The organism is Thioclava dalianensis (assembly GCF_000715505.1).
Taxonomy (GTDB): domain Bacteria; phylum Pseudomonadota; class Alphaproteobacteria; order Rhodobacterales; family Rhodobacteraceae; genus Thioclava; species Thioclava dalianensis.
Window position 1 is genome coordinate 114,638 of the sequence record NZ_JHEH01000007.1, and the last position, 55,246, is coordinate 169,883.

57 protein-coding genes and 1 pseudogene (2 of these 58 cut by a window edge) are annotated in these 55,246 nt (G+C 63.7%); 28 read left to right on the forward strand and 30 right to left on the reverse strand.

Annotation, left to right across the window (positions count from 1 at the left end):
* Positions 1-1,291 carry the 3' portion of a heavy metal translocating P-type ATPase gene (locus tag DL1_RS08170; protein ID WP_038064724.1) on the forward strand. The gene continues 1,145 nt to the left of window position 1, outside the view, so the window shows 1,291 of its 2,436 coding nt (coding positions 1,146-2,436); the start codon falls outside the window, past its left edge; it ends in the stop codon at positions 1,289-1,291.
* Between the two features lie 87 nt (positions 1,292-1,378).
* Positions 1,379-1,840 carry a lytic transglycosylase domain-containing protein gene (locus DL1_RS08175; protein WP_081856285.1) on the forward strand — a complete coding sequence of 154 codons (462 nt, stop codon included), beginning with the start codon at positions 1,379-1,381 and terminating at the stop codon, positions 1,838-1,840.
* 25 nt (positions 1,841-1,865) lie between these two features.
* Here the strand turns inward: DL1_RS08175 and DL1_RS08180 are convergent, their stop codons facing one another.
* Together DL1_RS08180 and DL1_RS08185 are read right to left on the reverse strand one after the other, a co-directional pair.
* Entirely contained in the window at positions 1,866-4,385 is a 2,520-nt protein-coding gene (locus DL1_RS08180; RefSeq protein ID WP_038064727.1) for an ABC transporter permease, read from the reverse strand.
* Positions 4,382-5,065 carry an ABC transporter ATP-binding protein gene (locus DL1_RS08185; protein WP_038064729.1) on the reverse strand — a complete coding sequence of 228 codons (684 nt, stop codon included), beginning with the start codon at positions 5,063-5,065 and terminating at the stop codon, positions 4,382-4,384. Before DL1_RS08185 ends, DL1_RS08180 begins: the two co-directional genes overlap by 4 nt.
* Here DL1_RS08185 and DL1_RS08190 point away from each other — a divergent pair.
* Positions 5,064-5,768 (forward strand): arylesterase, encoded by a 705-nt coding sequence (locus DL1_RS08190; RefSeq protein ID WP_038064731.1) that lies wholly within the window; start codon positions 5,064-5,066, stop codon positions 5,766-5,768. The two genes, DL1_RS08185 and DL1_RS08190, sit on opposite strands and share 2 nt — an antisense overlap.
* Positions 5,769-5,830: 62 nt before the next feature.
* Here the strand turns inward: DL1_RS08190 and DL1_RS08195 are convergent, their stop codons facing one another.
* Together DL1_RS08195 and hemC are read right to left on the reverse strand one after the other, a co-directional pair.
* A complete protein-coding gene (locus DL1_RS08195) occupies positions 5,831-7,045 on the reverse strand; it encodes an MFS transporter (protein ID WP_156022723.1) in 1,215 nt (404 codons plus the stop codon).
* 30 nt (positions 7,046-7,075) lie between these two features.
* Positions 7,076-8,020 (reverse strand): hydroxymethylbilane synthase, encoded by a 945-nt coding sequence (gene hemC, locus DL1_RS08200; protein WP_051693431.1) that lies wholly within the window; start codon positions 8,018-8,020, stop codon positions 7,076-7,078.
* 105 nt (positions 8,021-8,125) lie between these two features.
* Here hemC and hemE point away from each other — a divergent pair, with 105 nt between their 5' ends.
* A complete protein-coding gene (hemE, locus tag DL1_RS08205) occupies positions 8,126-9,157 on the forward strand; it encodes a uroporphyrinogen decarboxylase (RefSeq protein ID WP_038064737.1) in 1,032 nt (343 codons plus the stop codon).
* 4 nt (positions 9,158-9,161) lie between these two features.
* Here hemE and DL1_RS08210 read toward each other — a convergent pair whose 3' ends face one another.
* Both DL1_RS08210 and hemF read right to left on the reverse strand, forming a co-directional pair.
* Positions 9,162-9,743 (reverse strand): LysE family translocator, encoded by a 582-nt coding sequence (locus DL1_RS08210; protein ID WP_038064739.1) that lies wholly within the window; start codon positions 9,741-9,743, stop codon positions 9,162-9,164.
* Between the two features lie 22 nt (positions 9,744-9,765).
* On the reverse strand, positions 9,766-10,656 hold the full coding sequence (gene hemF / locus DL1_RS08215; RefSeq protein WP_038064742.1) for an oxygen-dependent coproporphyrinogen oxidase: 891 nt from the start codon (positions 10,654-10,656) through the stop codon (positions 9,766-9,768).
* Between the two features lie 116 nt (positions 10,657-10,772).
* Between hemF and DL1_RS08220 the strand changes: the two genes are divergently transcribed.
* Complete coding sequence (locus DL1_RS08220) at positions 10,773-11,180, forward strand: hypothetical protein (protein ID WP_038064745.1); 408 nt, start codon at positions 10,773-10,775, stop codon at positions 11,178-11,180.
* A 13-nt stretch (positions 11,181-11,193) separates the two neighbouring features.
* Here the strand turns inward: DL1_RS08220 and DL1_RS08225 are convergent, their stop codons facing one another.
* The 3 genes from DL1_RS08225 to clpS form a co-directional block, all read right to left on the reverse strand.
* Positions 11,194-12,003 carry an SDR family NAD(P)-dependent oxidoreductase gene (locus DL1_RS08225; protein WP_038064747.1) on the reverse strand — a complete coding sequence of 270 codons (810 nt, stop codon included), beginning with the start codon at positions 12,001-12,003 and terminating at the stop codon, positions 11,194-11,196.
* Positions 12,004-12,040: 37 nt separating this feature from the next.
* A complete protein-coding gene (locus tag DL1_RS08230; protein ID WP_038064750.1) occupies positions 12,041-13,090 on the reverse strand; it encodes a class I SAM-dependent methyltransferase in 1,050 nt (349 codons plus the stop codon).
* A 97-nt stretch (positions 13,091-13,187) separates the two neighbouring features.
* Positions 13,188-13,514, reverse strand: coding sequence for an ATP-dependent Clp protease adapter ClpS (gene clpS / locus DL1_RS08235; protein ID WP_038064868.1), 327 nt, complete (start codon positions 13,512-13,514; stop codon positions 13,188-13,190).
* A 119-nt stretch (positions 13,515-13,633) separates the two neighbouring features.
* Here clpS and DL1_RS08240 point away from each other — a divergent pair, with 119 nt between their 5' ends.
* Positions 13,634-14,344, forward strand: a complete 711-nt coding sequence (locus DL1_RS08240) for an HAD family hydrolase (protein WP_038064753.1) — start codon at positions 13,634-13,636, stop codon at positions 14,342-14,344.
* A 384-nt stretch (positions 14,345-14,728) separates the two neighbouring features.
* Positions 14,729-15,479, forward strand: a pseudogene (locus DL1_RS22345) (D-alanyl-D-alanine carboxypeptidase family protein); the annotation flags it as partial.
* 1,025 nt (positions 15,480-16,504) lie between these two features.
* Here the strand turns inward: DL1_RS22345 and ccoS are convergent.
* The 5 genes from ccoS to DL1_RS08270 form a co-directional block, all read right to left on the reverse strand.
* Positions 16,505-16,666, reverse strand: a complete 162-nt coding sequence (gene ccoS / locus DL1_RS08250; RefSeq protein WP_038064758.1) for a cbb3-type cytochrome oxidase assembly protein CcoS — start codon at positions 16,664-16,666, stop codon at positions 16,505-16,507.
* A 9-nt stretch (positions 16,667-16,675) separates the two neighbouring features.
* Positions 16,676-18,901, reverse strand: coding sequence for a heavy metal translocating P-type ATPase (locus DL1_RS08255; protein ID WP_038064761.1), 2,226 nt, complete (start codon positions 18,899-18,901; stop codon positions 16,676-16,678).
* 4 nt (positions 18,902-18,905) lie between these two features.
* A complete protein-coding gene (locus DL1_RS08260) occupies positions 18,906-19,370 on the reverse strand; it encodes a FixH family protein (RefSeq protein WP_051693426.1) in 465 nt (154 codons plus the stop codon).
* Positions 19,367-20,818 (reverse strand): cytochrome c oxidase accessory protein CcoG, encoded by a 1,452-nt coding sequence (gene ccoG, locus DL1_RS08265; protein WP_038064763.1) that lies wholly within the window; start codon positions 20,816-20,818, stop codon positions 19,367-19,369. The genes DL1_RS08260 and ccoG overlap by 4 nt, the downstream gene beginning before the upstream one ends.
* A gap of 110 nt (positions 20,819-20,928) precedes the next feature.
* On the reverse strand, positions 20,929-21,810 hold the full coding sequence (locus DL1_RS08270; RefSeq protein ID WP_038064765.1) for a LysR family transcriptional regulator: 882 nt from the start codon (positions 21,808-21,810) through the stop codon (positions 20,929-20,931).
* 101 nt (positions 21,811-21,911) lie between these two features.
* On the opposite strand from DL1_RS08270, the gene DL1_RS21540 reads away from it, so the two are divergent.
* Together DL1_RS21540 and DL1_RS21545 are read left to right on the forward strand one after the other, a co-directional pair.
* Positions 21,912-22,085 (forward strand): hypothetical protein, encoded by a 174-nt coding sequence (locus DL1_RS21540; RefSeq protein ID WP_156022724.1) that lies wholly within the window; start codon positions 21,912-21,914, stop codon positions 22,083-22,085.
* Complete coding sequence (locus tag DL1_RS21545; RefSeq protein WP_156022725.1) at positions 22,082-22,225, forward strand: hypothetical protein; 144 nt, start codon at positions 22,082-22,084, stop codon at positions 22,223-22,225. The genes DL1_RS21540 and DL1_RS21545 overlap by 4 nt, the downstream gene beginning before the upstream one ends.
* An 88-nt stretch (positions 22,226-22,313) precedes the next feature.
* Here the strand turns inward: DL1_RS21545 and ccoP are convergent, their stop codons facing one another.
* From ccoP to ccoN, 4 genes are read right to left on the reverse strand one after another with little or no spacing between them, the layout of a single operon-like run.
* The gene (gene ccoP, locus DL1_RS08275) at positions 22,314-23,204 is read right to left on the reverse strand and encodes a cytochrome-c oxidase, cbb3-type subunit III (protein ID WP_038064766.1); all 891 of its coding nucleotides are present in this window, start codon (positions 23,202-23,204) and stop codon (positions 22,314-22,316) included.
* Positions 23,201-23,443, reverse strand: coding sequence for a cbb3-type cytochrome c oxidase subunit 3 (locus DL1_RS08280; RefSeq protein ID WP_038064768.1), 243 nt, complete (start codon positions 23,441-23,443; stop codon positions 23,201-23,203). Before DL1_RS08280 ends, ccoP begins: the two co-directional genes overlap by 4 nt.
* 10 nt (positions 23,444-23,453) lie before the next feature.
* Positions 23,454-24,182 carry a cytochrome-c oxidase, cbb3-type subunit II gene (gene ccoO, locus DL1_RS08285; protein ID WP_038064769.1) on the reverse strand — a complete coding sequence of 243 codons (729 nt, stop codon included), beginning with the start codon at positions 24,180-24,182 and terminating at the stop codon, positions 23,454-23,456.
* A 12-nt stretch (positions 24,183-24,194) separates the two neighbouring features.
* On the reverse strand, positions 24,195-25,796 hold the full coding sequence (ccoN, locus tag DL1_RS08290; RefSeq protein WP_038064772.1) for a cytochrome-c oxidase, cbb3-type subunit I: 1,602 nt from the start codon (positions 25,794-25,796) through the stop codon (positions 24,195-24,197).
* A gap of 251 nt (positions 25,797-26,047) precedes the next feature.
* Between ccoN and DL1_RS08295 the strand changes: the two genes are divergently transcribed.
* The 3 genes from DL1_RS08295 (at position 26,048) to DL1_RS08305 (ending at position 27,855) form a co-directional block, all read left to right on the forward strand.
* Positions 26,048-26,887: a universal stress protein gene (locus DL1_RS08295; protein WP_038064774.1), complete on the forward strand. Its 840-nt coding sequence runs from the start codon at positions 26,048-26,050 to the stop codon at positions 26,885-26,887.
* Positions 26,888-26,989: 102 nt separating this feature from the next.
* Positions 26,990-27,412, forward strand: coding sequence for a hypothetical protein (locus tag DL1_RS08300; RefSeq protein ID WP_051693427.1), 423 nt, complete (start codon positions 26,990-26,992; stop codon positions 27,410-27,412).
* An 86-nt stretch (positions 27,413-27,498) separates the two neighbouring features.
* Positions 27,499-27,855, forward strand: coding sequence for a DUF1428 domain-containing protein (locus tag DL1_RS08305; protein ID WP_038064776.1), 357 nt, complete (start codon positions 27,499-27,501; stop codon positions 27,853-27,855).
* A 127-nt stretch (positions 27,856-27,982) separates the two neighbouring features.
* On the opposite strand, the gene fnrL is transcribed toward DL1_RS08305, so the two are convergent.
* Positions 27,983-28,729, reverse strand: coding sequence for a transcriptional regulator FnrL (fnrL, locus tag DL1_RS08310; RefSeq protein ID WP_038064777.1), 747 nt, complete (start codon positions 28,727-28,729; stop codon positions 27,983-27,985).
* Between the two features lie 61 nt (positions 28,730-28,790).
* On the opposite strand from fnrL, the gene hemN reads away from it, so the two are divergent.
* Positions 28,791-30,146: an oxygen-independent coproporphyrinogen III oxidase gene (hemN, locus tag DL1_RS08315; protein ID WP_038064780.1), complete on the forward strand. Its 1,356-nt coding sequence runs from the start codon at positions 28,791-28,793 to the stop codon at positions 30,144-30,146.
* Between the two features lie 15 nt (positions 30,147-30,161).
* Here hemN and DL1_RS08320 read toward each other — a convergent pair whose 3' ends face one another.
* From DL1_RS08320 to gatC, 4 genes are read right to left on the reverse strand one after another with little or no spacing between them, the layout of a single operon-like run.
* Positions 30,162-30,848, reverse strand: a complete 687-nt coding sequence (locus DL1_RS08320; protein WP_245739557.1) for an N-acetylmuramoyl-L-alanine amidase — start codon at positions 30,846-30,848, stop codon at positions 30,162-30,164.
* A complete protein-coding gene (locus DL1_RS20835) occupies positions 30,845-31,576 on the reverse strand; it encodes a hypothetical protein (protein ID WP_051693428.1) in 732 nt (243 codons plus the stop codon). Before DL1_RS20835 ends, DL1_RS08320 begins: the two co-directional genes overlap by 4 nt.
* Before the next feature lie 5 nt (positions 31,577-31,581).
* A complete protein-coding gene (gatA, locus tag DL1_RS08330; protein ID WP_038064781.1) occupies positions 31,582-33,060 on the reverse strand; it encodes an Asp-tRNA(Asn)/Glu-tRNA(Gln) amidotransferase subunit GatA in 1,479 nt (492 codons plus the stop codon).
* A complete protein-coding gene (gatC, locus tag DL1_RS08335) occupies positions 33,057-33,344 on the reverse strand; it encodes an Asp-tRNA(Asn)/Glu-tRNA(Gln) amidotransferase subunit GatC (protein WP_038064783.1) in 288 nt (95 codons plus the stop codon). The genes gatA and gatC overlap by 4 nt, the downstream gene beginning before the upstream one ends.
* Before the next feature lie 146 nt (positions 33,345-33,490).
* On the opposite strand from gatC, the gene DL1_RS08340 reads away from it, so the two are divergent.
* From DL1_RS08340 to DL1_RS08390, 11 genes are all read left to right on the forward strand, one after another.
* Entirely contained in the window at positions 33,491-34,183 is a 693-nt protein-coding gene (locus tag DL1_RS08340; RefSeq protein WP_038064785.1) for a metal-dependent hydrolase, read from the forward strand.
* 85 nt (positions 34,184-34,268) lie between these two features.
* Positions 34,269-34,637 (forward strand): MerR family transcriptional regulator, encoded by a 369-nt coding sequence (locus tag DL1_RS08345; protein WP_038064788.1) that lies wholly within the window; start codon positions 34,269-34,271, stop codon positions 34,635-34,637.
* Positions 34,638-34,875: 238 nt separating this feature from the next.
* Positions 34,876-35,271, forward strand: a complete 396-nt coding sequence (locus tag DL1_RS08350; RefSeq protein WP_038064790.1) for a MerR family transcriptional regulator — start codon at positions 34,876-34,878, stop codon at positions 35,269-35,271.
* 30 nt (positions 35,272-35,301) lie between these two features.
* Positions 35,302-37,077 (forward strand): acyl-CoA dehydrogenase C-terminal domain-containing protein, encoded by a 1,776-nt coding sequence (locus tag DL1_RS08355; protein ID WP_038064793.1) that lies wholly within the window; start codon positions 35,302-35,304, stop codon positions 37,075-37,077.
* 150 nt (positions 37,078-37,227) lie between these two features.
* Positions 37,228-37,587 carry a DUF6404 family protein gene (locus tag DL1_RS08360; protein WP_038064795.1) on the forward strand — a complete coding sequence of 120 codons (360 nt, stop codon included), beginning with the start codon at positions 37,228-37,230 and terminating at the stop codon, positions 37,585-37,587.
* Between the two features lie 101 nt (positions 37,588-37,688).
* Positions 37,689-38,132: a GFA family protein gene (locus DL1_RS08365; protein WP_038064796.1), complete on the forward strand. Its 444-nt coding sequence runs from the start codon at positions 37,689-37,691 to the stop codon at positions 38,130-38,132.
* A gap of 2 nt (positions 38,133-38,134) precedes the next feature.
* On the forward strand, positions 38,135-38,347 hold the full coding sequence (locus DL1_RS08370) for a hypothetical protein (RefSeq protein WP_038064798.1): 213 nt from the start codon (positions 38,135-38,137) through the stop codon (positions 38,345-38,347).
* Positions 38,348-38,388: 41 nt separating this feature from the next.
* On the forward strand, positions 38,389-38,919 hold the full coding sequence (locus DL1_RS08375) for a hypothetical protein (protein WP_038064800.1): 531 nt from the start codon (positions 38,389-38,391) through the stop codon (positions 38,917-38,919).
* 249 nt (positions 38,920-39,168) lie between these two features.
* The gene (locus DL1_RS08380) at positions 39,169-39,795 is read left to right on the forward strand and encodes a glutathione S-transferase family protein (protein ID WP_038064801.1); all 627 of its coding nucleotides are present in this window, start codon (positions 39,169-39,171) and stop codon (positions 39,793-39,795) included.
* Between the two features lie 10 nt (positions 39,796-39,805).
* On the forward strand, positions 39,806-41,017 hold the full coding sequence (locus DL1_RS08385) for an acetyl-CoA C-acetyltransferase (protein WP_038064803.1): 1,212 nt from the start codon (positions 39,806-39,808) through the stop codon (positions 41,015-41,017).
* A gap of 11 nt (positions 41,018-41,028) precedes the next feature.
* Positions 41,029-43,218, forward strand: coding sequence for a 3-hydroxyacyl-CoA dehydrogenase NAD-binding domain-containing protein (locus DL1_RS08390; protein ID WP_038064805.1), 2,190 nt, complete (start codon positions 41,029-41,031; stop codon positions 43,216-43,218).
* A gap of 112 nt (positions 43,219-43,330) precedes the next feature.
* Here the strand turns inward: DL1_RS08390 and DL1_RS08395 are convergent, their stop codons facing one another.
* Both DL1_RS08395 and DL1_RS08400 read right to left on the reverse strand, forming a co-directional pair.
* Positions 43,331-43,996 (reverse strand): Hint domain-containing protein, encoded by a 666-nt coding sequence (locus tag DL1_RS08395; protein WP_051693429.1) that lies wholly within the window; start codon positions 43,994-43,996, stop codon positions 43,331-43,333.
* 208 nt (positions 43,997-44,204) lie between these two features.
* Complete coding sequence (locus DL1_RS08400; protein WP_038064886.1) at positions 44,205-44,852, reverse strand: sulfotransferase family 2 domain-containing protein; 648 nt, start codon at positions 44,850-44,852, stop codon at positions 44,205-44,207.
* A 100-nt stretch (positions 44,853-44,952) separates the two neighbouring features.
* On the opposite strand from DL1_RS08400, the gene DL1_RS08405 reads away from it, so the two are divergent.
* Both DL1_RS08405 and DL1_RS08410 read left to right on the forward strand, forming a co-directional pair.
* A complete protein-coding gene (locus DL1_RS08405) occupies positions 44,953-46,587 on the forward strand; it encodes an AMP-binding protein (RefSeq protein ID WP_038064807.1) in 1,635 nt (544 codons plus the stop codon).
* A 120-nt stretch (positions 46,588-46,707) separates the two neighbouring features.
* Entirely contained in the window at positions 46,708-47,727 is a 1,020-nt protein-coding gene (locus tag DL1_RS08410; protein WP_038064810.1) for a hypothetical protein, read from the forward strand.
* Between the two features lie 3 nt (positions 47,728-47,730).
* On the opposite strand, the gene DL1_RS08415 is transcribed toward DL1_RS08410, so the two are convergent.
* From DL1_RS08415 to DL1_RS08435, 5 genes are all read right to left on the reverse strand, one after another.
* Positions 47,731-48,648: an SPOR domain-containing protein gene (locus DL1_RS08415; protein WP_081856287.1), complete on the reverse strand. Its 918-nt coding sequence runs from the start codon at positions 48,646-48,648 to the stop codon at positions 47,731-47,733.
* Positions 48,649-48,716: 68 nt separating this feature from the next.
* Positions 48,717-49,349 (reverse strand): uracil phosphoribosyltransferase, encoded by a 633-nt coding sequence (gene upp, locus DL1_RS08420; protein ID WP_038064816.1) that lies wholly within the window; start codon positions 49,347-49,349, stop codon positions 48,717-48,719.
* Positions 49,346-50,578, reverse strand: a complete 1,233-nt coding sequence (locus DL1_RS08425; protein ID WP_038064819.1) for a phosphopentomutase — start codon at positions 50,576-50,578, stop codon at positions 49,346-49,348. Before DL1_RS08425 ends, upp begins: the two co-directional genes overlap by 4 nt.
* The gene (locus tag DL1_RS08430; protein ID WP_038064821.1) at positions 50,575-51,885 is read right to left on the reverse strand and encodes a thymidine phosphorylase; all 1,311 of its coding nucleotides are present in this window, start codon (positions 51,883-51,885) and stop codon (positions 50,575-50,577) included. Before DL1_RS08430 ends, DL1_RS08425 begins: the two co-directional genes overlap by 4 nt.
* Positions 51,885-52,277 (reverse strand): cytidine deaminase, encoded by a 393-nt coding sequence (locus tag DL1_RS08435; RefSeq protein ID WP_038064824.1) that lies wholly within the window; start codon positions 52,275-52,277, stop codon positions 51,885-51,887. The genes DL1_RS08430 and DL1_RS08435 overlap by 1 nt, the downstream gene beginning before the upstream one ends.
* A gap of 252 nt (positions 52,278-52,529) precedes the next feature.
* Here DL1_RS08435 and DL1_RS08440 point away from each other — a divergent pair, with 252 nt between their 5' ends.
* Positions 52,530-54,806, forward strand: coding sequence for an NADP-dependent malic enzyme (locus tag DL1_RS08440; RefSeq protein WP_038064827.1), 2,277 nt, complete (start codon positions 52,530-52,532; stop codon positions 54,804-54,806).
* Positions 54,807-55,006: 200 nt separating this feature from the next.
* Positions 55,007-55,246, forward strand: partial view of an AMP-binding protein gene (locus tag DL1_RS08445; protein ID WP_038064829.1) — the 5' end (the start) only. The gene runs 1,653 nt beyond the window's last position; only the first 240 of its 1,893 coding nucleotides appear in the window; it begins with the start codon at positions 55,007-55,009; the stop codon falls past the right edge of the window.

The window sequence follows — 55,246 nt, forward strand, 5'->3', positions numbered from 1 at the left end:
CACTGCAACCGGCGGCGATACCGTGCTGGCCCGGATCATCTCGATGGTCGAGGACGCACAGGGCGCGAAACTGCCCGTGCAGGGGCTTGTCGACAAGGTGACGCGCGTGTTCGTACCCATCGTGATGGCTCTGTCTGTGGTGACCTTCGCCATCTGGATGCTTGCAGGCGAGGGCTTCACGCCAGCCTTTGTGGCGGCGGTCTCGGTGATGATCATCGCCTGCCCCTGCGCAATGGGGCTGGCCACGCCGGTCTCGATCCTCGTGGGGACCGGGCGCGGCGCCGAGCTGGGCTTGCTGTTCCGGCGCGGCGATGCGTTGCAGCGGCTGGCCGAAGTCAAGGTGATCGGTTTTGACAAGACCGGCACGCTGACCCAAGGCACCCCCGCGCTGACCGATCTCTACCCGTTATCGGATCTCTCCGAGAACGAGATTCTGGCGCTGGCGGCAGGTGCCGAGGCGCGATCGGAGCACCCGCTGGCCCGCGCGATCCTGAGCGAAGCTGAGGCCCGGGACATCGCCCATGCGCCGGTCAAGCGGGTCAAGGCGCTCTCGGGGCGCGGGCTGCGCGCGCAATCCGAACAGGGGCTGCTCTGGCTGGGCAATGCCCGTGCCATGCAAGAGGCTGGCGTCGATATCTCGGCCCATAGCGCGCGCGCGGCCGCGCTGGCCGAACAGGGGCGCACCCCGGTCTGGATGGCGCTGGATGACCGGCCCGTGGCGCTGATGGCGCTGTCCGATCCGATCAAGCCCGAGGCACGCGCCGCGATCCGCGCCTTGCACGCAGCCGGGGTCGAGGTCGCAATGATCACTGGCGACACAAAAGCCACCGCGCAGGCGGTCGCGCGCGCGCTGGGGATCGATCACGTTCAGGCCGAGGTTCTGCCCGATGGCAAGCGCGACGCGGTCGAGACACTGCGCGCGAAGGGCCCGGTCGGGTTCGTGGGCGACGGGATCAATGACGCACCCGCCCTTGCCGCAGCCGATGTCGGTCTGGCGATCGGCTCGGGCACCGACGTGGCCATTGAGGCCGCCGAGGTCGTGCTGATGGGCGGCGATCCGACAGGCGTTGTGCGCGCGCTGCAGCTGTCGCGCGCGGTGATGCGCAATATCCGGGAAAACCTGTTCTGGGCCTTTGCCTATAACGTGGTGCTGATCCCGGTGGCGATGGGGCTGCTCGTGCCGTTTGGCGGGCCGGGGCTGTCACCGATGCTGGCCGCCGCTGCGATGGCGTTCTCCTCGGTCTTCGTGGTGAGCAATGCGCTGCGCCTGCGCCGGGCGGCGCGCGGATAGGCGGCGCTCTGCCGATGGCCGATCACGCCTCTTCCCCTTTCGATAGAACTCGGGCTTTGGTGGGAAAGTTCACCCGGAGCCCTGCCTATGATGCATCGCCGCCTGTTCCTGTTGTCCTGTGCCAGCCTGGCGGCTTGCGGTGGCACGCCCCACCCGCAGCTCAAGCCGGATTACAATCCGCCACTGCATCGCAATGAGACGCCGAAGATCCGCGCGCTGATCAACCACTATTCCGATCACTACAAAGTCCCGCGCACCCTCACGCATCGCGTCATCCAGCGCGAGAGCCACTACCGCGCCAATGCCCGCAACGGCCCCTATTACGGGCTGATGCAGATCCTGCCGCAGACCGCGCGCGGCATGGGGTTTCGTGGCAAGCCGGGCGATTTGCTCGATCCCGAAACCAACCTGAAATACGCAATCAAATATCTGCGCGGCGCGTGGCTGGTTTCGGACGGCTCTCAGGACCGCGCGGTCTCATGGTATGCGCGCGGCTATTACTACGAGGCCAAGCGGCGCGGCCTGCTCAAGACAATCCGCCAGCCCTGAGGCTCACACCACGCGGCTGCGCGCCTTATTCAGAGCCGCGCAATTCCCCCGCCGGACGCCGCGAGAGCGGGCGCCATGCAAAGATCAGCCCCGCGCCAAGCGTGGCGATCACGCCGCCCGCCACGATGAGGAAGGCAGGCCACGGCGCGAAGTGGAAAGGCGCGCCCATCACCAGATCGACCACCGCCCAGCCCGCAAGCCCGCCAAACAGCACCGCCACCAGACCTGCCGCCGCCCCCATCAACGCGGAGCGCAGCGCAAAGCTCAGCAAAATGGTGCCGCGCGTGGCGCCCAGCGTCTTGAGCATCGCCGCCTCCCAGGCCCGCGCGCGCTCGCCTGCCGCCGCAGCGCCGATCAGCACGACGAAGCCCGTCAGCAAGGTGACCGAGGCCGCAAGCGAGGTCGCCCGTGCAATTGCTCCCAGCGCATCGGTCACCCGCTCAATCGCGTCGCGCACCCGGATCGCTGTGATATTGGGAAAGGCCTTGGCCAGATCGCGCATCACCGCCGCCTCGGCCTTGGGCGGGGCGTAGATCGTGGCGAGCCATGTATGCGGCGCGCCTTGCAGGGCTGCCGGATCGAGGGTCAGGACAAAGCCGATCCCGCCGGTCGAGAAATCGACATCGCGGAACGAGGTGACCTTGGCCGTGATATCGCGCCCAAGGATGTTGACGGTGATATTATCGCCCAGCTTGAGCCCGATCTCCTCCGCCTCCTTGGCCGAGAAGCTCGCAAGCGGCGGACCGTCATAATTCTTTGGCCACCACTTGCCCGCTGTCAGCTTCTCGCGCGGCACATCGCTATAGGTCACGCCGCGATCCCCGCGCAGCACCCAATGCTCGCCTGCGACCTTGCGTGCGTTTTGACCGTTGATCTGCGTGATCACGCCGCGCAGCATCGGCACGGCCTCGACCTTGGTGACTTCGGGCATCTTGGCCAGAAGTGCTTTGAACGGGTCGATCTGGTCGGGCTGGATGTCGATCACGAAATAGGCCGGTGCGCGCTTGGGAAGATCCTGATCGATGGCACTGCGCAGACCGGAATCGACCTGACCGACGGCTGCCAGAACCGACAGACCAAGCCCCAGCGACAAGATCACCGAGCGCGCCTCGGACCGCGGCCCGCCGATGGCGGCCAGCGCTGCGCGCAAGGCAGGTCTGCCGCGTGCCAGATGCTGGCCCGCACGCGCCGCGCGCCGAATGCCCCACGCCGCCGCACTCAGGATCAACAGCGCAAGCGCGATGCCCCCGAGACTTGCAAGCGTCAGGCCCCAAAGCCCCGAAAACCATGCCGAGACCACGACCAGCACCACCAGCAAGACGCCGGTGATCGCGACGGTGGGCCATGGCGGGAAGCGCCGCCCGTCGCCGATATCGCGATAGAGCGAGGCCGCGCGCATCGCCGCCATACGCGAGAGCGGCCAGAGCGCGAAAATTGCAGCGATCAGCGCGCCGTAAAGGGCCGCCTCGCCCAAAGGCCCGGGCGTGACCCGGATCGCGACGGGGATCGGGAGCGCGTTCTCGATCAGGCTGGATGCGGCAAGGACCAGCCCCACCCCCAAGCCCAGCCCCGCGAGGATACCGATAGCCCCAAGCGCTATAAGCTGGATCAGGAAGGCCGCGCGGATCGTGGCGCCAGTTGCCCCCAGCGCGCGCAGCGTGGCGATGGTGCCCGCCTTGCGCTCGACCCAAGAGGCGACGGTGGCCGAGATGCCGACCCCGCCCACAGCCAGCCCTGCGAGCCCCACAAGCACCAGAAACGAGCCCAGCCGGTCCACGAAGCGCTGCGCCCCCGGAGCCGCGCGCCTGCGGTCCGACCAGCGCATCCCCGCATCGGCAAAGCGGCTTTCGGCCTGACGGTGCAGCGTCGCCAGATCGGTGCCGGGCGGCAGGCTCACGCGGTATTCGGTCTCAAAAAGCGATCCCGGCGCCAGCAGCGACGTGCCCTGAATTGCCGAAAGCGCCACGATTGAGGGCGGCCCCAGCGCAAATCCCGTGCCGGTGCTGTCGGGCACACGCTTGATCTCGGCCATCATCACAAAGCTCTGGCCGCCCAGTTCCACCCGGTCGCCCGGCTTGACGCCCAGCCGGTTGGCAAGGATCGGATCAAGGAAGATACCGGGCGTGCCGCCCTCCCCTTTGAGCGCGTCCACACCGACCGGGGGATCGAGCTGCAATTTCCCGGTCAACGGATAGGCCCCGTCCACCGCCTTGACCTGCGTGAGCGCGCGGTCGGCGGCATCCGTGCCCGTGCTCAGCATCGAGCGGAACTCGATCACCTCGGAGAGCGCGCTTGAATGGGATTTGATCCAGTCGAGCTCGCCCGGCGTGGCGCGGCGATAGGTGAATTCATATTGCGCATCGCCGCCCAGCAGCACCGCGCCCTGATCGCTGAGCGCAGAGGTGATCGCGCCGCGCACCAGCCCCACGGCAGCAATCGCCGCGACGCCCAGCATCAGACAAAGCAGCATGACCCAAAAGCCGCGCAAGCCGGCACGCAGCTCGCGCCGGGCAATGGTCAGGGCGAGCCCGATGGCGGGCCTCATGCGGAGACGCTCTCGAGCACACACCCGTCGCGCAGCTCAACGATCCGGTCGCAGCGCGCCGCCAGTTCCGGGGCGTGGGTCACCAGAACCAGCGTCGCCCCATGGCGCTCTTGCAGGCCAAACAGCATCTCGATGATGCCCGCCCCGGTCTTGGTATCGAGATTGCCCGTGGGTTCATCGGCCAGAAGGATCGCCGGGCGTGGGGCGACCGCACGGGCCAGTGCCACGCGTTGCTGCTCGCCGCCCGACATCTGCGAGGGGTAATGCGTCCCGCGATGGCCCAGCCCGACCGCTGCAAGTTCCTCGGCGGCCCGGTCGAACGCATCGGGCACGCCCGCGATTTCAAGCGGCATCGCGACATTTTCCAGCGCGGTCATCGTCGGGATGAGGTGGAAGCTTTGGAACACCACCCCCATATTACCACGACGGAAGCGGGCCAGATCATCTTCGGACATTGCCGAGAGATCGTGTCCCAAAGCCGAAACCAACCCCGAGGTGGCGCGTTCAAGCCCGCCCATCAACATCAGGAGCGACGATTTGCCCGATCCCGACGGCCCCGTGAGCCCCACACTTTCGCCCCGCGCGACCTCGACAGTGATCCCGCGCAGGATCTCAACCGGCCCGGCATTGCCCGCCAAAGCGAGTTTGGCATCTTTGAGCGCGAGGATCGGGTCGGTCATGGGCACCTGTCTTTCTTTTGCTTCAAAGGGATATGGGCCGGATGGCGCGTGGCGCAAGCGTCTGGGGGCCGGAATTCTGATCTCTGCCCTTTTCGCGCTGCCGGTTGCAGCCCAAACCAAGATCCTCGCGCTGGGGGATTCGCTCACCCAAGGCTATGGGCTAGCCAACCCCGAAGACGGGCTTGTCCCGCAGCTTCAGGACTGGCTGCATGCGCATGGGGCGCGCGATGTCACAGTGGTGAATGGCGGGGTGTCGGGCGACACGACCGCAGGCGGCAAATCGCGGCTCGATTGGCTTTTGACGCCTGACACGGATGCGGTGATCGTGGCGCTCGGCGGCAATGATCTGCTGCGCGGCCTTTCCCCGTCCGAGGCGCGCGCCAATCTCGATGCGATCCTGTCAGATTTGCAGGCCAAGCATATTCCCGCGCTGCTAGCGGGCGTGCCTGCGCCGGGCAATTACGGGGCCGCGTATAAGCGCGATTTCGATGCGATCTACCCCGATCTGGCCAAGAAATACGATGCGGTTCTGGTGCCCGATCTGCTCGCACCGCTGGCCGCCGAGACGCCCGAGGCGCGCGATGCGCAAAAGCTGATGCAAAGCGACAATCTGCATCCCGCGCCGGCGGGGGTGAAAAAGGTGGTCGCAGCGCTTGGGCCAAAGGTGCTTGAGTTGCTGGCGAAGGTGAAACCCGGCAGCTAGGGGCGCTTTTGGGCTGACCGGGGGAGCCTCCGGCGGGGATATTTAGATCAAAAGAAAGAGGCTCAGATCCGTGCCGCGCGCCGGTCCATCACCCAAAGCGCGCCTGCGCCAATGACAGCGACGATGGCACCGCTGGCGGCGGCCAGTTCATAGCCCGCAAGCGCCGTGCCAAGCGCGAACATTGCCGCCGAAAACGCATCCCCTGCGAGCTTTTGCAGCGCCATCAGCGAGGCCCCCGCACCCGGTCGGTTCGACAGAAGGTCTTGCAGGTAGGCCATCGGCTGGGTCAGCACGACCGCCCCGCCCGCAGCCCCCGGCACGGTGAGCAGCCAGACATAGGGCGTGGGCGCCAGCAGCGGCAGAAATGCCAGATGGATGGCATAGAGCGCAGCCCCGATCCAGATCAGCGCCGTGCGCTCGACCCGCCCGATCAAGGCGGGCAGCGCCAGCATGAAGGGCACCTCCAGCCCCGCCATGATCCCGGCATAAAGCGCGGTATCGCCCGCGCCTCGGCCCGGGGTGGCCGCGAAGACCAGCCCCATCACCACCAGATAGAGCATGACCGCGCCGTTGATCGCACCCAGCGCCACGACCCGGCTCAGGATCGGCAGATTGGCCATCTCTTGCAGGGATCGGCGGAAGGTCAGCCCCGATTTGGGATCGGGCCAACGGGTCGCGCCGTCGCGCGGCCAGAAGACCAGCACGAGGGCGAAAATCGCGATGCCGAGGGTCAAGGTGACCGGGTAGATCACGGTAAGCCGCGCGCCGTGATCGAACACCACCGCCCAGATCGGCAGAACTGCGAGCCATGGCAGCGCAAAGAGCGCCCGCAGGGTCGAGAGGATCGCGGGGCGGTCGCGCTCGGGATGGATTGAAGCTGCGAGCCGCGCCAGCGCGAAAAGCTGGCCGAAGATCGACGCAGAGAGCGGCAGGATCAACGCATTCGCGATGATGAAGAAGGTGGCATTGTCGCCCGCCAGCACCAGCGCCGAGGCGAGGATCACCATCGCCGAGGTGCAGAGCGCAATGCCGCGCCGGTTCGCGCGTTGGTCGGCAAGGATCCCAAAGCCCACGGAGGCCGAGACCGAAATCACCGAAGCCGCCATCAGCACCAGCGAAAAGGTGCTGTCGGACAGGTCAAAGACCTTGATCGCGAGCGCCGAGACATAGGGGCCCATCGTGGCGGCATGGGCACCAAACAGCACGAGAAGAACGGCTGCGAGCCGCAGCGCGGGATCTCTTAATATGGGTCTGAACGGCGCGAGCATGGGGCGCATTTGCGCCTATTGCGCCGCAAGATCAAGGGGTCAACGCCAGTCGAAGAATCCCGTGGGCGCTTGGGACAGAAGCTGTTGCGCCAGATTGCGGCCCAGCTCTGCGCCGTCAGAAATCGGTGCGCGCCCCTCGCCCGAAATCGCCTCAGAGCCATCGGGGCGCAGGATCTCGCCGCGCAGCCACAACGTATCGCCCTCGATCCGCGCCAGACCCGCGATCGGCGTCTCGCACGACCCGTCAAGGGCTGCGAGATAGGCGCGCTCGCAGGCCAGCCGCTGGGCCGTGGGTACATCATGGATCGGCGCAAGCAGCGCCTCGGCGCGGGCATCATCGATCCGCCGCTCGATCCCGATTGCGCCTTGGGCCACCGCAGGCAGCATGTCTTCGGGCGCAATCGGCGCGGTGGCGACATCGGCCATGTTCATCCGGCGCAGCCCCGCCATCGCGAGGAAGGTCGCCTCGGCCACCCCGTCCTTGAGCTTGCGCAGACGGGTCTGGACGTTGCCGCGAAAGCCCACAACCTGCAGATCAGGCCTGCGGTAGCGCAGCTGGGCTGCGCGGCGCAGGCTCGAGGTGCCCACCACGGCCCCTTGCGGCAACTCGCCGAGGCTTGCGTGATTGAGACAGACAAAAGCGTCACGCTCATCTTCGCGCGGCAGGTAGCAATTGAGGATCAGGCCGGGCGGTTGCTCGGTCGGCATGTCCTTCATCGAATGCACCGCCAGATCAATCCGACCGGCGCTCATCGCGTCTTCGATTTCCTTGGTGAACAGCCCCTTGTTGCCGACCTCCTTAAGCGCGGTGTCGGCGGCGATCATACCCCGGTCATCGCCGGTGGTCTTGATCACGACGATCTCGAAAGCCTCTTCGGGCAAGCCATGGGCGGCCATCAGGCGCGCGCGCGTCTCATGGGCCTGCGCCAGCGCGAGCGGCGAGCCGCGCGTTCCGATCTTGAGCGGGGATTTTGCATCGGGCATCTGCATCATACCCCTCGCATAGCCGCGTCAGATCGCCCACGCAAGCGCGCTACGCTTGACACTTTGTATAAGGTCGCCATGAAGGGGCAACACAAGGAGGCACGAATGGCCGAGAAAACGATCCTGCGAGCCCTCAACGGCGAGGTTTTGCCCACGCCACCGATCTGGATGATGCGTCAGGCGGGGCGCTACCTGCCCGAATACCGCGCCACCCGTGCCAAGGCGGGCGACTTTCTGTCGCTGTGCTACAATCCCGAACTGGCCGCCGAAGTCACCCTGCAGCCGATCCGGCGCTACGGGTTTGATGCCGCGATCCTGTTTGCCGATATCCTGCTTTTGCCGCAGGCGCTAGGGGCGGACCTGTGGTTTGTCACCGGCGAAGGCCCGCGGCTGTCGACGGTCACGAGTGCTGCCGATTTCGCCAAGCTCAAGACGCGCGACGACATCCATGAGACGCTCAACCCGATCTATGAGACGGTGGGCATTCTCAATCGCGAGCTGCCCAGCGATGTGACGCTGATCGGCTTTGCGGGCGCGCCTTGGACGGTGGCAACCTATATGATCGCCGGGCGCGGCACGCCCGATCAGGGGCCAGCCCATGCGCTCAAGGACAGCGACCGCGAGACCTTCGTGAAGCTGATCGACCTGCTCACCGTCTCGACGATCGAGTATCTCAGCAAGCAGGTCGAGGCCGGCGCCGAGGTGGTCAAGCTGTTCGATTCCTGGGCAGGCAGTCTCAAGGGCGCGGATTTCGAGGATTTCTGCGTCGAGCCGATCCGCCAGATCGTCTCCGAGCTGAAGGCGCGCTTCCCGCAGCTTCCCGTCATCGCCTTCCCGCGCGAAGCGGGCGATGGCTATATCGGTTTTCACGAAAAGACCGGCGTCGATTGCGTGGCGATCGACAACTCGGTCAGCCCCGAATGGGCGGCGCGCAATGTGCAGATCGCGGGTTGTGTGCAGGGAAACCTTGCGTCGAAGCATATGGTGACCGGCGGGCAGGCTTTGATCGACGAGACCCGTCAGGTCGTCGAGGCCTTCCGCAACGGGCCGCATATCTTCAATCTCGGGCATGGCATCACCCCCGATGCGGACCCTGAGAACGTGGCGCTGATGATCGAGACGATCCGGGGGGGCTGAGCGCTCAGCCCTCGAGGAAGACCAGCCCGAGCGAGCTGATCAGCAGCAACGCCATCACGATATTGAAGGCGCGCAGCCGTGCCCCCGTGCCAAGCCAGCGGCTGAGCCCCTGCCCGAGCGCGGCCCAAACCGTGACGGCGACCAGATCGACCATCAGAAAGGTCGCGCCCATCACGGGCGCGCCCAGCAGACCGTAGAGCGTCACGGCACTCAAGGTCATCGCCCAAGCTTTCGGGTTCACCCATTGGAAGGCCGCGGCCTGCAGGAAGCTGAACGGGTGGGCCTTGCCGCTCTGGCCCGGCGCGCCGGACCTCGCGATCTTCCATGCCAGCCAGCACAGATAGAGGGCCGCGACAATTGTCAGCCAGCTGTGCAAGGTGGGAAAGCGGACAAACAGCTCTCCGATCCCCAGCGCGATCAGCACCACCATCAGCGCATGGCCCAAGGCCACGCCCAGCATATGCGGCACGCTCGCCCGGAATCCAAAGGTCGCGCCCGAGTTCATCAGCATGATATTGTTCGGCCCCGGCGTGATCGCCGCGACAAAGGCAAAGCCCAGCAGGGATAGCAGCAATTGTAGGGTCATGCGGGGATCGCCCCGTGCAGGCTCAGTACCATTTGGCGACCGGCGGCAGGCTCATCAGGACGGCATCGGCATTGTGCCCGGTCTCAAGCCCGAACTTGGTGCCGCGATCATAGACGAGGTTATATTCGGCATAGAGACCGCGATGGCGCAGCTGTGCCTCGCGATCCGCCTCGGTCCACTCCTGCACCCGGCGCGCCTCGATCAGCGGCTGGAAGGCAGGCAGGAAGGCCGCGCCAACCGCCTGGGTAAAGGCGAAATCCGCCTCCCAATCGCCCGTGTTGAGATCGTCGTAGAAGATCCCGCCCACGCCCCGCGCCCGGCCCCTGTGGGGGATGAAGAAATACTCATCCGCCCAAGATTTGAAGCGCGCGTAATAGTCGCCATCATGGGCATCGCAGGCCGACTTCAGCGCGCCGTGGAAATGCGCGGTATCGTCGTCATATTCGAGGCACGGGTTGAGATCAGCGCCGCCGCCGAACCACCACGCGCCGGGTGTCCAAAACATCCGCGTGTTCATATGGACCGCCGGGCAATGCGGGTTTTGCATATGCGCCACCAGCGAGATCCCCGCCGCCCAAAAGCGCGGATCCTCGGCCATGCCCGGCACGCCGCGCGCCGTCATCGAGGCCTGCGCGCGCGTGCCTAACTCGCCCCAGACCGTCGAGATATTCACCCCGACCTTCTCGAAAACGCGCCCCTCGCGCATCACGCTCATCTTGCCGCCGCCATGATCCTCGCCCGCAGGCCCCTCACGCCGCGTCGGGGTCACCTCGAAGCGGCCGGGCGCTGCATCGCTCAGCGGCCCCTCCGAATGGCTGTCCTCCAGCCCCTCGAAGGCACCCACGATCCGATCGCGCAAATCCGAAAACCACTGGCTTGCCTGCGCCTTGCGGGCGTCGAAATCATCGGTCATCTGGAAAGGCCCTCGTATTGCTCGGCTCGTTTCATAGCAGGGTGGCCAACAGGCCGAAAGGCCGCGATTGATCGAAAGCCACGCGCGCCGTAAGCTGGCGCAACAGGAGACCCAACATGCGCCTTACCCTCATGATCCTAACGTTGATCGCGCTCACCGCCTGCGGCACACCGCAAGAGCGCTGCATCCGGCAATCCACCTCGGAGCTGCGCCGCATCGACACGCTACTGGGCGAGGTGCGGGCCAATCTCGCGCGCGGCTATGCGTGGGAGGAATACACGGTGACCGTGCCCAGTTGGGATGTCTGTGGCACCCGGACCTACACCAAGAATGGCAAGCAGTTCGAGCAGCCGCAAATGTGCATCGGCGACGAGACCGTCACGCGGCGCAGACCGGTGCCTATCGACCCGGTCGTCGAGACGCGCAAACGCGACAATCTGTTGGCCAAGAAGGCCGAGCTGAGCAAGCTCGCGCGCAGCCAGATTGCGCAGTGCCGCGCGCTGTATCCCGAAGAGAAAAATTAAGCCGCGCTGCGGCTCAGAAGGCCGGGACCTGAACCCGGTCCAGAAGCGAGCGTCCGCCATCGATGGTGACGATCTGCCCGGTCACGAAGCTGGAGCCGGACGAGGCGAGATATTGCACGGTCTCCGCCAGCTCGGAGGGCGGCGCGATCCGGCCCAAAGGCGTGCCTTCGCAGATCGCCTCGCGCCAATCGTCATTCTCCTTGAGTGCCGATTGCAGTGAGCGCGACATCACCGAGCCAAAGCTGACCCCGTTGACCCGGATCCGCTGCGGCGCCAGCGCCACGGCCAGCGAGCGGATCGCCTGATCCTGCGCGGCGCAGGCAATCGAATAGGCCATCAATTCCGGCTGCGTGCGGCATGAGGCGAGCGTCGAGACATTGATGATCGAGCCGATCTCGCCCTCGGTGCGGCCTTCATCCTCGCTCTGCTTGATCATCCGCCGCGCCGTCATCTGCGAGATGCGCAGCGAGGCGCGCATATTCTGATCGAGCATCTGGTCGAGCACCTCGGTCGAGGGATCGAGCGGGTCGCAAGGCGCAAAACCACGCGCGGTGTTGACCAGCACATCAATCCGGTCGAATGCATCCACCGTGGCGGAGAGCAGGTTCTTCACCGCAAGCTTCTGACACAGATCGCCCGCGAAATAGCGCGCGGGGCCTTCGGATTTCGCGGTATCGCCCAGCTCGGAGGCGAGTTTCTCCTCATCGATATCGGCAAACATCACCTGCGCGCCGCGGTCGAGAAAATGCCGTGCAATCGCAAGGCCGATCCCGTGGGCGGCGCCTGTGACGATGGCAGTCTTACCGGAAATGGATAGCGACATGGCTCACTCCAATAAAGGTTGGCGGAAGGGTCCGCACTTAGCGCCGCACGCGTGCGGGCGGTTTGGCCGGGGCCGCGCGCGCGGGCTCGCGGGCCGTGATGACACCTTGCGCGCGGGTAATCCGAAAGCGGGTCGAGCGCCCGGCAGGCGGCGTGATTTCCTCGATCTCGCGGAAGGAGGCTGCCAGCGCATCGGCATAGGGCAGATGGCGGTTGGCGACCATCCACAACGTCCCGGTCGGCTTGAGCAGGCGGGCGGCCGCGGCGATGAAGGCCTCACCCAGTCCGGGCTCGGCATCGCGGCTTTTATGAAAGGGCGGGTTCATGATCACCGCATCCACCCGGGTCTCAGGCGTCAGGCGGGTCACATCGGCCCAGTGAAACAAAGCGCGCGGATCGCCTATATTGCGCCGCGCACAGTCGAGCGCCGTGGCATCGGCCTCATAGAGCGCGATCTGCTCGACCCCCGGGTGTGCGAGCGCCTGCGCGGCGAGCCAGCCCCAGCCCGCGCCCAGATCGGCGATCCGAGCGGGCAATGTCTCGGGCAGGCTGGCCGCCAGCAGCGCCGAGCCCTCATCCACGCCATCGGCGGAGAACACCCCCGGACGGGTGACAAAGCCCGCTACCGGCTCTGCATCACGCGCGGCCCAATCGGCCAGCGGAACCGGATCTGCCGCGAAGCGCGCGATCTTGCCATGAGCCTTGGCGACCGGCTGACCGAGCGGCACCAGCCCGCGCAATTCCTTAAGCAGGGAATCGATGCCTTCGGACTTGGCCCCATCGACATAGATCGCCCCGCCCGGCTCCACGCAGGCCGCGGCCTGCGCGATCAACGCACGGGCCTGCGCCTTGGCGCGGGTCGCGAAAACCAGTGCAGCGGCGAAACTTCCCTCGGGCGCGAGCGTCACCGTAAAGCCGCGCGCGGCCAGCGCATCATGGTCGGGTTTGTTGGGTTGGATCACGACCACGCGCTCTTGCGGCAGCACCGTCAGATCCTGCATCCCGCCCGGCGCGAACACCGCGATCCGTCCGGTCTCGGGCAGCGCATCGGGGGTCTCAAGGGCAAAGGACAAACGAGAATGGCTCATGACGTCGCAGGTATCCCGATTACAAAACGCGCCCGTCCCTTACGGGGGCGGCGCGCCATTGGCAAGCAGCGGCGCCCTCAGCACCAAGCTGCGCTGATCAGTCTTTTTCCATCGTGCATTGCAGCGGATGCTGATGACGACGCGCGAAATCCATCACCTGTGCTACTTTGGTTTCAGCGACCTCGAAGGAGAACACGCCCACCACGGCCAGCCCCTTTTTGTGGACCATCAGCATGATCTCGAAGGACTGGGCGTGGTTCAGCCCGAAGAACCGCTCAAGGATATGCACGACGAATTCCATCGGGGTGTAATCGTCATTGAGCAGCATGACCTTATACATCGGCGGGCGTTGCGTTTTCGGCCGGGTCTTTGTGGCGACACCGGTTGCGCCTTCGCTGTCGTCCTTGTCATCGTCGGACATCATGTAAAGCGGCTCGGTCAAGGCATCTCCGGAGGATCAGGATTCGTTGAGGTCTCTGGCGGAATATAGGGTCTCCGTGTCATATGAAAAGCCTCACCGGACGCGAATGACAAGGGCAGGCCATGCAACTCAGTACAATTGGCTTCGATGCGGATGATACGCTTTGGCACAACGAGCGGTTCTTTCAGCTCACCCAAGCACGATTCGCCGAACTGATGGAGCCGCATGCGGGGTCGGATCACCTCGCCCAGCGTCTGATCGCGGCGGAGCGGCGCAACATCTCGCATTACGGGTTTGGCGTGAAGGGCTTCACACTGTCGATGATCGAGACCGCGATTGAGGTCAGCGACGGTGAGGTGCCCGCGCGCGTGCTCTCTGAGATCCTTGAAGCGGGGCGCGAAATGCTGACCCACCCGGTCGAGCTGCTGCCCCATGCGCGCGAGACGATTGAGGCGTTGCGCGGCGCGTTTCGGATCTTGCTGGTGACAAAAGGCGATCTGATCGATCAGGAGCGCAAGCTGGCGCAATCGGGGCTCGATGCGCTGTTCGACGCGGTCGAGATCGTCTCGGACAAGACCGCCGAAGAATACAGCCGCATCTTCACCCGCCACGGGACCGGAGCGGCAGAGGGGCTGATGGCGGGCAACTCGCTGAAATCCGACGTCCTGCCGATGATCGCGGCGGGCGGCTGGGGCGTGCATGTGCCCCATGAGCTGACCTGGAGCTTTGAGCAGGCAGCGCCCCCCGAAGACCCTGCGCGCTTTGCGACCCTGCCGGATTTGCAAGCCCTCCCGGCTCTGGTCGCGCGGATCACCGCCACGGGATGCGCATGATCGCGCCGGTGAAAACTTCGGGATTTACCGCGCTTCATCCGCCCCATGATCACGGCATCGGGGCGCGCTTTGCCCACCGACGCACACCACCTGTGGTAGGTGACGCAGCGGGCCGATATCTACATATTGTGGTCGAGGCCGCGCAAACATCTATAAAGTGCATGAATGTCGCAATCAAACCGCTTGAAAATACGTAGTTTTCAGCGCGCAAAACCCGTGGTAACCTTAGAGAAATTGACCCTCCACACGTCGCCACAAGAGCGACAAAAAACAACCGGGGGGCGAAGAGGCAGTGAAAGGGCAAGAACCGTGGCCACGCTAGCGTGCAGGGTCCGTGCAGGGCTATTCGTCATTCTACTCGCAACACTCGCGCCCCTCGGGGCCATGGCTGCGCCTTTTGCAGCCTATGTCATGGACATGCGATCGGGCGAGATGCTGTACGAGAAAAACGCCGATACGCCGCTGCATCCGGCATCGCTGACCAAGATGATGACGCTCTACATCACGTTTCAGGCAATCGAACACGGCGAGTTCAGCCTCGATTCCATCGTGACCGTCACCAAGCATGCCGCCAGTCAGCCGCCGTCGCGGCTTGGTCTGCGACCGGGCCAAAAGATCGCGGTGCGCTACCTGATCCGCGCCGCGGCGATCAAATCGGCCAATGATGCCGCCGCAGCCCTTGGCGATTACATCGGCGGCTCCGAGGCCGGATTTGCCGTGCGGATGAACCGCACCGCCAAGCAGATGGGCATGAAAAACACCCATTTCGTCAACGAGAACGGTCTGACGCGCAAAGGGCACCTCTCCTCGGCGCATGACATGGCGATCCTTGGCCGCCACCTGTTCTTCGACTTCCCGCAATATTACAACATCTTCTCGCGCCGCTCGGCCGATGCCAAGGTCGCGACCGTCTATTCCACCAACCGCCGCTTCCTGAACGCTTATGAAGGTGCGGATGGCATCAAGACCGGTTATACGGCGGCCTCGGGCTTTAACCTGTGCGCCTCTGCCAAGCGCGGCAACAAGCGCATCATCGCGACCGTGTTCGGCGGCACCTCGACGGCAAACCGTAATGCGAAAATGGCCGATCTTCTGGATCTCGGCTTCCGCAAGGCGCCCGAGAACGCGCGCACCCTGCCGCCCACGCCGCCGCAATATATCCCGCCCAGCTCGAGCCCGGCGCTGATCGCCCAGAACCTTGCGCCCAAGACGAGCCTGCGCCCCGATGATCGTCCCGATCTGCCGCAAGCCGATGGCGATGCGATTGCCCTCGCGCTGGCCAAGGCGGTTCAGAACGATCAGGTCGATGACAGCGTAACCGACACCCCCGAAGACGTCGCCGAAAACGATGCAAGCCCGGCAGATACGACTGTTGTCGCGGATGCGGGCCAAGTGGGGATCGGCGCAGATATCACCGCAAGCCCGCGCCCCCTGCCCTCCCCGCGCGCCATTCAGGTGGCTGAGGTCAAGAAGGCCCAACCCGCTGAGGTCACCGGGGCAACCCCGCTTGCACAGGCCGCCAAATCCGATGCAGAGGCCGCGACCCCCAGCGACATCCAGCTTGCTTCCTACGACCCGGAGGGCACGTCGGACGCCGCCGCCCCGAGCGGCCCGAAATTCGTCCAGTCGACGCAGCCCCAGCCCGAGACCGAGGAATTGGCCAAGGCCCGCGCGATGGATCTTAGCGAGCGCTCTCCGGGCGCTGCCGCTCAGGCCATCACGAACAAGCCGGAGGCCACCCCGCAGGCCAAATCCGACATGATCCTCGCAGCGCTCACCCCCGAAGCCCCGACCCCTGCGGCCAAGCCGCGCGTTGTGTCGCGTGTCTCGACCTCGGGCGGGCGCAACTGGGGCGTCAGCCTCGGTCTGTTCGGCTCGCAATTCGCAGCCGAGCGGCACCTGCTGACGACCGCCTTGATGGATAGCGACACGCTTGGCAGCGCGCTGCGCAAGGTCGCGACCCGCACCACCGGTTATGAGGCGAACTTTGTCGGCATGACAGAGAACGGCGCGCAGCTTGCCTGCGCCCGGCTCACCGCGCGGGCGATGGATTGCAAGGTTATTGGCCCCTGACCTCCTCCCCAGAGGCCAAGAAGAAAAGCCGCGCTCCTGCAGGATCGCGGCTTTACTATGGGCGAGGTTAGGGCGTCCGTTGCGCGCTCAATCGCTTTTGGGCCGGTCGTCATAGGTGTCGGACAAGATCCGCTCGGCATCGCCCTTGGGATCGTCATATTGCCGCGAGCGCAGGGTCCAGAGGAACGCGAGCAAACCGATCCCGCCCAGAAAGAGCGATATCGGGATGAAGTAGATCAGGACATCCATGTCGAACCCTCAGCGCAGCCGCAATGCATTGAGCGAGACGGTAATCGACGAGGCCGACATCGCAAGGGCCGCCAAAAGCGGCGTGGCCAGACCGCTCAGCGCCAGTGGCACGGCGACCACATTATAGAGGATCGAGATCGCGAAGTTCTGCTTGATCCGGCGCCGCGCGGCCCGCGCGATGCGCGCAGCCTCCGCCACCGGTTCCAGATCCTGCCCGAGCAGCACCATATCCGAGGCCGTGCGTGCGGCATCAAGCGCGGAGGCGGGCGAGATCGATACATGGGCCCCCGCCAGCGCCGCCGTGTCGTTGAGCCCGTCGCCCACCATCAGCACATGCGCGCCCTGAGCGCTGAGATCCGTGACAAGCTGCGCCTTCTCCATCGGCAAGACGCCCGCCCGAAATTCGGTGATACCAAGCCGCCCCGCGAGATCAGCCACGGCGGGTTCGACATCGCCCGACACCAGCCAGACCGATTTGCCCTGCGCCTTGAGCCCGGCCACCACGGCTTCGGCTCCGGGGCGCAGCGCATCGCTGAAGCGGATCGTGCGGGGCAACTGACCTTCGATGCTCAGATGGGTGGCCGTCGCCTGCCCGACCTCGGCCCCGATCCAATCGGCGCGACCAAGGCGCACCTCGCGGCCCTGCCAGCGCGCCGCGATGCCAAAGCCCGGCACTTCGCGAAGATCTTCCAGATCCGCCGGGCGCGCATTCGATGCGAGCGCCGCTGCGTGCAACGCCCGGGCCAGCGGATGCGCCGAGCCTTCCGCCAGCGCCATCGCGACGCTCAGCGACGTCTCATCCAGCGCATCGAGGTTTTGCGGGCGCGGCGTGCCAAGCGTCAGCGTGCCGGTCTTGTCAAACACCACCGTGTCGATCTCAGCCAGCCGCTCAAGCGCGGTGCCATCCTTGATCAGCAGGCCACGGCGAAACAGCTTGCCGCTGGCCGCAGTGACGACCGCAGGCACCGCCAGCCCCAGCGCGCAGGGGCAAGTGATGATCAGCACGGCGGCGGCGATATTGACCGCCAGACGGAAATCCCCGCCCGTGCCCCAAGCCCAGCCGCAAAACGCCCCGAGCGCCAACAGATGAACGACCGGCGCATAGGCGCGCGCGGCGCGTTCGGCCAGCGAGGTATAACGGGTGCGCGCAGATTCCGCCGTGGCCACGAGATCGGCCATCCGGTGCAGCGAGCTATCGCGGCCAGCCGCCGTCACCCGCAGGCTCAACGGGCCGGTAAGATTGACCTCGCCCGCACTCAGAACGGCACCGGGGGTCACCTGAACGGGCAGCGTCTCGCCCGTCAAAAGCGCACGATCCGTCTCGGAATGCCCCGCCTCGACGATGCCATCGGCGGGAATGCGTCCGCCCGGGCGCACCCGCACCAGATCGCCGACCCGCAGCTCTCCGACGGGAACCACGACCTCGCCTTCTTCGCGCAGCACGGTGGCGCGCGGCACTTCCAGCGCCGCCAATTCCTCGGCGGCAGAGCGCGCCACCGCACGGGTCCGGTAATCGAGATAGCGCCCAACCAGCAGGAAGAAGGTGAGCATGGTCGCGGCTTCGAAATAGGCATGCGCGCCCGAATGCGCGGTCTCGAACAGCGAGATCCCGAGCGCCAGAAGGATCGCGAGCGAAATCGGCACATCCATTCCCAGACGCCCGCCGCGCAGCGCAGCGAGCGCGCTTTTGAAGAAGGGTTGGCCTGCGAAAAGCGTGGTCGGAATGGCAATCGCGGCGGAGACCCAGTGGAACATGTCGCGCGTGGCGTCCTCTGCCCCCGACCAGACCGCGACCGAAAGCAGCATGATGTTCATCATCGCAAAGCCCGCAACACCGATCCGCATCAGCAGATCGCGTCCACGCCGGTCGTTTTCGGTCGCGCTCAGAAGCCCCGGATCGAGCTCATGCGCCTCATAGCCGATCGCATCGAGCACGCCCACGAGCGCAGGGGCCGTCACCTCCGCCTCGGCCTCGACCGACACCCGCTTGAGGGTCAGGTTCACCCGTGCCGAGCGTACCCCGGGTTCGGCCATCAGCGCGCGTTCGACATCGGAGATGCAGACCGCGCAATGGGCCGTGGGCAGCGAAAGCATGATCCGCGCGCCCGCCTCTTGGGCGGCCTTCCGTGCGATCTGGTCCGCCGAGGGCGCCGCGATACAGGCCGGACAGGCAGAGGGCGAGACGCGCTCGCGCCCCGTCTCGAACCCTTCACCCTGTGCCGAGGTCAGCGTCATCGGATCACCCCTTCACAAACAGCTCGAGGCGCTGACGAAACAGCGTCCCATCCGCGGCTTTCGCATCGAGATGCACAAGCCACGCGCCGGAGGTCAGCGACATCGGCGCGACATAGCTGCCGCCCTGCTGGACGAAGTCGGGCGTGATGTCTTCGCGGGTATGGGTCGTGCGCCCGACCACGGCGCTCAGCTCGCCCACCTTGGCGGGCAAGCCGTCCGCGTCGCGTATTGTCAGGCTCAGAAGGCCGTTGTGATAGTCCGGGGTCACGGTCCAGCCAAGGGCCTCTTGCGCGGCGCGGTTCTTGTCGAAGACCTGCGAGGCGACGTAGGAGTTGTGCACCTCCAGCCCCGGAAAGGTGCTGACCGCGTTCCAAGCCATCACCAGATTGACCGTGATGATCACGCCAAAGGCGCTCAGTGCAATCAACAGAACCTTGCGCCCCGTCATCGGTTTTGCAGTCGTGCTCATTTCGCTTTCCCATTGAAGACAGTTTCGGTCGAGGCCCGGTCGGTATTGGCGGTATCTTCCACCCAAACCTGCACTTCGGTGCGGTCGGAAGTTGCCAGCTTCGAGCCGGGCGCGGCCATGATATAAAGCCGCTGTGTCATGGTCTCATCCGCGGGCACCTGCACGGTCGCACCGCTTTGACCTTGCAGCGACAGGCTAAGCGAGGATTGCGCGATGCCCTCGGGCGCTACGACACGCACGCGGAAGGTTGCGTCTTCGCCCGCCTTGTTGCGCAGCCGCAGCGTGTAGATATTGCGGATCGCCCCGTCAGGCTCGACCACGAACAAGGGATCGCGGTTCGGCGTGATATTGAAATCAATCGGAGAGCGCATGAAAAGCGCCACGATCAGCCCGACCCCGATGCCCCCCCAAAGTGTGAAATACAAAAGTGTGCGCGGGCGCAGGATATGGCGCCAGACATTGATCGCGGGCTGGCCCGCCCGCTCGCTCGCCTCATCCTTGAGCGCCATATAATCGACCAGCCCGCGCGGCTTGCCGATCCGGTCCATGGTCTCGTTACAGGCATCGATGCACAACCCGCAGGTGATGCATTCAAGCTGTTGGCCGTCGCGAATATCGATCCCCATCGGGCAGACATTCACGCAGGCCATACAGTCGATGCAATCGCCCTGCGTCGGGTCGTGCTGACCTTTCTTGAGCTTGCCACGCGGCTCGCCCCGCCATTCGCGATAGGCGATGGTGATCGTGTCCTCATCCATCATCGCGGCCTGAATGCGCGGCCATGGGCAGGCATAGATGCAGATCTGCTCGCGCGCGAAGCCGCCGAAGGCGAATGTGGTCAGCGTCGCCACCGCAATCGTCGTATAGGCGATGGGCGAGGCGGTGCCGTGGACAAGATCGACCAGAAGCTGCGGCGCATCGGTGAAGTAGAACACCCAAGCCCCGCCGGTCGCGACGCCGATCAGCAGCCAAAGCGTCCATTTGGTCAGGCGCTTGCGGATCTTCTCGGCAGTCCAGTTCTGCCGCAACAGCCGGATGCGCGCATTGCGATCCCCCTCGACCCAGCGCTCGACGAGGATGAACAGATCCGTCCAGACAGTCTGCGGGCAGGCATAGCCGCACCAGACGCGTCCCAGCGCCGAGGTGAACAGGAACAGGCCAAGCCCGGCCATGATCAACAGGCCCGCGACAAAGTAGAACTCGTGCGGCCAGATCTCGATCATGAAGAAGAAGAAGCGCCGATTGGCGAGATCTAGCAAAACCGCCTGATCGGGAAGCTCCGGGCCGCGATCCCAACGGATCCAGGGCGTGACGTAGTAGATCCCGAGCATCACCGCCATCAGCACCCATTTGAGCGTGCGGAAACTGCCCTTCACGCGGCGCGGAAAGACGGGCTCGCGCGCGGCATAAAGCGGCGGCGGGTCGGAGGCTGGCTCAGAGGAGGTCACGACTCACTCCATATCATTTTTCTGTGTCGACAATCCCTCTTCCTATGACACAGTTGTGAACGCATTGACCTGCGTCAAAAAGTCAGATGCGAGACCCCGGTCAGGCCCGATCAACGCAGCCCCTGCGCCGTCTTGAAAAGCCAGCTGATAAAGGCGCGCAATTGCGGGCGCTGAACGCCGGGGCGGGTCACGACGTAATAGCCCTTTTGCGCGCTGTCCTCGAACAACAGACGCAGCCGCCCGGCCTCAAGGTCTTCCTCGACCCAGACCCGCGCGGTAATCGCGACCCCCTGCCCCCGGCGCGCGGCTTCCAGCATCAGATTGCCGGGCATCGAGACCATGCCCGCGGGCGCATCGCGCACCGAGGCGTGCTCAGCCAGCCATTCGCTGGCCTCATTGGTGCCCAACTCCTGCAACCACGGAAACCCGCTCAGATCGGCGGGGCAGCAATCATAGGGCACATCGCCCACAAGATCCGGGGCCGCGACCACGACGATGGGCGAGCGCACCAGCAGCCGCGCCTCCAGACCGGGCCAATGCCCCGAGCCGTAGCGCAGCGCCATCTCGATACCACCCGGCGCAAGCGTGCTCAGCGTCGCCCCCGGATCGATGCTCAAGCCGACCTCGGGATGGGCCGCGCGAAAGTCCGGCAAGCGGGGCAGCAACCACGCAGAGGCAAAGCTGGGCGTCGTCGAGATCTGCAGCGGACGGTTCGCGCCCTGCGCGCTCAGCGCCGCCAGTCCTTCGGCAATCGTGCCAAACCCCTCGCGCAGGGATTGAGCCAAGGCACGGCCCTGCGCGCTCAGAACCGGACGCGCGCCGCTGCGATCCAGAAGGCTCACCTCCAGCCGGTCCTCAAGCGCGCGCACCTGCTGGCTGATCGCGGCATGCGAGACATTGAGCGCCCGCCCCGCCGCCGACATGGAGCCTGTCTCCGCCAGCGCGGCAAAGGCCCGCAATGCGGCCAGCGGCGGCATCTCTCGCCAATCCATATTGTAACCTCAACTTACAACCCGGAATTCTTCCTGAGTCGCCATGATAACGCGTGTGCTGCATATTGATAGCATGTTAACCGCAGAAGCAGGAGGCCGAAATGAAAGACAGAGTTTCGCTTGATATCTTCGAGCGCGCCCGGATGGGGCTGGATGCGACCTGCAGCGCCTGGCTGCACCTGCCCAACCTCTACTACCCGCCAGCACCCGATGGCGCGCGCGGCCAGAGCGGCACACGCCAGCGCTGGTTCGGCAAGGGGAGGATCAAGGAATGATTGGCATCTGGGCCCAGAGCTTTCTGATCGCGACTGGTTATGATCCGCACGACCTGCGGGTGCAGAGCCTTCACAACGCCGTGCGACAGCGCGAATTGCCTTGTCCCGAGCGGCGGCGCTTCCATTTAAAAAAGCGGTAACCCTCAAACTGAAAGAGGGCCCCACGGGGCCCTCTTTGTTATTCAGACTGTCGTCTTCTGGCAGGCATCCCCGCCAAGACTGCCGAGGTTACTGACCACCGCCCAAGTTGTGCACGTAAGCAGCAACCGCGCGAATATCGGCCTCGCTCAGGCGGGTGTTCCAGTTTGGCATCACGCCATAGCGCGCATTGGTCACCGAATAGGTCAGCGTGTCCACATCCCCACCGTAAAGCCAGATCGCATCCGTCAGATTGGGCGCGCCCAAGGCCTGATCGCCGGTGCCGGTCTCGCCGTGACAGGCGGTGCAGTTATCCATGAAGATGCTCTCGCCTGCGCTGGCCAGAGTCGCGTCATTCTCTTGGCCCGAGATCTTGCGGACATATTGCACGACCTGCGCGATCTCTTCTTTCGACAAGATCTGGTCGCGACCAAAGGCTGGCATTTGCGAGAACCGGGCCTCGCCCTCGGGATCGGTCTCGTTGCGGATGCCGTGGGTGACGGTGAAATGGATGTCGTCAATCGTACCGCCCCAAAGCCAGTCGCTGTCGAGCAGGTTGGGATAGCCAAGGCTCGAATTGCCGCCCGCCCCTGCCCCGTGACATTGCGCACACCACGTGCGGAAGATGGCCGCACCCGCGTTCTGGGTGTAGTTGCTCAGCTCGGGATCGCTGGAGATCTGATCAAGGCTGACCGAGACCAGCTTTTCCTGCACCGGCTTGTTCATCGCGGCGAATTTCGCGACATCGGCACTCAGATCGGCTCGGGTCGAGCTCCCCAAGATGCCGGGCGTCGCGCCGGAGGCAAAGATCGGCCATGCGGGCATCGCGATCGAATAGCCCACACCCCAGATTACGGTGGCGTAGAAGGTCCAGAGCCACCAGCGCGGCAGAGGGTTGTTATATTCCTCGATCCCATCCCATTGGTGGCCGGTCGTCTCGACCTCATGCGGTTTGGTCTTTTTGTTCGGTTTCTTGCTCATTTCTCCACGCCTCCTTTGGTCACGTGGGACTCAGATTCATCCTGCGACTGCGGGTCGCCGAACGGCTCTTCAGACGGGTCTAGGGGGCGGGTGTCGTGGCGAAACGGGATCTCGGACGTGTCGTTATAGGTCCGCCGCGCGCCGGGCCGAAACACCCAGAAAACGATGGCCACGAAGAACGCGAAGAGAAAAATCAGAAACCAGCTATCCGCGAATTCCCGGAAGATATGATAATCCATGTCTTCCCCCTTATCGGCTGGCGGTGGGTTGGAAGGTCGAGAAATCGACCATCGTCCCGAGCACCTGAAGATAGGCGATCAGCGCATCCATCTCTGACACGCCGGGGCGCCCGTCGAAGTTGCGCACATTCGTTGCGTTCGGATAGCGCGTCAGCAGCCCGTCCGCGTCGCTGTTGGGATCGGCCTGCGCTGCGAAATCGGCCTTGGCGTTCTCGATCATGTCGGAGGTATAGGGCACGCCGACCAGCGCATCCGTGCTCAGACGGTCGTCGATGAATCTCGCATCCACCATGCGGTCGGCCAGAAACCCGTATTTGGGCATCACCGATTCCGGCACCACCGATTGCGGATTGGTCAGGTGATCGACATGCCACGCATCCGAATACCGCCCGCCCACGCGCGCCAGATCCGGCCCGGTGCGCTTGGAGCCCCACTGGAACGGATGGTCGTATTTGCTTTCCGCGGCCAGCGAGTAGTGGCCGTAGCGCTCGACCTCGTCGCGCATCGGACGGATCATCTGGCTGTGGCACACATAGCACCCTTCGCGGATGTAGATGTCGCGCCCGGTCAGCTCGAGCGGCGTGTAGGGGCGCACCCCTTCCACGTCCTCGATGGTGTTCTCAAGATAGAACAGCGGTGCGATCTCCACGATCCCGCCCACGGTCACCACGAGGAACGAGAAGATAAGAAGCAGTGTCGCGTTGCGTTCAATGACGCCGTGCTTGTCAAGAAGTCCCATTGCGTCTGCTCCTTATTCGGCGGGCATGGCGGAGACCGAGCGTGCTTCCACGCGCGGGGTCCGTGCCACCGTCATCCAAAGATTGTAGGCCATGATGAGACCGCCCAGCAGGTAGAGAACCCCGCCCAATGCGCGCACCACATACATCGGATGCACAGCGGCCACGGTGTCTGCGAAGGCGTTCACGAGGAAGCCCTGACTGTCGACTTCACGCCACATCAGCCCCTGCATGATCCCGGCCACCCACATCGAGGCCGCGTAGAGAACGATGCCGATCGTCGCGAGCCAGAAATGCCAGCTCACCAGCTTGAGCGAGTAGAGCCCTTCACGCGACCACAGACGCGGCACGAGGAAGTAGAGCACGCCGAAGGTGATCATGCCGTTCCAGCCCAGCGCGCCAGAATGCACGTGCCCTATGGTCCAGTCGGTGTAATGGCTCAGCGAGTTGACCGCCTTGATAGACATCATCGGGCCTTCGAAGGTCGACATGCCGTAAAAGCCGATAGAGACCACCATCATGCGGATCACCGGATCGGTGCGCAGCTTGTCCCATGCGCCCGAAAGCGTCATCAGACCGTTGATCATGCCCCCCCAGGACGGCATCCACAGGATGATCGAGAACACCATGCCCAGCGTCGAGGCCCAGTCGGGCAGCGCGGTGTAGTGCAGGTGGTGCGGACCGGCCCAGATATAGAGGAAGATCAGCGCCCAGAAGTGTACGATCGAGAGCTTGTAGGAATAGACCGGACGCTCCGCTTGCTTGGGCACGAAGTAATACATCATGCCAAGAAAGCCTGCGGTCAGGAAGAAGCCCACCGCGTTATGACCATACCACCATTGCGTCATCGCATCCTGCACGCCCGCGAAGAGCTGAGAGGATTTGGAGCCGAAGAGAGACACCGGAACGGCGAGGTTGTTCACGATATGCAGCATCGCGATGGTCACGATGAAGGACAGGTAGAACCAGTTGGCGACGTAGATATGCGGCTCGCGGCGCTTGAAGATCGTGCCGAGGAACACGGCCAGATAGGCCACCCAGACGACGGTCAGCCAAATATCGACATACCATTCAGGCTCGGCATATTCCTTGGATTGCGTAGCCCCCAGCAGATAACCGGACGCGGCGAGTACGATGAAGAGGTTATAGCCCCAGAACACGAACCAGGCGAGATTGCCGCCCCACAGACGCGCCGCCGAGGTGCGCTGCACCACATAGAAGCTCGACGCGATCAAGGCGTTGCCGCCGAAAGCGAAGATCACCGCAGATGTGTGCAGCGGGCGCAGCCGTCCGAAGTTCAGATAGCCCTGCGCGGCCTCGACGTTGAGCGCCGGATAGGCAAGCTGGAAGGCGATGAGGACCGCCACGAGAAAGCCAACCACGCCCCAGAAGGTCGTCGCAATCACGCCTGCGCGGATGACACTGTCGAAATACCGGTCCTCTCGCACGATCTGGGGCGTGCCCATGGTGCGCAATACCCAGATGAACATGAAGGCCGAGGCCAGCATGACCTGCACCGCGTTGACCTGATAGGCGAAATCGCGTCCATATCCGGCCGCGATGGCGGCCAGAACCGCAACAAGGCCAAACGCGATCAGCTTGATATAGTCCCACATTTTCTGTGTCCCTTCGTCTTGTCTGGCCCTTGGTCGCGGCGCGTGACGCTGCCGGCCGCGCATGACCAAAGCCCTTTTGGTCCGAGCATATGCACGATGCCTTGATCTGCATCAAATGTTCGCGAGGGGGATGTGCGTTTTGGTCGCAGCTTCGTGATAGCCCATTCGGGGCCTTGATCAGGATCAAGGCATCCGCGCAGGATGAGGGTTAAGATTATGAGCACGCGACATCATCGACCCGGGAGAGAGCGATGGCTTACAAAACGATTCTGACGATTGTGACGGATACCGAAGCTGCGGGGCCTCAACTGGAGACGGCAATCGCCGTGGCGCGTCGGCGCGAGGCGCATCTCGATGTGCTCTGCATGGGCGTGGATCGCACCCAGACCGGCTATTACTACGCAGGGGCCACGGCCTTTGTGCAGCAAGAGACCATGGACCGGGCGCAAGATGAGGCCAGCACGGTGAACGAGACCGTGCGCAGCCGCCTCTCGCGGGAAGATATCCGCTGGAGCGCCGATACGGTGGTCGCTCAGATCGGCGCGATGGCCACGGTCGTGGGCGCGCGGGCACGCTTTGCCGATCTGGTGGTGATGGGGCGCCCCTATGGCGCGGGACGCGGCCCCGAGGTGGAGGCCGCGATTGAGGCTTCGCTCTTTGAGGGGCAGGCGCCGGTCGCCATCGTGCCCGACAGCTATAAGGGCGACATCCCCGCCCGCCGCGTCGTGCTGGCATGGAATCAGTCGCATGAAGCGATGCGTGCGGTGCGCGCAGCCCTGCCGGTGCTGCAATCGGCCAGTCTGGTCGACATCACCATCATCGATCCGCCCACGCATGGCACAGAGCGCTCCGACCCTGGTGGTCAGCTCAGCCAGATGTTGGCGCGCCACGGCGTGAAGGCAGAAGTCTCGGTGCTGTCCAAGACGATGCCGCGCGTGTCGGATGTGCTCAACCGCCATGTCCGCGACACCAATGCCGATGCGGTGGTGATGGGGGCCTATGGGCATTCGCGCATCCGCGAAGCGATTCTGGGCGGCGCGACCCGGCACATGCTCGAGATGGCGGAAGTCCCGGTGATCATGGCGCATTGAGCGCCCCTGCGGAGACACGCCGCTCCCCTGCGCGCCCGGGGGTTTTGGAACTCCGGAGCGCAGAGAGTCGTTGCGCCAACACGATCTGATGAAAGGTCCGCCATGCGCTACGCCAAAACCCTTGCCTTTTCAGCTCTGATCCCCGTGCTCACCGCCTGTCAGCAAACGGCTCCTGCACCTGACGCGGGCGCGCAAATGCAGCTCCCACAGGAGATGCGCGGGCGCTGGGGATTGACTGCCAATGATTGTACGGCCCGGCATGAGGCGCTTGGCGACAATAAGGGGCTGATCACCATTGGCCCGCGCACGATCACCTTTTACGAATCACGCGCCACGCTGCGCTCGATCTCAGAGCGCGCCCCAGACCGCGTAGATGCCACATTCGATGTCAGCGGCGAAGGCATGGAGTGGACGCGCGAGATGGTGCTTGAGGTGCAAGACGGCGGCCAAATGCTCATCCGGCGCGATTTGGGTGCGGATGCCCAGCCCGGTGCCCTGCGCTACATGGCCTGCCCTGCCTCCTGAAACGGGCGCTTCGAGGAGCACCCCAGATGTGATACCCTTCCTTCAGGGAGCCGCCCCGTCGGCTCGGGTGCATTGGGAGATATGTCATGAGTTATATACAGGGAATTCTGGCCGCCGTACCGGTTCAGAACAAGGCTGATTACGTGGCCCTCGCGAAAGAAAGCTGGGAGCTTTTTCGCGATTACGGCGCGCTCTCGATGCTGGAGGCATGGGAGGATAATGTCCCCGATGGCACGCTCACATCCTTTCCGATGGCCGTGAAGCGCGAACCGGGCGAGGCGGTGGTGTTTTCGCAAATCAGATGGCGCGACAAGGCCGCCGCGGATGCGTGTTTTGCCGCGATGGAGAGCGATCCGCGCTGGCAGGCGCTGGGAGAGATGCCCTTTGACGGCAAGCGCATGATCTGGGGCTTTTTCGAGCCGATCTTCGAGGGACGCGCCTGATCCTCAGCGTCGCCTTGACGTGTCGCGGTGCCCCTTGGCGTGCGCGCCAAACGGCCATTCAGCCCCGGCCAAACAGGGCTGGATGGCCATGTAGAGCTTTTTGAATCAGTCGGTTAGTGCCGCACTCTCAGCCCAGAATACCGCCATCGCTGTCATCCCCAGCCTCGGACATAAGCCTGTGCATATCCGGCACCGTGACATGGCGCTTGCCCTGCAACTCGATCACACCGTCGCGCTTGAGCGCCGAGATCTGACGGCTCACCGTCTCCAGCGTCAGGCCCAGATAATCGGCCATCGCTTCACGGGTCAGCGGCAGGTCGAACACCATCCGCTCCTCTGCGACCTCCAGCCGGATCGAGGCATTTCTGCGCGCCACGATCGACAACAGCGAGGCGATCTTCTCCCGCGCTGTCTTGCGCCCCAGAAGCAGCATCCATTCACGTGCCGCGTCCAGCTCGTCGAGGGTCATTTGCAGCAGCCGCTGGGCAATATGCGGTGTGCGCAGCATCATCTCCTCGAACGGCGTCTTGCGAAAGCAGCACATCAACACATCGGTCGTGGCCGTGACGTTATAGGGGGCAGAGCTGAGCCCCGGACGCCCGACAAAATCCGATGGCAGCAGCAATCCGACCATCTGCGTGCGCCCATCTTCAAGCGTCTGGGTCAAGGTGGCGATCCCCGACACGACCGAGGCCACGAAATCCATCTGATCCTCGGCCCAGACAATCGTCTGGCCCGCCTCGAAGCTGCGGTAATACTTGATGCCCTCAAGTTCCTGCAATTCGTCGGACTCGCAGCGCGCACAGACAGCCCGATGACGAATTGGGCAGTCGCCGCAGCGGAGCGAGAGTGGCGGAACTTCGTGAAGTGTCATGGGCCTATCAGATTGATCTGCGTCAAATACCCGAGCGCAATATGACCTTAACGATAGGCGCATGAAACAGGATTCGCAACTTGCCCGGCTCGGTCTCTTCGACGCGAAGGTGCCACGCTACACGTCCTACCCGACCGCGCCGCATTTCGCAGGCGGTGTCGGGCCGGATCTTTTCGCCCGCTGGATCGAGGAAATCCCGCCCGGCGGCGCGATCTCGCTCTATCTGCATGTCCCGTTCTGTCGCCGCCTGTGCTGGTTCTGCGCCTGCCGCACGCAGGGTACGCAAAGCGAAGATCCGGTGCGCGCCTATGTGAAAGTCCTGCAGGCCGAGCTGAAAATGCTGCGCGCACGGCTGGCACCGGGCGTCACACTCTCGAGGCTGCATTGGGGGGGCGGTACGCCAACACTGATGCCTGCCGATGTGATGGGCGAGCTGACGGCTGCAATATTTGACACGCTGCCGATGGGGCAAGATGCGGAATTCTCGGTCGAGATCGACCCCAATGAGATCGACGAGGCCCGGATGGACGTGCTGGCCGAGGCCGGGATGAACCGCGCCTCGATCGGGGTGCAGGATTTCGACCCGCAGATCCAGAAGATCATCGGGCGCGAGCAAAGCTACGAAATCACCCGGCGCGCCGTGGACATGATCCGCGACCGCGGCGTGCGCAGCCTGAATGCCGATATTCTCTACGGCCTGCCCCAACAAACCCCGGTAAAGATTGCCACCTCGGTACAACAGCTTCTGTCATTGCGCCCGGACCGCGTGGCGCTTTACGGCTACGCGCATGTGCCATGGATGGCGCGGCGCCAAACGCTGATCGCTTCGGATACGCTGCCGACACCGCAGGAACGGCTTACCTTATTTGAGGCGGCAAGCGCGCTTTTCGAGGCCGATGGCTATGAGTCCATCGGGATCGATCACTTCGCCCTACCCTCCGACGGGCTGGCCATCGCGCAAAAGGCCGGGCAGCTGCGGCGCAATTTTCAGGGCTACACGGATGATCAGGCACTGGCGCTCGTGGGACTCGGGGCCTCGTCGATCTCGCGCTTTCCGCAAGGCTATGCCCAAAACGCGCCCGCGACATCGGCCCATACCAAAGCGATCCGGGCCGGGGAGTTCTCGACCGCGCGTGGGCATATCTTTGAGGGTGAGGACCGCCTTCGTGGGCGCATGATCGAGGCGCTGATGTCGGATTTCGAGATCCGCTCCGATGAGATCCTGAGCAACTTCGACATTTCCTCCGAGCGTCTAGCGCAGCTATATGACGCCTGCGCAGCGCAGTTCGGCGATATGATCGAGATCAGCGCGACAGGCTTGCGCATTCCGCCCCGCGCGCGGCCGCTCACCCGGATGATCGCACGCCATTTCGATGCTTATGACATGGCGCCGGGCGCTCACAGTCTGGCGGTCTGAGGGCGGAATGCGCGCTCAGCTTGCGCGCCAAGCGCCCCCGTCCTCGCCATAGCGCATCGCGAGATCGGCGATGAGCGCCATGTCCTGCGCATCCAGCGGGCCAGAGGCGCGGGGCCGGAAGCGCAGCCGGAAGGCCGGCAGGAGCAGATCCAACCCCAGATCGGGATAGCCGAAGCTTTGTGCCAGCGCGCAGAAGGTCTCCGGTGTCGCATCGGGGGCCGGTCCCGGCTGCGGCCAGACAGACAGACGCTGCCGCGCCAGCCTTTGCCAGTCAAAGCGCGGACCGGGATCAATTTTACGTCCGGGGGCCATGTCGGAATGCCCAATGACGCTTTGAGGCGCAATCGTCCAGCGCTCCATAATTGCGCGCAGCAAGGTCTCGAGCGCTGCCATCTGCGCCTCGGGAAACGGGCGGTCGCCCAGATTGTCCAGCTCGATCCCGATGGAGCGCGAATTCACATCACCGCATCCGCGCCACTGCCCAGCGCCTGCGTGCCAGGCGCGCATTTCTTCGGCCACAAGCATTTCGGTCGCCCCATCGGCCCCGATCAGCCAATGCGCCGACACCTCTGCCTCGGGCAGGCACAGACGTTTGCGCGCGGCCTCACAGCTGGCCATCGCGGTGTAATGCAGGACGATCAGCTCAGGGAGGGCCGCGCCGCGCCGCGCCCCGAAATTGGGCGAGGGCAGCGGGTCGGTCACTGACGGGCCGTCTGGAAGGGGGTCGGATCCCAGTTGCAGGCGAAGCCGTCGCCATCGGGATCAAGATTGAGGCGGTCGCGTTGCGGACCACCGGCTGCCAGAAACGCGAGCTGCGCCTGATCGGCAGAGACATATTTCGCGCAGGCATTGCTCGACGAGGTGAGATGCAGCCCGCCGCGCTTATAGATCGACTGCCCGGGTCGGTTCGTGACCGAGAGCGCATAGGCCGCCAAGTTCGGGCCCGACCGGTCGCTATCCGAGATCGGCTGCTGGGGAACCGGGGTCGTAGCCATCGAGCTTGAAGCGGTGCTGCTGCTGCCGGCCGAGGCAAGGTTCATCGTGTCGACGCTGTCGCCACCCGGTGCGGTTTGCTGCAGTGCTGCCATCGCATCCGCTCCAATCGTGGCGTCGGGATTGGCATTGGCAGAGCTTCCATCGCCGGGCATCGCGGGTGCCGGGATCGAGGGATCATTGCCGATCGTGCCGCTGGCATCGATCGAGGGGGCCGAGAGCGCATTGGTCGAGCCCGGCATTGCGGTGCCCGTGGCGTTGAGTGGCGCGCCGGGCGGTGAGGGGTTGGTTCCCGGCATCACGCCCTGTGCCGAGGGCGGCACGATGGGCTGCCCCCTCAACTCGGCATCACGCCGGGCCTCGGGACCGCTATCGGGCATCGAGCTTACACATCCCGCAAGGGCAAGCGCCCCGCCAAGCATCATAAGTGCGCGCATTGTTCTCACCACCATTTCTCCGGCTTCGCGGCAAAGCCTGCCGCCTGTTCCAGCACATGGGCATGGTTGAGAAGATCGCCCTCTTCCCACGGCCGCCCGATCAGTTGCAGACCCAATGGAAGCCCTGCCGCATCCAGTCCACATGGAACAGAAATACCCGGAAGGCCCGCGAGGTTCACCGTCACGGTGAACACATCATTGAGATACATAGCAACTGGATCGGCATTCGCCATCTCACCTAGGCCGAAAGCCGCCGATGGTGTGGCAGGCGTCAGGATCGCATCGATGCCCTGCGCGAAGACCTCTTCGAAATCGCGCTTGATCAGCGCCCGGACTTTGCGCGCCCGGTTGTAATAGGCGTCGTAGAAGCCTGCCGAGAGCACATAGGTGCCGATCATCACGCGGCGCTGGACCTCGGGGCCAAAGCCCTCGGCGCGGGTCTTGGCATACATATCGTCGATGCCCTCCCCCGCTGCCAGCTTGGCGCGATGGCCATAGCGCACGCCATCATAGCGCGCGAGGTTGGAGGACGCCTCGGCAGGCGCCACGACGTAATAAGCCGGCAGCGCATATTTGGTGTGCGGCAGCGAAATATCGACGATTTCGGCACCTGCATCTTTCAGCATGGCCGTGCCGTCCGCCCAGAGCTTCTCGATCCCGGCATCCATGCCATCCATCCGGTATTCCTTGGGGATACCGATCTTCTTGCCGCGAATATCGCCCGTCAGCATCGCTTCGAAATCGGGCACCGGCAGGTCGGTCGAGGTCGAATCCTTGGGGTCATGGCTGCACATCGTGCCCAGCATGATCGCCGCATCGCGCACCGATTTCGTCATCGGCCCGGCCTGATCGAGCGAAGAGGCAAAGGCCACCACGCCCCAGCGAGAGACCCGCCCATAGGTCGGCTTGATGCCCACGATGCCGGTAAAGGCTGCAGGCTGACGGATCGAGCCGCCCGTATCGGTGCCGGTCGCGGCCAGACAGAGATCAGCGGCCACTGCCGAGGCGGACCCGCCCGAGCTGCCGCCCGGCGTCAACTGGCGCTCATCGACTTTCCACGGGTTCACCGCATTGCCGTAGCAGGCAGATTCATTGCTGGAGCCCATGGCGAATTCGTCCATGTTTAGCTTGCCCAGCATCACCGCGCCCGCATCCCACAGGTTCTGCGTGACGGTCGATTCGTATTCCGGCTTGAAGCCTTCGAGGATCTTCGAGGCCGCCTGCGTGGCCACGCCTTTGGTCGCAAACAGATCCTTCACGCCCAGCGGGATACCGCACATCGCAGGCGCATCGCCGGATTTGATCCGGGTATCGGCAGCGCGCGCCATCTCAAGCGCGATCTCGGGGGTCTTGTGCACGAACGCGTTCAACGCCCCGGCCCCTTCGATCTGCGACAGGCAGGCCTCGGTCAGCTCGACCGAGGTCACATCCCCCTTGGCCAGCGCGTCGCGCGCCTCGGCAATCGTCAGTTTGTTCAGGCTCATTCGACCACCTTCGGCACGGCAAAGAAGCCCTCGCGGGCATCGGGGGCGTTTTTCAGGACTTTTTCGGGATAGCCACCATCGGTGACGACATCCTCGCGCCGCTTCAGGCGCATCGGGGTGACCGAGGTCATCGGCTCGATGCCGTCAACATCGACCTCTCCAAGCTGTTCCATGAAGGTCAGGATGTTCGAAAGCTCGCTTGCCAATGCGGGCAGGTTGTCTTCGGGCACCCGGATCCGAGCCAGGTGCGCAACCTTGCGCGCGGTGTCGATATCAATGGACATTGGGTTTCTCCGCTAATCTTGGATCGCGGTTTAGCCTTTGCCACGGGCGCTTTCAAGCGCTCCCCCTGAATGTGAGCCGCCTTACCCTGTCGCGGGCGCTTTTGCGCCCTAGTCTTGTGCATCAGATCCACAAAGGAGGACCCAGAATGAAACTCACTTGGCTTGGCCATTCCGGCTTTCGCATCGAGACCGGCGATGCGGTGATCCTGCTCGATCCGTTCCTGACCGGCTCGCCGGTCTTTCCCGATGACAAACGCGCCGAGGTCATCGCGGGCGCGACCCATATCCTGCTGACCCACGGCCATGGCGATCACGCCTCTGACGCGGTGCCGATTGCCAAAGAGCTGGGCATTCCGATCTATTGCATTCACGAGCTGTCGATCCTGTTGGGCGCCGAGGGGGCCGAGGTCGTGGGCTTTGGCAAGGGCGGCACGGTCGCAATCGGCGATGCGAAGGTGACGATGGTGAACGCCACGCATTCGGCCTCGATCGATTACCGCGATGGCACACCGATCTATGCGGGCCAACCTGCGGGCTTCATGCTCGCCGCGGAAGGCCACACGATCTACATCACCGGCGATACCGATATCATGGCCGATATGGAATGGATGGGCGAGCTGCACAAACCCGATATTGGGATCATCGCGGCAGGCGGTCATTTCACGATGGACATGACCCGCGCCGCTTGGGCTGCCAAAAAGTACTTTGACTTCAAGACCGTGATCCCGTGCCACTACAAGACCTTCGATGCGCTTGAACAATCGGCGCAACCGCTGATCGACGGCCTGCCCGGGGTACGCGTGATCGAACCCGAGGTGCTTGCACCGATCGAGATCTGAGCAATTTCTGACCTGCGGCGCGCGGTGATCGCTTGAAGCGCGCCGCAGGTCACGCTAGCGTCTGACGTCCACGGGAGGGAGCCGCATGTCCGACTTGCTGACATTCAAACAGATGTGCGAGCGCTTCGATGTCACCCCGCGCACCCTGCGCTATTACGAATATATCGAGCTGCTCAGCCCTCAAAAGGAGGGGCGCTCGCGTTATTATGGTCCGCGCGAGATTGCTCGGATGACACTCATCCTGCGGGGTCGGCGCTTCGGATTCTCACTTGAGGAGCTCCGGCAATGGCTGCTGATCTATGATCAGCAAGGAACCGCCGAACAAAATCGCGTCTGGGTTGAGTTGGCCGATAGGCAGCTCAACCACCTTAAAATACAGCGCGACGAACTTGATAGCGCCATCGAAGACCTGCGACAATTGCGTGATCAAGTCGACAAGACACTTGATTCCTGATTGCAAATTGCATTCCTAGACGTCAGCTTGCCTGGATAAATCCAGCAAAAGCTGACGTTTTGTGATGCGACATGCGAAAGAAAAGTTCCCGATCGGGCAGTGAAACGCATCTTACATCACGTCACCGCAACCGTGACGCCACGTTACGGTGACGTGGGCGTCAAGAAAGCTTGTAATGTGGGGGGAGTCGTAGGATTTGCTCCACTCTTTTACGTAAAGGAAGTGCGAGGCCGAGACTATGACGGAAGAAGTTTTGACGATCCGCGAGATGTGTGACGCATTCAATGTGACGCCACGCACCCTGCGGTTCTACGAGAGCAAGGAGTTGTTGTTCCCGATCCGAGAGGGACAGAAGCGTCTGTTCACGCGACGTGACCGCGCAAGGCTGAAACTGATCCTGCGCGGTAAGCGTTTCGGGTTCAGTCTGGAGGATATCCGCCAGCTTCTGGATCTCTACGAGATGGGCGATCAGCAAAAGACGCAGTTGAGCGAGACGATCAAGCTCGCACAGCAACGTCTCGAAGAGATGCAGCGCCAGCGCGATGAGCTGGGGCAAGCGATTTCCGAACTCGCCGAGCAGATCGGGTGGGGGGAGAAACAACTGGAGAAGGCGCGCCACGAAGACGCGGCCTGATCCGCGAATGAGAGGAAACGGGAGGGCGCCATGCCGAATTTTACCGCCAACACCAAGGATATGCAGTTCGTCCTGCAAGAACTCCTGAAGATCTCGCAGGCCGATATTCCCGGCTATGAGGAAATGGAGCCCGACTTCACCGAAGCGGTGCTCGATGCAGCCGGTAAGGTTTCGGCAGAAGTGCTCGCACCTCTCAACGAGGTTGGCGACAAGGAAGGCTGCGTGCTGGAGAATGGCGTCGTGCGCACGCCCAAGGGCTTCGACAAGGCCTTTGCCGCGATGAAAGAGGGCGGCTGGACCGCGCTTGATTGCGACCCCGAATTTGGCGGTCAGGGCATGCCCTATGTGCTCAACTGCGCGGTGGGCGAGATGTTTGTGTCCGCCAATATGGCGTTCAACATGTATCAGGGCCTGACCCACGGCGCCTATTCCGCGATCCACACCCACGGGACGGAAGACCAGAAGGCGACCTACCTTCCCAAGATGGTCACCTGCGACTGGACCGGCACGATGAACCTGACCGAGCCGCATTGCGGCACGGATCTGGGCCTCATGCGCACAAAGGCCGAACCGCAGGACGATGGCTCCTACGCGATTTCGGGCACCAAGATCTTCATCTCGGCGGGCGATCACGACCTGTCGGAGAACGTGATCCATCTGGTGCTGGCCAAGGCGCCGGGCGGCGGCGAGGGCACCAAGGGCGTCTCGCTGTTCATCGTGCCGAAATTCCTCGTGAACGAAGACGGCTCGCTGGGCGAGCGCAACGGGGTGTCCGTCGGCAAGCTCGAAGAGAAAATGGGCATCCACGGCAACGCCACCTGCGTGATGAACTACGATGGCGCCAAGGGCTGGCTGCTGGGCGATCTCCACAAAGGCATGCGCGCGATGTTCACGATGATGAACGAAGCGCGTCTCGGCGTAGGCCTGCAGGGCTACGCGGTGGCCGAAGGGGCCTATCAGGAGGCCGTGGCCTATGCCAAGGATCGCCAGCAAGGCCGCGCGGTGACCGGCGCTGAAGCCCCTGAGAAATCCGCCGATCCGATCATCGTACATCCCGATGTGCGCCGGATGCTGATGGATCAGAAGAGCTTCATCGAAGGCGCACGGGCCTTTACCTTCTGGGGCGCGCATCTGATCGACCGCTCGCATAAGGCCAGCGATGCCGAAGCCGAGGGGCTGATCTCGCTGATGACGCCGGTGATCAAAGGCTTCCTGACCGACAAGGGCTTTGAGACCGCCGTGCAGGCGCAACAGGTCTTTGGCGGCCACGGCTACACCGAAGACTGGCCGATGTCGCAGCATGTCCGCGACGCGCGGATCGCGATGATCTACGAGGGGGCGAACGGCATTCAGGCGCTCGATCTGGTGGGGCGCAAGCTCGCTCAGGACGGCGGCAAACACGTCATGGCCTTTTTCGAAATGGTCAAGGCAGAGTGCAAGTCGCATGATGGCGACGAGCGGATGAAAGCCTTCGTCGAGCCGCTCAAGGCCGCATCGAAGCAGCTTCAGACCGCGGGTATGTTCTTTATGAATAACGGGATGAAGAACCCCAACGCCGCGCTCTCGGGCAGCTATGACTTCATGCATCTGATGGGGCATGTCTGCCTTGGCCTGATGTGGACCCGGATGGCGAAAGCCGCCCTCGATGCGCTCGATGGCGGAGCCTCGGACACCGCGTTCTACGAGGGCAAGCTGACCACCGGCCGCTACTACATGGCGCGCCAGTTGCCCGCCTGCGCGATGCATCTCGCACGGATCGAAAGCGGCGCGGATCCGGTCATGGAACTGGCCGACGATCAGTTCTGATCGACCCTGACTGACGGTATGACGGGCGGCGGGCTTCGGCCCGCCGTTCTCATTTACATCACTTGCATTTGCTCTGATGTGTCCCGCGCCCAGATTGCGCGGCTGCGCACCTCAGCTACTGTGGTTGAGAACCCGACTCACGAGGACCACATGTATCTGGGCACCGCCGAGACCAATCGCCGATATGCAGCCGCGCTTGCTGAATTGCAGGCGCGCGGCGTGATCCACACCCATAAGATTGCGCCGTTCAACCGGTTGCTCGAATGGTTCGGCTTCGAGCCGCGCCCTGTCCCGTTCCTGAGTTGGAAGCAAAGCCTGTTGATCTTCACGCTGGGCTTTGCGATTGCCCAGTTGATCGTCGATCCGCTGCTGAGCTGGACCACCGGACTTTCCTTTGGCTTTCATACCGTCGAGCTGGTCATCAGCGCGCTGATCTTCGGCGGCATCATGGCAGTATTTCAGGTCTGGCGGCAGCACAAGCTGGGCTTGAGCGACTGGGAGCAGCTTTGAGAAATCGGGGCCTGCACAGGGCCCTTCGCAATCGGCCATTTTCTTAGCGCCCAATCTTGCCTAAGCTGCGCCTCAGGATCAGAGATGCGAGGATCGCGCCCATGACCGAAGCCCATGCTTTCCCGCAAGCGCGCGGCGGCTGCCAATGCGGCGCTATCCGCTTTACGATCGCACCGGGGCTTGCCAAGGCAAGCCTGTGCCATTGCCGGATGTGCCAGCGCGCCAGCGGCAACGTCTTTGTTCCACTTTACGAAATCCCGGCAGAGCGCATCGCCTGGCAAGGCGTCGAGCCGCAGGAATGGGCGTCGTCCAACATCTCGCAGCGCGGCTTTTGTCCGACCTGCGGCACACCGCTTTATCTGCGCACGGGCGATACATACGAGATCATGGCAGGCTGCCTACATCCCGATTTCCCCTTCACGCCCGCCGATCAAGGCGGGATGGAGGCGCGCAGCACATGGCTCGACGCGCTGGCCAAGATCCCGTCCCATGACACCACGCCCGCGCTTCTCGCGCAGGTCGTCTCCAATCAATCCGCGGAGTAGAGATGCCCAAACGCCTCAGACTGACACGCCGGTTTCCGGTCGCGATGACAAACGATGCCTATCGCCGCCTCAACCGCTTTGCACAAGAGGCCGAGATCAGCCCCGACGAGGCGCTGACCTTCATCTTCGAGCATTTCAACTCGATCACGGATGACGACAATCTCGGGCACCGCCTACGCCTGTTCAAGGCCGAGCTGCCCGAGCGCAAGGCCTGATCGGCCTTTCAATCCCCCCACAGTCAACGGAAAGGAAGACAATGACTCGTCTCCCCCTCGCGCTTGCCCTGATGCTTGCCTCGACGCTGCCCGCCGCGGCCTTTGATGCCGCCGACCGCAACGCAGTGACGCAGGAAGTCGCCGGTTTTGAGAAAGCCGTGCAGGAAAAGGAATATGACGTGTTTTTCGACACGGTCCCGCCGAAGATGATGAAGAGTATCGCACAGACCAATGGCATCACGGTCGACAAGCTCGAAGACACGATGCAGACCCAGATCAAAAAGGCGATGTCCAAGGTCACCATGAAAAGCTTCCATATGGATGTCAGTGCGATGACGACGGGCAAGACAAGCACCGGGCGCGCCTATGCGCAGATCCCGACGACATCCGAGATGGAAGTGCCCAATATGGGCACGGTGCGCGCGACCAACACGACCCTTGCGCTCAAGGATAACGGCGAGTGGTATCTCGTGCGGATCGACAGCCCGGCGCAGCAAGAGATCCTGCGCAAGGTCTATCCAGACTTCAAGGATGTGAGCTTTCCCAAGGGCACGCTCGAAACCCTGAACTGATCACGACGGCGCGCAGCTGCGCGCGATAGGATGGACAGAGCTGACGCGCCCGGACGACATCGCCGGGCGCGTTTGTCATTGCCCAGAGAACCTCCCCCTCCCCGGGCAGCTATCGCTACGGAACGTCACCAAGTCTCTCGCGTTGAACGCCACGTCGTGATGGAGTGACGTTGCGGCGAAACAGGGCCTTGGGGCTTACGTTTGCGTCACTGAAGGGTCAGATTAGAGTCAACACGGGGAGGTGGTCGCATGGCGGCGAAACTGTATTGCTTTGGCGAGTCGGGCAACGCCTATAAGGCGGCGCTTACGATGGAACTGTCGGGCTATGACTGGGAGCCGGTCTATATTGATTTTTTCAATGGCGAGGCCCGTAGCCAAGAATATCGCGAGTTAAACGAGATGGGCGAGGCGCCGCTTTTTGTCGAAGGCGATACCAAGCTGAGCCAATCCTGCGTGATCCAGCTTCATGTCGCCGAGCAGACCGGCAAGTTTCTGGCTGAGGATCGTAACGAAATGCTGCGCTGGATGTTCTGGGACGGCCAGAAAGGGTCGGGCCAGCAAGGCGGCTTGCGCTTCTTGATGAACTTCCTGCCCGAAGCCAAACGCCCGCAGGAGGCGATCAAGTTTCTCAGCGGCCGCGTTCTGGCCGCGCTCGGCACGCTTGAGGCGCATCTCGAGGGCCGTGACTGGATGGTCGGTGCCGCGCCCAGCCTCGCGGATTTCGCCTGCTGTGGCTATCTCTATTACCCCGAGCCCTTCGGCTTCGCGCGCAAGGACTTCCCGAATATCGACCGCTGGCTGGACCGCATCGCGGCCCTGCCCGGTTGGAAACACCCCTATGAACTAATGCCCGGAAACCCTTCTGACCGGGCGTGAGGAGGACCAGATGACAGACGCATATATCTATGACGCAGCCCGCACACCGCGCGGCAAGGGTCGCAAGGACGGATCGCTCCACGAGGTCAGCTCGGTTGCGCTCTCCGCCGGGCTCTTGAACGCGGTCAAGGCCCGCAACGGGCTTGAGGGCCACGCGGTCGAGGACGTGATCTGGGGCAACGCGACCCAGGTGATGGAACAGGGCGGGTGCCTTGCGCGCTCTGCCGTGCTCCTGTCCGATCTCGATGAGCGCATTCCGGGCCTGTCGATCAACCGCTTCTGTGCAAGCGGCATGGAGGCGGTGAACCTTGCCGCCAACCAGATCCGCGGCGGCGCGGGGCAAGCCTATATCGCGGGCGGCGTCGAGATGATGGGCCGCGTTGCGATGGGCTCTGACGGGGCGGCCATCGCGGTCGATCCGAGCCTTGCGATGAAGACCTATTTCGTGCCGCAGGGGATCTCTGCTGACATCATCGCCACCGAATATGGCTTCTCGCGCGAGGATGTGGACGCGCTGGCCGTCGAAAGCCAGAAACGCGCAGCCGAGGCCATCGCCGATAACCGCTTTGCCAAATCGCTCGTCCCGGTCACCGACCAGAACGGCCTGACCATTCTGGATCACGACGAATATCCGCGCGCGGGCACCACGCTCGAGACGCTGGGCGCGCTCAAGGCGAGCTTCAAGGATATGGGCGAGGTGATGCCCGGTTTCGACAAGGTCGCGATGCTGAAATATCCGCATCTCGATCACATCAACCACGTCCATCACGCGGGCAACTCCTCGGGGATCGTGGATGGTGCGGCGGCAGTGCTGATCGGCTCCAAGGAATTTGGCGAAGCGCATGGCCTCAAGCCCCGCGCCCGCATCCGTGCGACCGCCAAGATCGGCACCGATCCGACGATCATGCTGACAGGCCCCGTGCCGGTGACCGAGAAGATCTTGGCCGACTCGGGCATGTCGATCTCGGATATCGACCTCTTCGAAGTGAACGAGGCTTTCGCTGCCGTCGTCTTGCGCTTCATGCAGGCGTTCCAGGTCGACGCCTCCAAGGTCAACGTCAATGGCGGCGCAATCGCGCTTGGCCACCCGCTGGGCGCAACCGGCGCAATCATCATCGGCACGCTTCTCGATGAACTGGAGCGGCGCGACCTGTCGACCGGGCTGGCAACGCTCTGCGTGGCCTCCGGCATGGGTGCTGCAACCATCATCGAACGCGTGTGAGGGAGGGACAAATGGCTGATTTCAAATACGAACTGGGCAGCGACGGCGTGGCCGTCATCACATGGGACGTGCCCGAGAAATCGATGAATGTGATGAGTATGGAAGGCTTCAGCCTTCTCGACAGCTTCATCGACAAGGCGCTGGCGGACGAGGCCTGCAAAGGCGTGGTCATCACCTCCGCCAAGCCCGACTTCGCAGGCGGCATGGATCTCAACGTGATCGCCGATATGCGCAAAGGGGGTGCTCAGGCGATCTTTGATGGCGTCATGAGCATGCATCACGTCCTGCGCAAGATCGAGCGCGCGGGCATGGACCCCAAGACCCTCAAGGGCGGTAAGCCGATTGCAGCAGCCCTGCCCGGCACAGCGCTTGGCATCGGGCTGGAGCTGCCGCTCTCGACCCATCGCATCTTTGCCGCCGACAACCCCAAGGCCAAGATCGGCCTGCCCGAGATCATGGTCGGGATCTTCCCCGGCGGTGGCGGCACGACGCGGCTGTCGCGCAAGCTGGGGGCAATGGTCGCAGCGCCCTTCCTGCTGGAAGGCAAGCTGTCGGACCCGAAGAAAGCCAAGGCAGCCGGCCTGATCGACGAGGTGGTCGAGGACCCGATCGCTGCAGCAAAAGACTGGGTCTTGAATGCCAAGGATGCCGATCTGGTCAAACCGTGGGACGCAAAGGGCTACAAGATGCCCGGCGGCGCACCCTATCATCCGGCGGGCTTCATGACCTTCATGGGCGCCTCTGCGATGGTGCATGGCAAGACCAGTGGTGTCTATCCTGCCGCCAAGGCCTTGCTCAGCGCAGTCTATGAAGGCGCGCTCGTGCCCTTCGACCAAGCCATCAAGATCGAGGCACGCTGGTTCACCCATGTGCTGATGAACCCCTCCTCCACCGCGATGATCCGCTCGCTCTTCATCAATAAGGGCGCGTTGGAGAAAGGCGCGAACCGTCCCGATGCGCCCGATCAGACCGTCAAGAAGGTTGGCGTGCTCGGTGCAGGCATGATGGGGGCGGGCATTGCCTATGTCTCGGCCAATGCGGGCATCGAAGTCGTGCTGATCGACAATGCGCAGGACGCAGCCGATCGCGGTCGCGCCCATGCCGAGGGCATTCTCGACAAGGGCATCGCGCGCAAGAAGGTCACCGAAGAGAAAAAGGCGCAGGTGCTGGGCCGGATCACCGCCACCACCGATTACGCCAAACTTGAGGGCTGCGATCTGATCGTGGAGGCCGTGTTCGAAGATCCGGGCGTGAAGGCCGAGGTCACGAAGAAGGCCGAAGGCGTAATCGCCGAGAGCGCAATCTTTGCGACCAACACCTCGACCCTGCCGATCACCGAGCTGGCCAAGGCCAGCGCGCGCCCCGAGCAGTTCATTGGCATCCATTTCTTCTCGCCCGTCGAGAAGATGAACCTTGTCGAGATCATCAAGGGGGCAAAGACCGGTCCGGTCGCCGTGGCCAAAGCGCTCGATTTCGTGCGCCAGATCCGCAAGACGCCGATCGTGGTGAATGACGCGCGCTTCTTCTACGCCAATCGCTGCATCATCCCCTATATCAACGAGGGGATCCGCATGGTCGCCGAAGGGGTGAACCCGACGCTGGTCGAGCATGCCGCAACGCAGGTAGGCATGCCGCTGGGGCCGCTGCAGCTGGTCGACGAGACCTCGATTGATCTGGGCGTGAAGATCGCGAAGGCCACGAAAGCCGCGATGGGCGATGCCTATCCGGACGGGGCGGTCGATGACGTGCTGTTTTGGATGGCCGACGGGGGCCGGATGGGGCGCAAGTCGAACGCGGGCTTCTACGACTATGACGAGAAGGGCAAGCGTCAGGGCCTCTGGGAAGGTCTCGACGCCAAGTTCCCGCGCGCCGATGAGCAGCCCGACGTGCATCACGTTCAGCACCGTCTGCTGATGGCCCAGGTGCTTGAGGCCGTGCGTGCGTTTGAGCAAGGCGTGCTTGAGGATATCCGCGAGGGCGATGTCGGTGCGATCCTCGGCTGGGGCTTTGCACCGTGGTCGGGCGGGCCGTTCTCGTGGCTCGACATCATCGGGGCAGCCAAAGCCGTCGAGATCTGCGAGGCGCTCACCGCCCAATATGGCGCGCGCTTCGAGACGCCCGCCCTGCTGCGCGACATCGCGGCCAAGGGTGACACGTTCTACGCGCGCTTCGGCGAGGGTCAGGCGGCTAAGGCTGCCTGATCAAGAGACGTGCGACCGGGCGGAGCAACGGTTCCCTTCCGCCGCGCCGGTCACCGCGAAACGCCGGGGTCACAGGACCCCGGCGTTTTCGTATCACGCAAAGAGGCTGGCCCTATTCGTTGGCGCAAGCCGGGGTGCCCCAAACATCCTGCGCAATCATTTTACCAACAAGTGAGCAGGCCATTTCCATCGGCAGCGGGTTGTAAAGCGACGCATCCGGCGAGACCTGCTTTGCAAGGTCGTCGCGCATGATGGACCCGCAATGCATCATGCCGGTCCCATTGGCATAGATGACCTCTTCGCATTCGAACTCCGGCACCACGACGTCGATCTTGTAATGCGGGCTCACCCGCGCGATCCCCCGATAGCCCTCAAGCGCCGCCGCTTGGATCAGCGCGAAGGGATCGTCAAATGCGGCCTCCGCCGCATCGCTTTCCACCAGCACCGTCTGCTCGGGCAGCAGCAACATTTCAACCTTATTGCCCAGCGCCCCCGCAGGCACGGCAAGCGGCTTGAAATGGCGTGGGCAATTGCGCGCCCCGAGGCAAAGCTGCATACGTTTCACCGCTATCACCGGGCGCGGACCATGATCAAAGGTCATCACCACATCGCCTGCGACGATCCCCTCAACCGGGCGCCACCCCATCGCAGTGGCAATCAAGGTGCCCGCGACGATCCCCGTGCTTTGCATCATCGCGTCAGGTTGTGCCGAGGCGTCACTCCAACTCGCGCTTAAGGCGAAATCATCGTCTGGCGTGTTGGCAGCAGCGTCAAACATTTCCGTCTTCCTTCTGAAGAGCTCGCGCAGCGGAGCATGTGTTTCTTGCGGACCAGTCGAAGGGATGGTGAAGAAATTTCCGGGGCCGAAATGTGGCGAGATTGCGGCGAGAGGCGCAAAATAGGCACAATTTGGCACACTCGACCGTGATATCCCCGCCAAAAAGCCTTATTGCGGCCCCGCCCGGAGCGATCTTCAAGGCGCGATCTCAGAAGCTGTAGTCAAACCGCGCGATGTCACTGGCTGCGAGTCGCGCCACACATTCCGCTGCGTCATCGGAATAGTAACCGCGCCAGTCACTCGCGCGAATGGAGAAATTGTGTCGCTCGAAAGGGGTGATCGCAAAGCCAAGATGTGCCTCCAGAGGGGCGGCATCCTCTTGGGCATGTTCAAGCCGGATATAGAGATCGCAGCACGGCTGGCTGTCAGCACCGCGCATGTAGCTGTCATAGGGTGCCGCTTTGAGCGAGGCTTGGGTATGCTCGGCGTGCAGAAACTCTGAGAAATCCAAACGGCGGGCGAGATCCACGGCCGGATGCGCGAAACGCTGCGTGCGGAGCCAGTGATAGTAGCTCACCATCCGGTCCCACGGATTGCGCACAAGCGTGAAGGTGAAATATTCGCGCGCCTGCTGGGGCGTATAAAGCCCGATCCCGTCCGATAAGGTGCTGTGCTTCCACAACCTTCCCGCCGTCTTCACATCCTTCAACCGATGCCTGCGCCTTTGCGCTTTGGGCGTATCGCCGATCAGCAGATCATCGGCCTGCGCGCGCGCCTCAAGCGCCAGCGACAACGCGGTGCCGCCCGTCTTGGGGATATGCACGAAAATGAATTTGCGGCCATGCGATACGATCATGCAGCCCACGGTAATCGCGCCTTTACGCGCGCGCAAACCCCCTTCCCTTTCGCGAACACTCGTCCGAAGATGCGACAAGGATCGAGATGAGGAGATCGCGATGGGATGGCTTGCCGACGAAACCGGGCTCGAGAAATGCGCGGCCAATTATGTACCGCTCACGCCGCTGTCGCATCTCAACCGGGCGCTTGAGCTGTTTCCCGAACGGATCGCCGTGATCCACGGCGCGCGTCAGTTCACCTATCGCGACTACCACGCCCGGGTGAGCCAGCTTGCCTCGGCGCTCACCGCGCGCGGGGTCGCACCGGGCGATGTCGTGGCAACGCTTTTGCCCAATTCGCTCGCACAGGTGGAGGCGCATTTCGGCGTGCCAGCCTGCGGCGCGGTTCTCAATGCGATCAACACGCGCCTGGATGCGGGCACGGTGGCCTATATCTTCGAGCATGGCGGCGCCAAACTCGTCTTATGCGACAGCTCCGTGCTGGCCGTGGCCGAAGAGGCGGTCAAGGCAATGTCGGGTCCGGCCCCGCAGATCATCGAGGTGGCCGATCCCGATTACGACTACGCGCCCACCGGACACTATCTGGAATATGAAGAGTTGCTGGCAAAGGGCGATCCGAATTTCGCCTGGATCATGCCGCAGGATGAATGGGAGAGCATCGCGCTCAACTATACCTCCGGGACGACAGGGCGGCCCAAGGGCGTCGTCTATCACCATCGCGGCGCCTATCTCTCGACACAGGCCAATATGATCTCGTGGCGGATGCAGCTTTACCCGGTACTTTTGACCATCGTGCCACTGTTTCACTGCAATAGCTGGACGCATAGCTGGATGGTGCCCATGCTGGGCGGCACGGTCGTGTGCTGTCGCGACATCACGGCCAAGGCGATCTATGACGCAATCGCCGATCACAATGTCACCCATTTCGGCGGCGCGCCGATCGTGCTCAACATGATCGTCAATTCCAAGGAAATCGACCGGCGCGAATTCGACCATATCGTCGAGGTCTTCACCGCAGGCGCGCCGCCTCCCGCAGCCACGCTTGCCGCAATCGAGCCGCTGGGCTTCAACGTCACGCAGGTCTACGGGCTGACCGAGACCTACGGGCCCTCTGTCGAATGCACCTGGAAGCCCGCTTGGGACGGCACAGAGGGCGAGGCGCGGGCCGAGCTGAAAGCGCGCACCGGGATGATGATGCCGATGATGGAAAGCGTCAGCGTCTTTGATAACGGCAAGGAAGTCGCGCGCGACGCAGCCCATCTGGGCGAGATCGTGATGCGCGGCAATATGGTGATGAAGGGCTATTACAAGAACCCGCAGGCCACGCAGGATGCCTTTGCGGGGGGCGTGTTCCATTCCGGCGACATCGCCTTTTTGCATGACGATGGCTACATCAAGATCACCGACCGGGCGAAGGATATCATCATCTCGGGCGGCGAGAATGTCTCTTCGGTCGAGGTTGAGGGCGTGATTGCGGCGCATCCGGCGGTCTCTCTCTGCGCCGTCGTCGCCAAGCCAGACGACACGTGGGGCGAGGTGCCTTGCGCCTTTGTCGAGCTGAAAGACGGCGCAGAGGCCAGTGAGTCCGAGATCATCGCGCATTGCCGCGCCCGGCTCGCGGGGTTCAAGACGCCAAAGCGGGTTATTTTTACCGAACTGCCCAAGACCTCGACCGGCAAGATCCAGAAGTTCGAGCTGCGCGCCGTGGCCAAACTGCTGGACCGCGAGACCTGACCTAAAGCTGCTCGCGCAGGCGCCAAACGGAAGAGAGGCAAGCAACCCAAGGACTTGTCAGATTGACCCTCCGGCAGGATCCGTTATCCTGCCGGTCAACAAGAGCAGCAATGGGTCCAAATGACCGCCCTATCCGAATATGAAAGGCTCGAAGCCATCGGGTTGTGGCGCCCTGAGCCCGGGGCGCAGCGCCGCGAGGTGATCGTGTCGCTGGGCGATGCGAGCGTGGTGATTTCGGATAGCAAATCAAGCTCGGCCCTCGCGCATTGGTCTCTGCCGGCGATGATCCGGCGCAATCCCGGCACGCGGCCTGCCCTATTCGCGCCCTCCGACGAGCCCGGCGAAGAGCTTGAAATCGAAGACGAAACCATGATCGCCGCGATCGAGAAGGTGCATGTCATCATCGAGACCCACCGCCCCCATCCGGGCCGGTTGCGGGGGGTTCTGATCGGCGCCGTGGTGCTGGCGTTCGGGGCCGTGGGCATCCTGTGGGTGCCGGGTGCGATGGTCAACCACGCAGCGAGCATCACGCCTCAGGCCAAGCGCATCGAGATCGGGCGCAAGCTGCTAACCGAGCTGGCGACAATGACCGGCCCGCCCTGCCGCTCTGGTCCCGGCGATCGCGCGCTCTCGCAACTGTCCGCGCGGTTGCCTGCGCATGCGACGATTGTGGTGTTGCCCGAGGCGCTTGCGGGCGCGCGGCTGTTGCCCGGCAAGCTCGCCGTGGTCGGGCGCAACACGATTGACGGCCCAGATACGCCCGAGGTCGTGGCGGGCTACCTGATCGCAGCCGAGGCCTCGGGGAGCGACGACACGCCGCTCAAGCGGATGCTAGAGGCTCTGGGGCCTGCGGCCTCGCTCCGGCTCATGACCACGGGCAACCTGCCCGATAGCGGCATTGTAGACTATGCCAAGCGCCTGCTGCGCGAGCCGCCCGAGCGCGCCGATAGCGACACGCTGCTACGGGCTTTCAAAGCGGCCGGGGTCAGCTCGACCCCATACGCCTATGCGCTTGATCCGACGGGGGAAAGCGTGCTCAGCCTGATCGAAGCCGATCCCTTCAAAGGCGCCCCTGCCCCGCGCCCGGTTCTGGCGGATGCGCAATGGGTCGCGCTGCAAGATATCTGCACGGCGAGCTAGGCGCTAGCGGACGAACGCATCTCCGAACCCTGCGCGCCGGACCGTGGGCAGAGCCTTAATCGCCGCCGCGTGGCTGGCGAACGGACCGGCATATATCACGGTAAACCGCCCGGAATGACCGCGCGAGACCGGCAGACCAAGGGCCTGCAAGCGCACCCGCGCCGCGTCCGCATTGCCGGGCGCGGAAAAGCTGCCCGCCTGGACGAAGCGCCCGCCGGTCGGCATCCCCGCATGCGCCCGCGTCACCTGCACGCCAGTTGGCGCAAGGGTCTGGGGCCGTGGCTGCGCGATCATCTTCATCGGAACCGATTGGCTCCAGCTTTGCTCCATCTGCGCGGTCCCCGCAGCGCTGCGCGGCCCGCGGAAGGGATTGAGCCTGCCATCGTCAAATGCGGGCTCCCAGCCGCCTTCGGGCATCTCCGAGGTGATCCGGACCGGGGCCAATCCCCCCACCGAGACTTCATTCGAATAGACTGAGCCACGCGCGCGTGTGCCCGGAGCATGATGCACGACGCGCACCCGGCGCGGTGCATGGGCCACCGGGGCCTTTTGGGTGACGGTCGTCATGACCGGCGCTGCAGCCACGACCGAGGTGTTCTTGGGCCTGGAAGCAGACGGTGCGACGGGCTTGGCGGTCGCGACGGTCACATCCGGCACGACCACGGGTGTCGCGGCTTTCGCTGTGTCGAGCGTCGGTTTATAGCCACAGACCTGACTTTGGTCGCGATTGATCCGCGCCACCCATGTCGTGGCGCCCGCCAGACCGGCCCGGACGAAGGCGCAGCCCTTGCTGTCAACATATTGCCGACCCGTAAACCCAGCGGGGGGCGTTTCGGCAGGCACGTAGGTCAGCGCCCACGCGCTGCTTGCCGAAATCACGCCCCCAAGCAGGCCCACGCCCAATAGTCCGGAAATTCGCATGATTGCCCCCAACGCGTATCGCCCGGAAAAGATGGACGAAACCTGCCGCTGAGTAAAGAGGGAAGGGCTTATTTGGTGCCGAACATCCGATCACCCGCATCCCCTAGACCCGGCACGATATAGGCGTGATCGTCTAGCCGCTCATCCAGCGAGGCGGTGACAATCGGCACATCGGGATGGGCCTCGCGCATCCGCGCCACACCCTCAGGGGCTGCGAGAAGGCACAGAAAGCGGATATTGCGCGCGCCCTTGGCCTTGATCAGATCGATCGCCGCGACCGAGCTGTTGCCAGTGGCCAGCATCGGATCGACGACGATGGTCAAGCGGTTCTCCAGATCGCTGGGCAGCTTACAGTAATACTCGACGGGTTGCAGCGTCTCGGGGTCGCGATAAAGCCCGACAAAGCCGACCCGCGCCGCCGGGATCAGCTCGAGCACGCCATCAAGCAGACCGTTGCCCGCGCGCAGGATCGACACCAGCGCCAGCTTCTTGCCCTCAAGGATCGGCGCGTCCATTTCTTGCAGGGGGGTCTCGATCCGCTTGGTCGTCATCTCCAGCGTTCTGGTGATCTCATAGGCCAGAAGCAGGCTGATCTCGCGCAGAAGCTGCCGAAAGGAATTGGTCGAGGTGCTCTTGTCGCGCATCAGCGTCAATTTGTGCTGCACGAGCGGGTGGTTCACCACGGTCAAATGTTCGGTCATGTTCGGTCCCTCTGGAAAAACGACTGGCCCGGGCCTTGCGCCGGGATCTCAAGATGTGCAGCGATCGACGCGGCGATATCGGTGAAGGCGCGCAGCCCAAGCGCGCGCGGCGGCAGGCCCGGCGCATAGCCCAGGATCGGCACGCGCTCACGGGTGTGATCGGTCCCGTACCAGCTCGGATCATTGCCATGATCGGCGGTGAAGATCGCCAGATCGCCGGGGCGCAGATGCGCCAGAAACTCTCCGACCCGCCCATCGAACCACTCCAGCGCGCGCGCATAGCCCGCGATGTCGCGGCGATGGCCGTACAGGCTGTCGAACTCGACGAAATTGGCGAAGGTCAGGCTGCCCTCCTCCGCCTCACCGGCCAGCCGCACGAGGTGATCGGCGAGATCGGCATCGCCCTTGCCCTTGTGCAGATGGCGCACGCCGCGATGGCTGAAAATGTCGCCGATCTTGCCGATGGCATGGGTCACACGGCCCGCATCATGCGCCCAATCGAGCACGGTCGGCGCGGGTGCGGGGATCGCGAAATCGCGCCGGTTGGGGGTGCGGGTAAACGCGCCATCCTCGCCGATGAACGGCCGCGCGATGACACGCCCCACTTTCATTGCATGCAGCGTCGGCGCGAGCGCCTCGCATAGGCGGAGCAACCGCTCGAGACCGAAATGCGTCTCATGGGCTGCGATCTGAAACACGCTATCGGCGGAGGTGTAGCAGATCGGCCAGCCGGTGCGGATATGCTCATCACCCAGCTCGTTAAGAATGGTCGTGCCCGAGGCATGGCAATTGCCCAGAATACCGTCAGTGCCCGCCAGCTCGCAGGTCTTGACCACGAGATCGGGCGGGAAGCTCTCGAACTTGTCGGTGAAGTAGTGCCAATCCCACGGAACCGGCACACCCGCCAATTCCCAATGACCCGAAGGCGTGTCCTTGCCCGGCGAAATCTCGGTAGCAGCCCCCCACAGCCCTTGCGGCTGCGCCCCGAGCCCCGGCGGCTTGGCGTCTGATGCCAGCGTCACGGCAGCCCCAAGGCCCAGAGCGTCGAGATGCGGCAGCCGGAGCGGCCCGGAGCGGCCCTGATCCGCCTGCCCCGAAGCGCAGGCCTGCGCGATATGGCCCAAGGTGTTGGCGCCGGTATCGGGGCGCCCGTCATTGAAGAAGCGATCTGCATCGGGCGCACCACCGATGCCCACGCTGTCCATCACGATCAAGAACGCCCGGCTCATGCCCCGATCCTTTCGTGGATCAAAGGCGGCTCATCGGGCGCATCATCGCTGAAACCGTAGGCTGCAAGCACCGCCTGCTCTGCCGCATCGGCGCGTGCTGCGTCACTGGCATGGATCGTCATCAGCGGCTCGCCGCGCCCGAGCGCTTCTCCGATCATCCGCATTTCGGCCAGGCCGACCGAGGGGTTGATCTTGTCGGTGCCCACCAGACGTCCGCCGCCCAGATGCACCACCGCCTCGCCGATGGCGCGGGTGTCGATGCTCGAGACAAACCCCGCGCGGGGAGCTTCGACCACTTTCATCACGGGGGCGGCTGGCAGGCGATCGGGATAGCGCTCGACGAAATCGGCAGGCCCCCCGAGGGCTGCGACCATGCGCCCGAACACTTCGGCGGCGCGCCCGTCTTCAAGCACGGCATCGATGCGCTCGCTCCCCTGCTCGGCACTGTCTGCAAGGCCTGCAAGCCAGAGCGCCTCGCCGCCCAAAGCCGCCGTCACATCCCACAAAGCGCCGCTGATGGCCGATCCGGTGAGGGTCTCCATCACCTCGATCACCTCAAGTGCGTTGCCCGCATAAAGACCCAGCGGCTGATCCATATCGGTGATCAGCGCCGAGGTCTTGCAACCCGCGCCGTTGGCGGTCTCAACCAAGCTTTGCGCCAGCGCGCGGGCGTCTTCGGGCCGCGCCATGAACGCCCCCGAGCCGACCTTCACATCCAGCACCAGCCCATCAAGCCCTGCTGCCAGTTTCTTTGACAGGATCGAGGCGGTGATCAGATCGATGCTCTCGACCGTCCCGGAGATGTCGCGAATGCCATAAAGCCTTTTGTCGGCGGGGGCGATCTCACCCGTGGCACCAACGATGGCGCAGCCGACCTCGCCCACGACCCGGCGCAGCGCCTCAATGCCCGGCAGCGCCCGGTAGCCCGGGATCGCCTCCATCTTGTCGAGCGTGCCGCCAGTATGGCCCAGCCCGCGCCCCGAGATCATCGGCACGTAGCACCCGCAAGCCGCAAGCGCGGGCGCCAGCAAAAGCGAAACGCTGTCCCCCACACCGCCAGTCGAATGTTTGTCGATCACCGGCCCCGGCATGTCCCAGTCCAGCACCTGCCCGCTGTCGCGCATCGCCTGCGTCAGCGCCACCCGGCCCGGCGTTCCGATCCCGCGCAGCAAAACAGCCATCGCAAAGGCACCGGCCTGCGCGTCCGATACGGTGTCCGAGGCCAGGCCCTTGGCAAACCACTGCGCCGCCTCCGGCGTCAGCCCATGCCCGTCGCGGACCGCCTGTATGACCGAACGGGCGTCCATCACACCTTATCCATATGGCTCATGTCGAAGCGACCCGGCAGTAGCGCACCCACGGTGGTCTCAAGCAGATCCCCATCCGTCGTGCCAAGCGTCACCTTCACGTCCTGCGCGGCGAATTCTGCGATCTTCTGGCGACAGCCACCGCAGGGCGGCACCGGGCTTGGGCTATCGGCGATCACCGCCACTTCCGCGATCTCGGTCTCGCCCGCCGCGATCATCGCCGCAATCGCGCCGGCCTCGGCGCAAGTGCCTTCGGGATAAGCCACATTCTCGACATTGACGCCCTGGAAGATCGTGCCGGCCCGCGTGCGCAACGCCGCCCCCACCTTGAATTTCGAATAAGGTGCATAGGCGTTCTCGCGCACTTGGCGCGCGGCATCGAGAAGCGACATAGCGGTCTCCGCTGCAGGGCCGGATTCAAAACCTGTCCAGCCGGTTGAATTTCGCTAATCCTGCGCCGGGCGCGCGGATGATGCAAGCGGTGACGCGGGAGAACGGAGCCCGCACAGCAGCCCCAATCGCGATCTGTTCATGCCCCGAGGGCAGCTTCTGACTTGCAATTAAACGCGATCTGCGGTCTAGAAAAGCAACAGCAAGCGCCATTCAAAAATTAGTTTAGCGCTAAACCATTTTAGGAGAGGCAGATGGAAGACGCGCGTCACGATAGCAACCGTCAATCGGCTCTAGATTACCACGCGTATCCGAAGCCCGGCAAGCTCGAGATCCGTGCGACCAAGCCGCTTGCCAATGGCCGCGACCTGAGCCGCGCCTACTCTCCCGGCGTGGCCGAAGCCAGCCTTGAGATCAAAGCCAATCCCGATACCGCCCGCGACTACACGGCACGCGGCAATCTGGTGGGCGTGGTGAGCAATGGCACGGCGGTGCTGGGCCTTGGCAATATCGGTGCGCTGGCCTCCAAGCCGGTGATGGAAGGCAAGGCTGTCCTATTCAAGAAATTCGCCGATATCGACGCTTTCGATATCGAGCTGAACGAGAGCGACCCCGAAAAGCTGGCCGAGATCGTCTGCGCGCTCGAGCCCACATTCGGTGCGATCAACCTTGAAGACATCAAGGCCCCCGACTGTTTCATCGTCGAGAAGATCTGCCGCGAACGGATGAATATCCCGGTATTTCACGACGACCAGCACGGCACCGCGATCGTGGTGGGCGCTGCGGCGACCAATGCGGTCCACCTGTCGAAGAAGCGCTTTGAGGATATCAAGATCGTCTCGACCGGCGGCGGTGCTGCGGGGATTGCCTGCCTCAACATGCTGCTGAAGCTCGGCGTGAAGCGCGAGAATGTCTGGCTGTGCGACATTGACGGGCTGGTCTATAAGGGACGTGAGAGCGAGATGACGCCGCAAAAGGCCGAATATGCGCAAGACAGCGATCTGCGCACGCTCGATGACGTGATCGACGGGGCGGATCTCTTCCTTGGTCTCTCCGGCCCCGGGGTGCTCAAGCCCGAGATGGTCGCGAAAATGGCGGATAAACCGATCATCTTCGCGCTCGCCAACCCCACCCCCGAAATCCTGCCCGAGGTCGCGCGCGAAGTGGCCCCCGATGCAATCATCGCAACCGGGCGCAGCGATTTCCCCAATCAGGTCAACAACGTCCTGTGCTTCCCCTTCATCTTCCGGGGCGCGCTGGATGTGGGCGCCACGACGATCAATGACGAGATGAAGATCGCCTGCATCGAAGGCATCGCCAAGCTCGCACGCCAGACCACCAGCGCGGAAGCTGCCGCCGCCTATCGCGGCGAGCGCCTGAGTTTCGGGCCCAATTACCTGATCCCGAAACCCTTCGATCCCCGGCTGATGGGCATCGTGGCAAGTGCTGTGGCAAAGGCTGCCACCGAATCCGGCGTGGCCACGCGCCCGCTCGACGATCCGGCTGCCTATAAGACGAAGCTCGACGGCTCTGTGTTCAAATCAGCGATGCTGATGCGCCCGGTCTTCGAGGCCGCCGCGACCGCGCGCCGCCGTATCGCCTTTGCCGAAGGCGAGGATGAGCGCGTGCTGCGCGCCGCCAATGCGATGATCGAGGAGACCACTGACACGCCGATCCTGATCGGCCGCCCCGAGGTGATCGAGATGCGCTGCGAGCGCGCCGGTCTGCCGCTGGATCTGGGCGCGGTCGAGATCGTGAACCCGGAAAACGACCCGCGCTATCGCGACTACTGGGGCACCTATCACGAGCTGATGGCCCGGCGCGGCGTGAGCCCCGATCTGGCGCGCGCGATCATGCGCACCAACACCACCGCGATTGCCGCGATCATGGTGCATCGCGAAGAGGCCGACAGCATGGTCTGCGGCACGTTCGGGCAATATCTGTGGCACCTGAAATATATCCGCGAGATCCTTGCACGCGACGGGCGCCACCCGATCGGGGCGCTCTCGCTGATGATCCTTGAGGACGGGCCGCTCTTTGTAACCGACACCCATGTCCACCACGCCCCCACGCCCGAGCAGATTACGGAAACGGTGATCGGCGCGGCGCGCCATGTTTGCCGGTTTGGGCTGCGCCCGAAGATCGCGCTGTGCTCGCATAGCCAGTTCGGCAATCTCGACACCGATAGCGGCCAGCGGATGCGCGCGGCGATGAACATGCTGATCCAGCGTGAGGTCGATTTCGACTTCGAGGGCGAAATGCATATCGACGCCGCTCTGGACCCCGAGACGCGCGAACGCCTGATGCCGAATTCGCGCTTCGAGGGCCCGGCCAACGTGCTGGTTTTTGCCAATACCGACGCGGCCTCCGGGGTGCGCAACATCCTCAAGGCGAAGGCCGGCGGGCTTGAAGTCGGACCGATTCTGATGGGGCTCGAGAACAAGGCGCATATCGTGACGCCGTCGATCACCTCGCGCGGATTGCTCAACATGTCCGCGATCGCGGGCACGCCGGTCTCGCATTACAGCTGAGTCGCGCGACAGTTTGCAAACCCGGCCAAGGCGGCGCAAAAGCCGCTTATATTGCGCCGGGTTTGCAAAAATTTGCGATGCAATTCGCGAAAATTCTGCATAGTTTCTGCATGCGCCCGCCTTCGGCTGCGCATTAGTCTTGCACGGTCTTCAAGCAGGCGCGTAACACTTCTTCCAAGTCCTGAGGAGGAGGTGTTGAGATGCGATATGACGAGGTCTATGCGGCGTGGCAGTCCAATCCGGAGGCCTTCTGGATGGAGGCCGCCGAGGCAATCGACTGGGTACGCAAACCCAGCAAGGCACTGTTCGACGAAGACGCCCCCTATTACGAATGGTTCTCGGACGGGCTTGTGAATGCCTGCTGGAACGCTGTCGACCGCCATGTCGAGGCCGGGCGCGGCGATCAGATCGCACTCATGCATGAAAGTCCGATCACGCTG

Excerpts from the sequence above, each read along its gene's own strand:
- DL1_RS08400 (WP_038064886.1), bottom strand. The coding sequence starts at position 44,852 with ATGATCGTATCGCATGGCCGCAAATTCATTTTCGTGCATATCCCCAAG.
- clpS (WP_038064868.1), bottom strand. The coding sequence starts at position 13,514 with ATGATGTCCGACGATGACAAGGACGACAGCGAAGGCGCAACCGGTGTC.
- fnrL (WP_038064777.1), bottom strand. The coding sequence starts at position 28,729 with ATGACACTTCACGAAGTTCCGCCACTCTCGCTCCGCTGCGGCGACTGC.
- DL1_RS08240 (WP_038064753.1), top strand. The coding sequence starts at position 13,634 with ATGCAACTCAGTACAATTGGCTTCGATGCGGATGATACGCTTTGGCAC.
- upp (WP_038064816.1), bottom strand. The coding sequence starts at position 49,349 with ATGACCGAACATTTGACCGTGGTGAACCACCCGCTCGTGCAGCACAAA.
- gatA (WP_038064781.1), bottom strand. The coding sequence starts at position 33,060 with ATGAGCCTGAACAAACTGACGATTGCCGAGGCGCGCGACGCGCTGGCC.
- DL1_RS08185 (WP_038064729.1), bottom strand. The coding sequence starts at position 5,065 with ATGACCGACCCGATCCTCGCGCTCAAAGATGCCAAACTCGCTTTGGCG.
- DL1_RS08415 (WP_081856287.1), bottom strand. The coding sequence starts at position 48,648 with ATGCGAATTTCCGGACTATTGGGCGTGGGCCTGCTTGGGGGCGTGATT.
- DL1_RS08425 (WP_038064819.1), bottom strand. The coding sequence starts at position 50,578 with ATGAGCCGGGCGTTCTTGATCGTGATGGACAGCGTGGGCATCGGTGGT.
- DL1_RS08175 (WP_081856285.1), top strand. The coding sequence starts at position 1,379 with ATGATGCATCGCCGCCTGTTCCTGTTGTCCTGTGCCAGCCTGGCGGCT.
- DL1_RS08410 (WP_038064810.1), top strand. The coding sequence starts at position 46,708 with ATGACCGCCCTATCCGAATATGAAAGGCTCGAAGCCATCGGGTTGTGG.
- DL1_RS08360 (WP_038064795.1), top strand. The coding sequence starts at position 37,228 with ATGTATCTGGGCACCGCCGAGACCAATCGCCGATATGCAGCCGCGCTT.
- DL1_RS08385 (WP_038064803.1), top strand. The coding sequence starts at position 39,806 with ATGACAGACGCATATATCTATGACGCAGCCCGCACACCGCGCGGCAAG.
- DL1_RS20835 (WP_051693428.1), bottom strand. The coding sequence starts at position 31,576 with ATGCGCGCACTTATGATGCTTGGCGGGGCGCTTGCCCTTGCGGGATGT.
- hemF (WP_038064742.1), bottom strand. The coding sequence starts at position 10,656 with ATGACCGATGATTTCGACGCCCGCAAGGCGCAGGCAAGCCAGTGGTTT.
- hemC (WP_051693431.1), bottom strand. The coding sequence starts at position 8,020 with ATGCCCGATGCAAAATCCCCGCTCAAGATCGGAACGCGCGGCTCGCCG.
- DL1_RS08340 (WP_038064785.1), top strand. The coding sequence starts at position 33,491 with ATGAAACTCACTTGGCTTGGCCATTCCGGCTTTCGCATCGAGACCGGC.
- DL1_RS08440 (WP_038064827.1), top strand. The coding sequence starts at position 52,530 with ATGGAAGACGCGCGTCACGATAGCAACCGTCAATCGGCTCTAGATTAC.
- ccoO (WP_038064769.1), bottom strand. The coding sequence starts at position 24,182 with ATGGGACTTCTTGACAAGCACGGCGTCATTGAACGCAACGCGACACTG.
- DL1_RS08190 (WP_038064731.1), top strand. The coding sequence starts at position 5,064 with ATGGGCACCTGTCTTTCTTTTGCTTCAAAGGGATATGGGCCGGATGGC.
- DL1_RS08300 (WP_051693427.1), top strand. The coding sequence starts at position 26,990 with ATGCGCTACGCCAAAACCCTTGCCTTTTCAGCTCTGATCCCCGTGCTC.
- DL1_RS08395 (WP_051693429.1), bottom strand. The coding sequence starts at position 43,996 with ATGTTTGACGCTGCTGCCAACACGCCAGACGATGATTTCGCCTTAAGC.
- DL1_RS08350 (WP_038064790.1), top strand. The coding sequence starts at position 34,876 with ATGACGGAAGAAGTTTTGACGATCCGCGAGATGTGTGACGCATTCAAT.
- DL1_RS08365 (WP_038064796.1), top strand. The coding sequence starts at position 37,689 with ATGACCGAAGCCCATGCTTTCCCGCAAGCGCGCGGCGGCTGCCAATGC.
- DL1_RS08225 (WP_038064747.1), bottom strand. The coding sequence starts at position 12,003 with ATGTCGCTATCCATTTCCGGTAAGACTGCCATCGTCACAGGCGCCGCC.
- DL1_RS08210 (WP_038064739.1), bottom strand. The coding sequence starts at position 9,743 with ATGACCCTACAATTGCTGCTATCCCTGCTGGGCTTTGCCTTTGTCGCG.
- DL1_RS08195 (WP_156022723.1), bottom strand. The coding sequence starts at position 7,045 with ATGCGCCCCATGCTCGCGCCGTTCAGACCCATATTAAGAGATCCCGCG.
- DL1_RS08430 (WP_038064821.1), bottom strand. The coding sequence starts at position 51,885 with ATGGACGCCCGTTCGGTCATACAGGCGGTCCGCGACGGGCATGGGCTG.
- DL1_RS21540 (WP_156022724.1), top strand. The coding sequence starts at position 21,912 with ATGAAAGACAGAGTTTCGCTTGATATCTTCGAGCGCGCCCGGATGGGG.
- DL1_RS08305 (WP_038064776.1), top strand. The coding sequence starts at position 27,499 with ATGAGTTATATACAGGGAATTCTGGCCGCCGTACCGGTTCAGAACAAG.
- DL1_RS08220 (WP_038064745.1), top strand. The coding sequence starts at position 10,773 with ATGCGCCTTACCCTCATGATCCTAACGTTGATCGCGCTCACCGCCTGC.
- DL1_RS08280 (WP_038064768.1), bottom strand. The coding sequence starts at position 23,443 with ATGGATTATCATATCTTCCGGGAATTCGCGGATAGCTGGTTTCTGATT.
- DL1_RS21545 (WP_156022725.1), top strand. The coding sequence starts at position 22,082 with ATGATTGGCATCTGGGCCCAGAGCTTTCTGATCGCGACTGGTTATGAT.
- DL1_RS08180 (WP_038064727.1), bottom strand. The coding sequence starts at position 4,385 with ATGAGGCCCGCCATCGGGCTCGCCCTGACCATTGCCCGGCGCGAGCTG.
- DL1_RS08375 (WP_038064800.1), top strand. The coding sequence starts at position 38,389 with ATGACTCGTCTCCCCCTCGCGCTTGCCCTGATGCTTGCCTCGACGCTG.
- DL1_RS08405 (WP_038064807.1), top strand. The coding sequence starts at position 44,953 with ATGGGATGGCTTGCCGACGAAACCGGGCTCGAGAAATGCGCGGCCAAT.
- hemE (WP_038064737.1), top strand. The coding sequence starts at position 8,126 with ATGGCCGAGAAAACGATCCTGCGAGCCCTCAACGGCGAGGTTTTGCCC.
- DL1_RS08390 (WP_038064805.1), top strand. The coding sequence starts at position 41,029 with ATGGCTGATTTCAAATACGAACTGGGCAGCGACGGCGTGGCCGTCATC.
- DL1_RS08345 (WP_038064788.1), top strand. The coding sequence starts at position 34,269 with ATGTCCGACTTGCTGACATTCAAACAGATGTGCGAGCGCTTCGATGTC.
- DL1_RS08355 (WP_038064793.1), top strand. The coding sequence starts at position 35,302 with ATGCCGAATTTTACCGCCAACACCAAGGATATGCAGTTCGTCCTGCAA.
- DL1_RS08295 (WP_038064774.1), top strand. The coding sequence starts at position 26,048 with ATGGCTTACAAAACGATTCTGACGATTGTGACGGATACCGAAGCTGCG.
- DL1_RS08230 (WP_038064750.1), bottom strand. The coding sequence starts at position 13,090 with ATGAGCCATTCTCGTTTGTCCTTTGCCCTTGAGACCCCCGATGCGCTG.
- DL1_RS08260 (WP_051693426.1), bottom strand. The coding sequence starts at position 19,370 with ATGAGCACGACTGCAAAACCGATGACGGGGCGCAAGGTTCTGTTGATT.
- hemN (WP_038064780.1), top strand. The coding sequence starts at position 28,791 with ATGAAACAGGATTCGCAACTTGCCCGGCTCGGTCTCTTCGACGCGAAG.
- gatC (WP_038064783.1), bottom strand. The coding sequence starts at position 33,344 with ATGTCCATTGATATCGACACCGCGCGCAAGGTTGCGCACCTGGCTCGG.
- DL1_RS08380 (WP_038064801.1), top strand. The coding sequence starts at position 39,169 with ATGGCGGCGAAACTGTATTGCTTTGGCGAGTCGGGCAACGCCTATAAG.
- ccoP (WP_038064766.1), bottom strand. The coding sequence starts at position 23,204 with ATGAGCAAGAAACCGAACAAAAAGACCAAACCGCATGAGGTCGAGACG.
- DL1_RS08255 (WP_038064761.1), bottom strand. The coding sequence starts at position 18,901 with ATGACGCTGACCTCGGCACAGGGTGAAGGGTTCGAGACGGGGCGCGAG.
- ccoS (WP_038064758.1), bottom strand. The coding sequence starts at position 16,666 with ATGGATGTCCTGATCTACTTCATCCCGATATCGCTCTTTCTGGGCGGG.
- DL1_RS08370 (WP_038064798.1), top strand. The coding sequence starts at position 38,135 with ATGCCCAAACGCCTCAGACTGACACGCCGGTTTCCGGTCGCGATGACA.
- ccoN (WP_038064772.1), bottom strand. The coding sequence starts at position 25,796 with ATGTGGGACTATATCAAGCTGATCGCGTTTGGCCTTGTTGCGGTTCTG.
- DL1_RS08270 (WP_038064765.1), bottom strand. The coding sequence starts at position 21,810 with ATGGATTGGCGAGAGATGCCGCCGCTGGCCGCATTGCGGGCCTTTGCC.
- DL1_RS08435 (WP_038064824.1), bottom strand. The coding sequence starts at position 52,277 with ATGTCGCTTCTCGATGCCGCGCGCCAAGTGCGCGAGAACGCCTATGCA.